Here is a 56474-nt window from a genome sequence, read left to right on the forward strand (position 1 = left end):
GGGCATGAACGTTTATATCACGAACACATCACCTGAAGATGTCCCAACGAATGACGTACATGCCCTGTATTCATTGCGCTGGCAGATCGAGATTTTGTTTAAAACATGGAAGTCTTTTTTTGAAATCGATGCCTGTAAAACGATGAAAAAAGAACGCCTCGAGTGCCATTTATATGGTCAGCTCATTGGCATTCTTCTCTGTTCTTCGACGATGTTTCAAATGCGACAGCTCCTACTCGAAAAGAAAAAGTAGGAGCTGAGTGAGTACAAGGCGGTTTATATGATTAAGGATTACTTTCCGTTATTCTTTCGAGCAATGGCAGCTGGCGCAGAAGAACTGGTGAACATCCTCCATCGCCTGTATCAGCTGCTTTCAAAAACGGTCGTAAGTGTCATCGCTCTAAGAAAATGACGGTCTTTGACATTTTAGGCATTGTGTATGAGTTGACGGTGAAGCCGAGACAAGCTGCCTAGCGAAAAAAACACTTGTTTCGGGGCTTATTTGGTCTGTCTGTTTTTCATGCATTGCTAGCTGATCCGTAGATAAGGATTCGAATCTAGCAATCTCCGTTATTAGCTTGATGGGTATGTGACGGGACCCCTAAAAGAAAGTTTATCATAAAAAAAGTTGAAACGATTTTAGCAATCGCTTCAACTTTTTATTTCTGCTTTTAATAGATGTGGTGCTTTAGTAGAAGCCCAAGCAAAGGCCAATACGAAACATACGAGCAATACAGCTGTACCTACAAAGTATGGTATAGCACGGTCAATATCAAATAGCGTACCAGCTAGAGCAGGACCTACCATATTACCGAGGCTCATATAAGCATTATTTAAACCAGCGGCAAACCCTTGTTCATTGCCAGCGAGCTTAGAAATGAGCGTATTCACCGCAGGACGAATGAGTGTCGTTGCTGTCGAGAAAATCGTCGCTACGAGTAAAATAACTGCGAAGCCTGAGATGAACAACATAAGCAACATCGCTACAGCTGCTACAAGTAAATTTACTAAAATTACTTTCATTTCACCGAAGCGTTTAAATAATGGATCGATAACAAACATCTGAATAACGACACCTACTGCACCACCGACTGTTAAAATAATCGCAATATCTTGTGGGGTATAATTAAATTTCTGCGTAACGAAAAGTGATAATGTTACTTGGAAGTTAGCAATACCGAACGAGAAAATTAGCATAATGAGTAGTAGTACAAAATAAGGTGTGTGCACAGAACGTGCCATTTGTTTCAGTAAATTTTCGGATTTTTTATTGGCTAAAACAGTCGGTTTAATCGACGGTAAGACAAATAGCGATAAGATGACAGCGATAAAAGCAAATACACCCGCCATATAAAAAGGAAAGTGTAAGCTAACTTTAGCTAAAAAGCCACCGATACCAGGCCCAATCATAAAGCCGAAAGACATTGCAGCACCTATCATGCCCATGCCTTTACCGCGCTCTTCATAGGTGGTGATGTCAGCGACAAAAGCCATGACAGGCGGCACGATAAAAGCAGAGCCAAGACCGCCAAAGAAACGTGAGACAAATAATAATGGTAGTGAAGTAGCTAACCCGAATGCGACTTGCGCTAAACCGTAAATGACTAACCCGAATAAAATTAAGTTTTTACGGCCGTAGCGATCTGATAAATTACCAGCAATAGGTGAAAAAATAAACTGTGAGAAGGCAAATGTGGCAATTAAAAATCCAAGTACTTGGCCAGCGACCCCAAATGTTTCGAGGTACTTAGGCATTACGGGAATGATTAAGCCAATCCCACTCATCGTTACGAACATTGTAAACATCAGTGTATATAAGGCTACTTTATTAGATTGTTGTGTCTGGGACATAAAAAGTCCCCCTTTCTTCAAAAACTCATCCTTCTTATCATAAGAGAAACAACGCTAAAAGTCGCTACATCATTAGTATGACATAGCGACTTAACTTAGCGAATACTCATTTTAAAGCGTAAAAACATTTCATTATACACTCCGATATAATCAAGGCCTAAATCTCGGTACACCTCTAATGTTTCACGTTGCTCAATCGGTGGGTAGAAGCGCTCATCATTTACGACTTCCTCATCCATTAAAGCGAGCGCTGCTTTGTTAGGTGTCGAGTAGCCTACATAATCAGCATTTTCTGCTGCGGAGTCGGCTTCTAACATAAAGTTAATAAACTTATGCGCACCTTCTACGTTTTTAGACGTTTTCGGAATAACAATATTATCAAACCATAAATTTGATCCTTCATGTGGTACAGCGTAATCGAGTGCTTCGTTTTCAAAAATCATGTCTGCCGCTTGGCCTGACCAAGTTAATGCCACACTAGCTTCATTATTCACCATTAATTGTGTCGTTTCATCGCCAATGACCGCTTTTACGTTCGGTGCTAATTCGGCTAATTTTGCTTCGGCTTCAGCTAGTTCGCTATCGTCCGTTGTGTTTAGTGAATACCCTAAATTGTTTAACGCGATACCTACGACTTCACGGGCACTATCGACTAAAAATACTTGGCGTCTTAACGCAGGGTCCCATAAATCTTGCCAAGAGTGAAAATCAAATTCACCAACTTTATCAGGGTTAAAGACAATACCTACTGTACCCCAAAAATAAGGGATAGAGTATTTATTATGAGGGTCAAAGGGTAAATCTAAAAAGTAAGAATCGATGTTTTTTAAATTAGGTAGTTTGGTATGATCAAGTGGTATGAGCATATCTTCTTCCAACATTTTTTCGATAATATATTCGGAAGGTACAGCAATATCATACGCTGTGCCCCCTTGTTTAATTTTCGTTAACATAGCCTCGTTCGTATCAAATGTTTCATAAATTACGTGAATGCCTGTTTCTTTTTCAAACTCTTTTAAAAGAGCAGGATCGATATATTCACCCCAGTTATAAATCGTTAAAATATCTTTACCTGTTTTACCACCGCTAATATTTAATAGCTTGGTAGTGTAAAGTAGCGCTAAAGAAATAATAACAATCGCAACGGTAGCTTGTATTAATTTTTTCATGCGCTTTTATCCACCTTTCCTTTGTTGCGGTTAACGACAAAGTAGTAACCTACAACGACTAAAATGGTTACTACAAACACTAAACCAGAAATAGCATTGACAGTGAGTGATACGCCAGCGCGTGCCATAGAATAAATTTCTACGGATAATGTACTAAAGCCATTACCTGTAACGAAAAACGTAACTGCAAAGTCGTCAAGTGAGTAAGTGAGTGCTAAAAAGAAACCTGCAAAGATGCCTGGTTGGATATACGGTAAAATAACGCGCGTTAAAATATCGCGTTTGCTGGCACCTAAATCTTGTGCTGCATCAATAAGTGAGGTATTCATCTCTAACAGCTTTGGTAGCACCATCAGCACCACGATAGGTACGCTAAAGGCGATGTGAGCAATTAATACAGAGAAGAAGCCAAGCTTAATGCCAATCATCGTAAATAATATTAAAAAGCTCGCCCCAATAATAACGTCAGGGCTAACGATTAATACGTTGTTTAAAGAAAGCAGGATGTTGCGCATACGCATATTACGTAAAGATACGATGCCTATTGCTCCAAATACACCTAAAATCGTAGAGATTAAAGCAGAGAGTAAAGCAACAACAACCGTATTAATTAAAATAACGAGCAAGCGTTTATCTTCAAAAACTGCTGCATAATGTTCGAGCGTAAATGAATCAAATTTATTCATCGTACCCCCGCTATTAAACGAGTAAAATACTAAGTAAAAGATGGGTGCATAAAGCACGATAAAAACGAAGGCTAAATAAAATTTAGCGGATAGTGATAGCTTTTTCATCGTACGCGCCCTCCTTTACTCTTCTGTCCTGTAATAAGCATAATAATAACCATAAAGATAATTAAAAATACCGCAATCGTTGAACCCATGCCCCAGTTTTGTGTTACTAAAAACTGCTGTTCAATTGCTGTACCTAGTGTAATAACACGGTTACCTGCAATTAAACGTGTAATCATAAACAGTGAGAGTGCAGGGATAAACACAACTTGGATACCTGATTTTACGCCGTCCATAGTCAGTGGTAAAATCACGCGACGGAAAGTTGTAATAGGTGAGGCACCTAAATCACGTGCTGCATCAATCAATGTAGGATTAAGTTTATCGAGTGAATTGAAAATCGGTAAAATCATAAACGGAATAAAAATATAAACGGCAACAAACACGAAGCTAATATCGGTAAATAAAATTTGTTGCTCGGGTAAACCGAATAATTTAATCACAGCATTAATCGGACCGGATAAACCGAAGGTACCGATAAATGCATAGGTTTTTAACAATAAATTAATCCAAGAAGGAATAATAATAAGCAATAGCCAAAGTTGTTTATGACGCATCTTTGTTAACAAATAAGCAGTAGGGTAAGAAACGACTAGAGTAAATAATGTTACTAAAAAAGCATACCAAAATGAACTTAATGTCATCTTTAAATAAATGGAGCTGAAAAAAGTTTGATAGTTAATAAGTGAGAAATTACCTTCTAAATCAAGTAGAGAATAATAGCCTACTAAGGCAATTGGTGCGATAACAAAAAGCAAAATCCACAGCGAATACGGAATTAAGGCAGTTTTATTAGCTTTATTCATCGTCATCATCTCCGTAGGCTTCTAAACGCTTATCAAAGTCTTCTTCTGACTCATTTAAACGCATAACGTGAATGGCTTCAGGGTCAAAATCTAGACCGATTTGTTCACCTACTTCTGCTTTTTTCAATGAGTGTACAAGCCATTCATTGCCATCATGGTCATACGTAGATAATTCATAATGCACGCCGCGGAATAGTTGCGTGTCCACTTTAACGCTTAGCTTACCTTTGTCTACTGTAGTAATTTCTAAGTCTTCAGGTCGAATGACAACATCGATTTTTTCATTCGGTTTCATACCAGCGTCGACACATTCAAAACGTTTGCCTGTGAACTCTACGACATAGTCTTCAATCATCGTACCCGCTACAATATTTGATTCGCCGATAAAATCAGCAACGAAGCGGTTAATCGGCTCGTCATAAATATCTACGGGTGTGCCAGATTGTTGAATAGCCCCTTCATTTAATACAAAAATTTCATCAGACATCGCAAGTGCTTCCTCTTGGTCATGTGTAACAAAGACAAATGTTTTGCCAAGGCGCTGCTGCAATTCACGCAGTTCATACTGCATTTCAGTACGCAGCTTTAAGTCAAGGGCAGATAATGGCTCATCTAATAAAATCACCTCAGGATCATTAACGATGGCACGGGCAATCGCTACGCGTTGACGTTGACCACCAGACATTTCTGTAATCTCACGTGGGCCATAGCCTGCTAAGTTTACAAATTTTAACGCTTCTTCAACACGCTCTTTAATTTCAGCTTCAGGTCGTTTTTTTATGCGTAAGCCAAACGCTACGTTTTCAAAAACATTTAAGTGTGGAAACAATGCATAATCTTGAAACACCGTATTAATTTGGCGTTCATTAGCCGGTACGGTATTAATTTTTTTATCTTTAAATAGCACATTGCCCGTAGATGCTTCTGTAAAGCCTGCAATAATACGTAAAATGGTAGTTTTACCACAGCCTGAAGGACCGAGTAGCGTGTAAAATTTTCCTTGTTCAAGCTCTAAATTAATATCTTTTAGTACGACTGTGCCGTCTTCGTAAGCTTTCGTTACATTTTCGAAACGAATGATTGGTTGAGTTGTCATGATGAGCCTCCCTTTAATAGTTATAAGTATGAATTGGTTGCAACCCAGAACAGGCGAGACTGTCCTTTTGCAATATTAAATAGTTGATGATGTTCTGCGGCGTCAAAATATAAGGCGTCGCCTGCTACCGCAATATAATCTTCTTTCCCAATAACGAGTCGAATACGCCCTTCAATGACATAAATTAAAGTTTCCGCAAGTGAGGGTTCGAAACGTTTAAACTCACCGCCTTCTTCGAGCGTTAAAAAAATAGGTTCCATTTCTTTTTCATTAGAGGTAGGAATAAGCCAGCGTATTTCATATTTATCATCGCTGTATGTAGATTGATCGTCACTCGTGTAAACAATCTTTTGTTCTGCTGCCTCATCATCAAAAAAGTCTTTCGGTGTAGAACCAAGTACTTCTAGTAAGGAAAACAAAGTTTCAATAGAAGGGGAGTTTAAATCGCGCTCAAGTTGCGAAATATATCCTTTACTTAAATCGGTGCGTTCCCCAAGCTCTTCTTGCGTAAGCCCTTTTTTTAAACGTAAAGCTTTAATTTTCCGACCAATTTGCATGCACAATCACACTCCTTATGGCGTTTACTTTAACTAAACTTCAAAAAAGGAAGTTTACTTTAGCTAAACTTTAAGTTTAGAAATACGACATTCATTATACCGAAAACCTATTTTTATGCAACCATTTTTCAAAAACAAATTAAAAAGGTCTTTGCTTGATAAACGCTAAAGTTTTTGCTATCGTATAAGTGTATTCGTTATACGAATAATTACTAGATTATAATAACTATATTCGGAGGGATTTTTAATGGCAGAGCGTATGGTAGGCAAACAAGCCCCAGCATTTGAAATGCAAGCAGTATTAGCGGACAAATCTTTTGGTAAAGTTTCATTAGAAGAAAACATGAAAAACGATAAGTGGACAGTATTATTCTTCTACCCAATGGACTTCACTTTCGTTTGTCCAACAGAAATCACAGCAATGTCTGACCGTTATGACGAGTTCCAAGATTTAGATGCAGAAGTAATCGGTGTATCAACAGATACAATCCACACTCACTTAGCATGGATTCACACTGACCGCACAGATAACGGTCTTGGTGATTTAAATTACCCTTTAGCAGCTGATACTAACCATGCAGTAGCTAAAGAATACGGTGTTTTAATTGAAGAAGAAGGTATCGCATTACGCGGTCTATTCATCATCAGCCCAGAAGGCGAATTAAAGTACCAAGTAGTTAACCATAACGACATCGGTCGTGACGTTGACGAAACATTACGTGTACTACAAGCGCTACAAACTGGCGGTCTTTGCCCAGCTAACTGGCGTCCAGGTCAAAAAACACTTTAATTTTTAATTAAATCCCCGCGTAATTGTGGGGATTTTTTTCACTACAAAGGAGGCAATCACATGAAATTACGTCAACCAATGCCTGAATTAACAGGCGCAACAGCGTGGTTAAACGGCGAAGTAACACGCGAACAATTAGTTGGTGAGAAGCCAACACTTATTCACTTTTGGTCAATTAGCTGTCATCTATGTAAAGAGGCAATGCCAGATGTTAACAATTTCCGCGATCAATATAAAGACGAGTTAAACGTTGTAGCCGTGCACATGCCACGTTCTGAAAACGATGTAGACTTAGAAGAAATTACAAAAGTTGCAGCTGAGCATGATATTACACAGCCGATTTTTGTGGATAGCGAGTTAAAATTAACAGACGCATTCGAAAATCAATACGTGCCAGCTTACTTTGTATTTGACAAAGACGGCCAACTGCGCCACATGCAAGCGGGCGGTAGCGGTATGAAAATGTTAGAAAAACGCGTGAACCGTGTATTAGATGAAATGCGTAACGCAGAATAATACGCCTAAACTCCTGAAAAATTTTCGGGAGTTTTTTTGTTTGTTTCGTGTGAAATAGGCTAAACTTACAATAGAACATAGGGAGGTTGTCATATGAAAAAAGAGTTTGTGGTCATTGGGCTAGGTCGCTTTGGTGGTAGCATTGTAGGGGAGTTAATTAGTCAAGGAGCGCACGTTATGGCAATTGACCATTCACCTGAGCGCGTCGATGAGTTTGCTTCGATTGCGACGCAAGCGGTCGTAGCAAATTCTACAGATGAAGCTGTACTTAAATCGCTAGGCATTCGTAACTTTGAGCATGTGATCGTTGCGATTGGTGAAGACATTCAAGCAAGTATTTTAACGACGATTATTTTAAAGGAAATTGGTGTTGAAAAAATAACCGTTAAGGCGCAAAATGACTACCATGAAAAAGTGCTGCGAAAAATTGGTGCAGATTTTGTGGTACACCCGGAGCGTGATATGGGGATTCGTATCGCTAATAATATGTTGTCAAATACCGTACTTGATTATTTAGAGCTATCGGATGAGCATTCTATTATGGAGTTGAAAGCGAATGATGCCATTGCTGGTAATACGATTATTGATTTAGATATTCGTGCAAAGTATGGCATTAACATTGTAGGCATTAAACGTGGTACAGATATTATCGTATCACCTCAAGCAGGCGACGCCATTCAACTAGGGGATATTATGCTTGTAATCGGCGCTGATGCCGATATTAACCGCTTTGTAAAAAAAGCAATGAAAGAATAAAAAAACTTCTCATTTACAAAATGTAAATGAGAAGTTTTTTAACTTATACTTCCATGATAATTGGTAAAATCATAGGGCGACGTTTTGTTTTTTCAAATAAATAAGGTCCTAAAACGTCTGTAATTTCATTTTTAAGTTCAGTCCACTGTGTTGATTTACTGCGTACAGCACTTTGTAAATGATGATTCAGCATTTTTTGGGCTTCATTAATCATCGCGCCTGATTCGCGCATATAAACAAAACCACGTGAAATAATATCAGGGCCTGATACGATTTTATTGCGTGCCATATCGACGCTTACAACGACAATGACTAAACCTTCTTCTGATAAAATGCGACGGTCACGAAGCACGATATTACCGATATCACCAATACCGCTACCATCAATGTATACATCGCCTGATGGAATGCGCCCTGCTGGGTGTGCTTCGTTAGCACTTAATGCAAGTACGTCACCATTTTCCATAATGAAAGAGTTGTCATAAGGCACATCACAAGCTACTGCAAGTTGTGTATGCATTTTTAACATGCGGTACTCACCATGAATTGGCATGAAAAATTTCGGCTTCATTAAGCGAAGCATTAATTTCTGTTCTTCTTGTGAACCGTGACCCGATGTATGGATATTGTTTAAAGGTCCATGAATTACTTCTGCGCCAGCGCGGTAAAGTAAGTCGATAATTTTATTAACGCTTACCGTGTTACCTGGTACTGGTGAAGATGAGAAGATTACGGTATCACCTGGTTGGATTGAAATTTGACGGTGTGTGCCGCTAGCGATACGCGATAGCGCAGCCATTGGCTCACCTTGAGAACCTGTACATAAAATCATAACTTCGTTCGCTGGTAAGCGGTTTAAGGTTTGTACATCAACAAAGGTGTCCTTTGGTGCATTAATATAGCCTAGCTCACGCCCGATTGTAATAGCGTTATCCATTGAACGCCCGAAGATCGCGATTTTACGACCATATTTAATAGCAGCATCCGTAGCTTGTTGTAAACGGTGAATGTTTGATGCAAACGTTGCAAAAATTACACGGCCATCAACATTACGGAAGATTTCATCAATGCTTTGTCCGACTTTACGTTCTGACATAGTGAAGTTAGGCTTTTCAGCATTCGTACTATCTGATAGTAAGCATAGTACGCCGTCGCGACCAATTTCAGCCATGCGAGTTAAGTTAGCAGGTTCGCCAACAGGGGTAAAGTCGAATTTAAAGTCACCCGTATGCACGATATTACCTGGTGGTGTTTTAACAACGATACCACAAGCATCAGGAATACTATGTGTTGTACGGAAGAAGCTTACTGAAGTTTTTCGGAATTTGAACACGTCATCCTCATTAAATTCAATTAACTTTGTAGAACGTAATAAGCCGTGTTCGTCTAGTTTGTTGCGCAGTAAACCAAGCGATAATTTTTCGCCATAAACCGGTACATTTACTTGGCGCAGTAAGTAAGGGATACCACCGATGTGGTCTTCGTGACCATGGGTAATAAATAAGCCCTTAATTTTGTCTGCATTACGCACTAAGTACGTATAGTCAGGAATCACGTAGTCAATACCGAGCAAATCATCTTCGGGGAATTTAATCCCAGCATCAATAAGGATAATTTCATCTTGGAATTGAACACCGTACGTATTTTTGCCGATTTCGCCCAGTCCGCCGAGTGCGAAAACAGCTGTTTGGTCATTTTTTACGAATTTCATAATGACTTATAAATTCTCCAATTCAAAATTTGGACTCTCTTGCTCGTGTGCTAAGTAAGCACCTTCAAGCAATTGAATGTATTCGATGTTGTAATCGAAATTTTGTAATTTTACGCGAACTTCGCGTTCAGATTGTGCTTCAAGATACATACTTTTAGTGTTTTCGCGAACTGGAATCTCGTGAGCATTTTCTTGGTAGTAAACTTTGTAAATCATGCTTTTTGTCTCCTTTAAAGTCGATCATAAATAGTTGTAGCGTTACGATATAGCTATACATCTAATATACCAAACGACGCGCCATTTAAACATTCCGTAAATGAGCAGCGCATTTCGTATACCTCCGCTCCCTCTCACACGAATATCGGTGAGCATGAGATTATAGTATAACAGTAAAAACCACATTTCCTTTATATTATCATGCACTTACTTTAAAATAAAGAAAAGCCCTCCAAATAAATAGAGGGCGTAAGTGTAAGTTATGCAATTGTTTTTTTATTTAATAGACCGTTGAGGCGTTTTAAAAGTTTCTTTTTAAGTCGTTTCAGCATCTTGCATCACTCCTTAATTTACACTTATTATACAATGGCTATAGAAGGTATGTAAAGCTAAAATGCTTGACTTTAATAAGCCGATTAAGAAAGGGAAGGATCCGACATGAATCCGGCAAAGATATTATTTTTTGACGTAGATGGCACATTATTTGATAGCACAAAAACGATTCCACAATCAGCTAAAGATGCTTTAATGAAAGCGCGAGCAAATGGTTATGAAATTGCAATTGCAACAGGGAGAGGCCCTTTTATGATTGCACCGTTACTAGAGGAATTAGCGATTGATACATACGTTACGTTTAATGGTCAATACGTCGTCTATAAAGGTGAAGTTGTGTACACTAACCAAGTAGAAAAGTCGATACTGCATGAAATTGTAACTTTTGGCGCAAGCCGTGGTGAGCATGCTGTGTTTTTAGATGAAAATCAAATGGTCGCTTCTGTAACGGGGGAGCCTAAGCTAGAAGAAGCATTAGCGACGCTTAAGTTTCCTTATCCAACAGTAGATGCTACGTATTACTTAAAAAATCCTGTGTATCAAACACTCGTGTTTATCGAAGAAGCACAAGAAAATTTATACAAAGAAAAATTTCCTTCAGTGCAATTTGTACGTTGGCATCCTTATTCTTGTGATATTTTGCCACAGCAAGGGTCAAAGGCGGTAGGCATTGATAAATTATTAGCGCGCCTGGACTATACGAGAGAAGATGCGATTGCGTTTGGTGATGGCCTTAACGATATTGAAATGTTAAGCACGGTAGGTGTGAGCGTAGCAATGGGCAATGGCCACGAAAAAGCGAAGGCAGTAGCTACTCATATTGCACCGCACGTAGATGATGATGGACTAGCGAAAGTGATGAAGCAATTACACTTATTGTGAAACTTTCGGTCAATTGACATAGCAAAAGTCATTAATCGACCTCACTATTATCTATGCTTAAAGACGATGAGCTTTCCCATTTGGAATATTTGTAACTATAACTAAAAAACGACCTTTTGATTGTTGACATAACAATCAAAAGGTCGTTTTTACGTATCTACTGAAATCATTTACTTATCTATCATAAGCGCTCGCGTTAGGAATTTCAGCGAAAGGATTTTTCTCATCGATACGATCGTAAAACATCACGCCATTTAAATGATCAAGCTCATGTTGAAATGCAATAGCCGCAATGCCTTTTAAGCGCATTTTATGTTCTTTGCCCTCTGCATCTTTAAACTTTACGGTAATGCGTGCGTGGCGTGGGACATAGCCAGGGACATCACGATCTACGGATAAGCAACCTTCGCCATTAGCTAAATACGTACTCTCTACAGAGTGGCTAGCAATTTTAGGATTGAAAGCCACAAACTCTAATTGCTCGCCGTTATCATCGGTTAAATAAAGGGCAAACATGCGTTTTGCTACATTTATTTGATTAGCTGCTAAGCCAATGCCACTGCGTAAATTATATTTTTTTGCCATCTCTTCGTCTTGACTATTTTTTAAAAATGTCAGCATTGCATCAGCTGTTTGACGTTCTTCCTCACTAAGTGGGAATTTTAATTCTGCTGCTTTTTCGCGCAGTGTAGGATGGCCTTCTTTAATAATATCATCCATTGTTAACACGTAAAAAACCTCCTCTTTCCTTCATTTTATTTTAGCCCTTTTTATCGGATATCACAAACGAAACTTCTGTGCTAACAGCGGTCGTAATGTTATAGGGAGCATAAGAAAGGGTAGTGAGATAAAGAGGATACACCAATTATGTTATAGCACAGTGTTCAATTATTTGTATAACAGTGTGATACAGAGGTGAGCGAGAATAAAAACTGCTTTAAGATTGATATTATATGATTGACCGACGAAAATGAATCAAGTATACTGAGTGTAGTTGAAGTTGTACTATATAAAAATTTAAAAATATTAATACAGATACAAAGGGGATTTAAAATGGCTAACACGACTAATCTTGATCCAACAAAAACATTACATGAGATTGAAGAAAAGTTTGAGATGTTCCAAATTTTAAACGAAGAAGGCAAAATTGTTAATGAGGCGGCAATGCCAGATTTAACAGATGACGAGTTAGTAGAATTAATGAGTCGCATGGTTTATACGCGCATCCTTGATCAACGCTCAATTTCTTTAAACCGCCAAGGTCGTTTAGGTTTCTATGCGCCAACGGCAGGGCAAGAAGCATCACAATTAGCATCGCAATTTGCGCTAGAAAAAGAAGACTGGATTTTACCAGGCTACCGTGACGTGCCGCAAATCGTTTGGCATGGTCTACCATTAGAGAAAGCATTTTTATTCTCACGTGGTCACTTCGTAGGTAACCAAGTACCTGAGGGTGTAAATGTTTTAGCACCACAAATTATTATCGGTGCTCAGTATATCCAAACAGCGGGCGTAGCATTAGGTTTACAAAAGCGCGGCGAAAAAGCTGTAGCCGTTACGTACACAGGTGATGGTGGTTCTTCGCAAGGTGACTTCTACGAAGGTATTAACTTTGCGGGTGCTTTTAAATCACCAGCTATCTTTATTGTGCAAAATAACCAATTCGCAATTTCGACACCGCGTGAATTACAAACAGCAGCAAAAACAATCGCACAAAAAGGTATTGCAGCAGGCTTACCAAGTGTATTAGTAGATGGTATGGACGCACTAGCTGTATATGCCGTAACAAAGCAAGCTCGCGAACGTGCAATTAACGGAGAAGGCCCAACATTTATTGAAACAATGTGTTACCGTTACGGTCCACATACAATGGCAGGCGATGACCCAACACGCTACCGTACATCTGATATTGATTCGGAATGGGCGAAAAAAGATCCATTAGTACGCTTCCGTAAATTCCTTGAAGACAAGGGCTTATGGACAGAAGAAAAAGAAAATGAAGTCATTGAGCGTGCAAAAGAAGAAATTAAAGTAGCCATTAAAAAAGCAGATGCTACACCAAAGCAAAAAGTAACAGAACTTATGGATAACATGTATAAAGGCGATATGCCGTTTAACTTAAAAGAACAATACGAAATCTACAAAGAGAAGGAGTCGAAATAAGCTATGGCACAAATGACGATGATTCAAGCGATTACAGATGCGCTTCGTACAGAATTAAAAAATGACGAGAATGTACTCGTTTTTGGTGAAGACGTTGGTGTAAACGGAGGCGTATTCCGTGCAACGGATGGCTTACAAAAAGAGTTTGGTGTTGATCGTGTATTTGATACACCATTAGCAGAGTCAGGCATTGGCGGCTTAGCAATTGGTCTTTCATTAACAGGTTTCCGTCCTGTACCTGAAATCCAATTCTTCGGCTTCGTTTATGAAGTAATGGACTCTATTAGCGGGCAGTTAGCACGTATGAGTTATCGTAGTGGCGGTGTTTACAATGCGCCTGTTACGATTCGCTCACCATTTGGTGGCGGTGTGCATACACCAGAGATGCACTCAGATAGCTTAGAGAGTTTAATGACAGCTCAGCCAGGATTAACGGTTGTTGTCCCATCAACACCTTATGATGCGAAAGGGTTATTAATTTCCTCTATTCGTGATGACAATCCGGTTATTTTCTTGGAGCATTTAAAATTATACCGTTCATTCCGTGAAGAAGTGCCAGAAGAAGAATATACTATTCCTTTAGGTAAAGCGGATGTGAAGCGTGAAGGTAAAGACTTAACGATCATTGCTTACGGTTTAATGGTTCATGAGAGCTTAAAAGCAGCAGAAGAGCTTGAAAAAGAAGGACATGCGGTTGAAGTCATTGATTTACGTACGATTCAACCATTAGATATCGAAACAATTATTGCTTCTGTTAAAAAAACGGGTCGTGCAATTGTTGTACAAGAAGCACAAAAGCAAGCAGGTATTGCAGCAAATGTCGTAACAGAAATTACAGAGCGTGCTATTTTACACTTAGAAGCACCTGTACTGCGCGTTGCAGCACCAGATACCGTTTACCCATTCCCGCAAGCAGAGAGCGTTTGGTTACCAAACTTTAAAGATGTAATGGAAACAGCTAAAAAAGTATTAGAATTTTAATTGAAGGGACGGAGAATAACTATGGCTTTTGAATTTCGACTACCAGATATTGGCGAGGGCATCCATGAAGGTGAAATCGTAAAGTGGTTCGTTAAGGCGGGCGACGAAGTAAAAGAGGACGATGTGCTTTGTGAAGTGCAAAATGACAAGGCAGTTGTCGAAATCCCTTCACCTGTAGAAGGAAAAGTAGAAGAGGTATTAGTAGATGAAGGCACTGTGGCTGTTGTAGGCGACGTGTTAATTCGTCTAGATGCACCGGGCTATGAAGATTTACAATTAAAAGGCGATGCTCATCATGAGCAAAATGAAGCATCAAAGCCTGAACAACAAAAAGACGAAGCGGCACCGAAAGTAGAAGCTAGTGAGGCAACGTCTGCTGCTGACGAAGTTGAAAATCGTGTCATTGCGATGCCTTCTGTACGCAAGTTTGCACGTGATAACGATATTGCAATCCAGCAAGTAAAAGGCACGGGCAAAAACGGACGTGTTATGAAAGCAGATGTTGAGGCCTTTATGTCAGGCGATACGAAAGAAACGGTAGAAGAGACTGTACAGCAAGATACACCGAAAGAACAAGCAAAACCGATTATACCAGCAGGTGTAGATTTCCCAGAAACACGTGAAAAAATCTCACCAATGCGAAAAGCAATTGCAAAAGCGATGGTTCATTCGAAACATACGGCGCCGCATGTTACACTAATGGATGAAGTAGACGTAACGGAACTTGTTGCGCACCGAAAAAAATTCAAAGAAATTGCGGCTGAAAAAGGTGTTAAGCTTACGTACTTACCTTATGTAGTAAAGGCATTAGTGAGCACATTACGTGAGTTCCCAGAATTCAACCGTTCATTTGATGATGCAACGAGCGAAGTGATTCAAAAACATTACTTCAATATTGGTATTGCAGCAGATACAGAGCGAGGCTTACTCGTACCTGTCATTAAACATGCGGATCGCAAATCGGTATTTGCCATTTCTAATGAGATTAATGAATTAGCTGTCAAAGCACGTGATGGCAAGCTTGCATCTGAGGAAATGAAAGGCGCTTCTTGTTCAATCACAAATATTGGTTCAGCTGGTGGTCAGTGGTTTACCCCTGTAATTAATCATCCAGAAGTCGCAATTTTAGGAATTGGTCGTATTTCTGAAAAACCAATAATAAAAAATGGTGAAATTGTAGCCGCACCTGTGTTAGCATTATCATTGAGCTTTGACCATCGTATGATTGATGGTGCCACTGCGCAACACGCTTTAAATCACATTAAGCGTTTGTTAAGTGAGCCAGAATTACTATTAATGGAGGCGTAATAAAATGGTAGTAGGAGATTTTCCAATTGAAACAGAAACTTTAGTTGTTGGTTCAGGCCCAGGAGGTTATGTTGCCGCAATCCGTGCAGCACAAACTGGACAAAAAGTAACAATCGTAGAGCGCGATACATTAGGCGGCGTTTGCTTAAACGTTGGCTGTATCCCATCTAAAGCTTTAATCTCAGTAGGTCACCGTTTTGAAAATGCTAAAAACTCAGAAGATATGGGTGTTATCGCTTCTGAAGTTAAGTTAGACTTCTCAAAAGCGCAAGCGTTCAAAGAGAGCGTAGTTAAAAAATTAACTGGCGGCGTTGAAGGTTTACTTAAAGGAAATAAAATTGAAATCGTTAAAGGCGAAGCTTACTTTGTAGACGCTAACACAGTACGTATTATTGATGGCGATAACGCTCAAACTTATACGTTTAAAAATGCAATTTTAGCTACAGGTTCTCGCCCAGTTGAAATTCCAACATTTAAATATACAGAGCGTGTACTTAACTCAACAGGTGCACTTAACTTAAAAGAACTACCAGGTAAACTAGTCGTTATCGGTGGCGGTTACATTGGTACAGAGCTAGGTTCAGCATATGCTAACATGGGTTCTGAAGTAACAATTATTGAAGGCGGCAAAGATATTTTAGCTGGTTTCGAAAAACAAATGACACAAATTGTTAAAAAAGGCCTTAAGAAAAAAGGCGTTGAAATCGTTGTTAATGCATCAGCTAAAGGCGTTGAAGAAACAAAAGACGGCGTAGTTGTAGCATACGAAGTTGGCGGCGAAGAGAAGAAAGTAGAAGCTGACTACGTATTAGTAACAGTTGGCCGCCGTCCTAACACAGATGAAATGGGTCTTGAAGAAGTAGGCATTACATTTGCTGAGCGTGGTTTACTAAAAGTAGACAAACAAGGTCGCACAAATGTACCTAATATTTATGCAATCGGTGATATCGTAGACGGTCCACAACTTGCGCATAAAGCTTCTTACGAAGGTAAAGTAGCTGCAGAAGCGATTGCTGGTGAAAAATCAATCGTTGATTACTTAGCAATTCCTGCTGTGTGCTTCACAGATCCAGAAATGGCAACTGTAGGTTATAATGAGGAACAAGCTAAAGCTGAAGGTATTGAATATACAGCAGCAAAATTCCCATTTGCAGCTAACGGCCGTGCATTAGCATTAAATGAAACAGATGGTTTTGTTAAATTAGTAGCACGTAAAGAAGATGGCTTATTAATTGGTGCTCAAATTGTAGGTGCAGGTGCATCAGATATGATCGCTGAAATGGGCTTAGCAATTGAAGGTGGCATGACGGCAGAAGATGTAGCATTAACGATTCATGCGCATCCAACACTAGGTGAAATTACAATGGAAGCTGCTGAAGTACTACTTGGCAACCCAATCCATATTATTGCAAAGAAATAATAACTATGTCGCTCTCTTTAAAGAGGGCGGCTTTTTTTGTACGCATAATTTAGAATTTTCTATTATAATAAAGAGAGTACGATAAAAGGAGTGTGGGATAGATGGAGTTAGGGTTACGAGATAAAGTAGCAATTATTACAGGTTCAAGTAAAGGCATCGGTTATGAAACAGCGTTACAACTCGTTAAAGAAGGAGCAAATGTAGTGCTTTGTGCGCGCGGGGAGAAACAATTACGCGTGGCTGCCGCTAGCATTAAAGAAGCGACAGGTAAAGATGTGCTAGTAGTACCAACAGATGTGACGAAAGAAAAAGACTGTAAAAACCTAATTGATAAAACAGTTGAGCAGTACGGGAAAATTGATATTTTAATTAATAACGCAGGCACGGCTTCAGCTAATCCATTTGAAATTGTATCGTCTGAATTATGGCAAGCCGATGTGGATTTAAAAGTGTTTGGCGCAGTACATTGCGCGAAATATACGATACCACATATGCGACAAGCAGGCGGCGGTGCGATTGTGAATGTGACAGCGGTGCTCGCTAAAACACCACCTGCAAGTTCATTGCCAACTACTGTTAGTCGAGCAGCAGGGCTAGCGTTAACGAAAGCGATGAGTAAAGATTTAGGTAAAGATAATATTCGTGTTAATGCGGTATGTATTGGTTTAATACGTAGTGATCAAATTGAAAAGCGTTGGAAGAGCGAAGCGCCAAAGTTATCCTGGGAAGATTATTCTAAACAAGTTGGCGAGAACATTCCACTAGGTCGTATTGGAGATACTGAAGAAGCGGCAAATGTTGTTACTTTTTTAGTGTCAGAGGCAGCGAGCTATGTGACAGGCACTACCGTTAATATTGACGGTGGCTCTGGTCATGCCCTTTAAATGAGAAAAAGTTGGTATCGGCTTGTTACGATACCAACTTTTTTAGTGAAGCTTACCATTGTTAAGTAAAAAAATAAGCCATTGTAAGTCGTGTTCTGTTTGGATAGTAGCAAGCATGCCATGGATAATAGCTTTTCTTGGCTTAGCCTGCTGTAATTCTTGTTGTAAAATGCTAAGCGTTTCATAAATAAGCGACTGAGGAGGATAGTTTTTTAGCTGCAACGTTATTTCCTCGGAAATAACTTCGACAGTAATTTCCTCACAGGGCGCTAATGTTAAGGCATCATCTTGCAAAAATGGTGTGGCACTCTGCGCAACGATTAAAGAGAGACGTTCGACAATCGTCGTCGCTAACTTATTATAATCATAAGCCGTGCGGTGCCATAAAATATGTTCGCTATAGCCCCGCATCAACCCTTTAAAAGTAACGAGGGTGTCGAGGGTGCGTCCCTCAAGTTGTTGGCCATAAACAGCTACTAGCAGTTGTTTAGTAGCGTGATCAATTAATTTATTATAGTAAGTAAATAAATCGAAAAGAGCTTCGTTAGGTGTACGCTGTTGCCTAATATACATTGAAATGAAAGGTAATTTTTCTTCTAGCATAACAAAAAAAGTTACGACGTAAGCATGAAGTTTTTGCTTAGGGGAAGAAGCGCTTGTTTCAATAACTGTAAAGCGCGCTGTAATATCTTTAAAAAAATGATCAAAGATTTGCAAAATCAAATCATCTTTAGATTTGAAGTGTAAATAGAATGCGCCTTTTGAAATGCCGCACTGTTTAGTAATGTGCTCGATAGACGTCGTTTCGATAGCCTGTTCGGCGAATAACAGTGCAGCTTGTTCAATAATAAGACTTTTTTTAGACAATAACATCACGTCCTTTGGGCTTTAAAATTGACATATGACTTAGTGGTCATTATTATAAAATAATATGACCACTAAGTCAAAACGAGAGTAGGTGCGAAGTTGAATTCAATTGTAAGATTTGTATTAAAAAACAAGCTAGCAGTATGGTTGTTAACTTTTATTTTAGCAGGAGCAGGTCTGTATGCAGGTACGCGTATGAAAATGGAGACGATACCTGATATTTCAATACCTGTTGTTACTGTAATGACAGTGTATCCTGGAGCAACACCTGAACAAGTAATGGATGATGTTTCTGAGCCAATGGAGAAGGCTGTTGCTAGTTTAAAAGGTGTGAAAAACGTAAGTTCGAGTTCTTTCGCGAATATGTCGAGTGTACAAATTGAATACCGCTATGGTGTAGATATGGCAGAGGCTGAGCGTGAAGTGAAATCTGTTATCGATAATGTTAAAATGCCTGAAGCTGTGCAAGCACCCAATGTAGCGCGTATTACGATGAATGCATTTCCTGTTGTTGCACTAAGTGTATCCAGTGATGAGGAAGATATTGCACAACTCACAAAAACTGTAGAAAGTATTGTGAAACCACAATTTGATAAAATTGATGGTGTTTCTTCTGTATCGATTTCAGGGCAACATGTAGAGGAAGTTGAAGTGCGTTATGATGAGCCTAAAATGCAAAAATTAGGCATTACAACAGACGATGTAAAACAAATGATACAAGCGATGGATTTGCGTGCACCGCTTGGTTTATTCCCTTTTGAAGATAAAGAACAATCCGTAGTAGTTGATGGCAAAATGACAACGTTAGATGAATTAAAAACATTAAAAATTCCTGTTACACCATCAGCGGATAACCCCGCACCTTTTGTAGCTTTAGCAGATATTGCTAAGTTAGAGCAAGTAGGTAAAGTAGAGTCTATTGCACGCACTAACGGTAAAGATGCTATTGCAATTCAAATTGTTAAAGGGCAAGAAGCAAACACTGTAGACGTCGTTAATGATGTCAAAAAAGTAGCAAAAGATATCGAAAAAAAGCATAGTGATTTAGCGCTTGATATTACGTTAGACCAAGGTGAACCTATTGAAAAATCTGTCGAAACGATGTTTAGCAAAGCGTTGTTTGGCGCGGGTTTTGCAATTTTAATTATATTACTATTTTTACGTGATTGGCGTTCAACGATTATTTCAGTGATTTCTATCCCGTTATCAATTTTAATTGCTTTTGTAATTTTACATCAGCTAGATATTACGCTAAATATGATGACACTCGGTGCGATGACTGTAGCGATTGGTCGTGTAATCGATGACTCGATTGTAGTCGTAGAAAATATTTATCGTCGCATTCATTTACGAGATGAGCCGTTAAAAGGGAAACCTTTAATTCGTGCGGCGACACTTGAGATGTTTAGACCAATTATGTCATCGACGTTAGTTACAGTCGCTGTATTTGCGCCACTTGTATTTGTTGGTGGTATGGTAGGCGAATTGTTTATGCCGTTCGCGTTAACGATGACGTTTGCATTAGGCGCTTCATTAGTTGTAGCGATTACGATTGTTCCTGCATTATCTCATACGCTTTTTAAACGCAAGATGTATAGTCGTGCAAAGAAAAAGGGACGTTCACATGCTCCAGGTTTAATGGCACAAACGTATAAACGTACATTAAACTGGACGTTAAACCATAAATTTATCACATCGCTTGTAGCAGTGGTAATTTTAGGTGCAAGTTTATTTTTAATCCCACAAATTGGCTTTAGTTTCTTGCCAGAAGAAGACCAAAAGACATTATATTTAACGTATACACCAGAGCCTGGTGAATTACGTGATAAAACATTAGAGAATGTGGCTGCTGTAGAGGAAAAGCTTATGGCACACGACGATGTAAAAACGATTCAAATGTCGATTGGTGGCAATGATAATGCGATGATGGGCGGCGGTGCAGATGGTTCATTAATGTTTGTGATTTTTGATCCTGACACGGAAGATTACCCAGCCAAAAAAGAAAAAATTATTAAAGAAGTAACAGCACTTGATCAGACAGGTACATGGAAAAATCAAGACTTCGCAATGTCTGGGAGTAGCAATGAAGTGAGCTATACAGTTTACGGTGAATCTGTGGAAACACTAGAGCGTGTAACGAAGAAAATCGAACAAGCTATGGAAAAATCAGAAGAGGTGAAAGATGCAAGCTCTAGCCTATCTGAACGTTTTGATGAGTACACCTTACAAATTAATCGTGAAAAAGTAGAGCAAAATGGCTTGTCTACCATCCAAATCGCTATGATGTTGAATCCTAATATGCCAGCGGAAAACTTAACGACGATTCATAAAGATGGTAAGGATATTAATGTAATTGTTAAAAAAGATAAGGAAGCACCGAAAAATTTTGATGCGGTGTTAGCTACGATGTTACCAACACCGCTCGGTAAAATGGTAGCGGTGCGTGATGTAGTAGATATTAAAGAAGGTAGTGCAGCGAATAAAATTGATCGTCAAAATAACCGTTTATATGCTACTGTTTCAGCAAAACTAGATGGTCAAGATGTAACCAAAGCGACGTCTGATATTAATAAGCGCATTGATAAACTGGATTTACCTAAAGGGGTAGAAATCGAGACCGGAGGCGTTGCGGCTGATATGCAGGAAGCTTTCTTACAGTTAGCGTACGCGATGCTTGCTGCTATAGCTATCGTTTACTTTATTCTTGTAGTGACATTCGGTGAAGGTTTAGCACCGTTTGCTATTTTATTCTCACTACCATTTACGATTATTGGTACACTCGTTGCGCTATTTATCGCGGGCGAAACCATTTCTGTTTCTGTACTAATGGGCTTACTGATGTTGATAGGTATTGTAGTGACGAATGCAATTGTGCTCGTTGACCGCATTATTCATATGGAACACGAAGGTAAGCCGATGCGAGAAGCCATATTAGAAGCGGGAGTAACGCGTTTACGTCCGATTTTAATGACAGCTATTGCAACAATTGGCGCGCTAATTCCGCTAGCTATTGGTGCGGAAGGAAGCGGTTTAATTTCTAAAGGGCTAGGTATTACGGTAATTGGCGGGCTCGTAAGTTCCACATTATTGACACTAATTATTGTGCCGGTAGTGTATGAGTTTATTTCGAAATTACTTAAGAAAAATCGACTTGAAATAGAAGAGAATTAAAATAAACCTACGCAATGCCCAGTAAATTGTGCATTGTGTAGGTTTTTTGTTATTAATTATCATGGACAATAAAAAAATGGAAGCGTACAATGAACTGTAAACGTAAAGAGGGGGTTAGGTGTACAGATGAAAGTTGTACGTATTGTTGTGCAAATCGCGATTTTATATGTTTTTTACATGGTAGGGACATGGATCGTAGAGCAAACGGGCTTACCTTTACCAGGCAGTATTATTGGACTTATTTTATTATCTATTTGTTTGCACATGAAGTGGCTTAATGTAAAAGCAATTAAAGAAGGTGCAGGTTTTTTAATCGGTGTTATGACAATCTTTTTTATACCTGCCACAGTTGGTATTGTAGAATATCCTGAGCTTTTATCCGGTGCAGGAGCCAAACTTATTATTGCTGTAATGGTGAGTACGATTTTTGCGATTTATACTACCGGTTTATTTTCGCAATATATTGAGCGGAAAACGAAGAAGGAGGAGCAACTATGATTGTAACGATTAGCGTTATTACAGTAACGGTAGTGATGTTTATCGCGATGACGAAATTACATCATCGCTTTCCAACACCTATTTTGCTTCCTATTGTAACGACAACCGTTGCTTCTGTCGTGGTGTTAGTAGCGTTTAATATTTCTTATGATACGTATATGCAAGGCGGGCAATGGCTGCAAAAAATGCTAGGCCCAGCAGTAGTAGCGCTAGCTTATCCGCTTTATAATCAGCGTGAACTCGTAAAAAAATACCGAACGGCGATTTTATCAAGTATTGTTTTTGCGATGGTTTCTGGTTTAGTAAGCGTCTACGTATTAACGTTATTAATGCGCCTTGATGAGGATTGGATATTAACTGCCCTTCCTAAGTCGCTGACGACACCTGTAGCTATGCAGGTGAGTGAGTCGATTGGCGGTATCCCACCGTTAACTGCAGTACTCGTAATGGTAGCGGGCTTTGTAGGCGCGATTATCGGACCGCTAATTATTAAGTATGGAAAAATTGAATCCGCGATTGCGCGTGGCGTAGCGATTGGTAGTGCCTCGCATGGTGTAGGATTAACCTGCCTACAAGATTACGGTGAAAAAGAATTATCCGTAGGGTCGCTTGCGATGGGTATGAGTGCAGTAACGGGTGCTTTTATTTGTCCTTTATTTGTATATTTTTTCTTTTAAAAGTAAAGGCTATTGTAGAGAGTGATAAACTTTCTACAATAGCCTTTTTTCACTATGAGGTTTTGTATAACGGTATAAGAGCATGGCGAAAATAACGTGGATAATTAGCCAACCGATAACATCCATTGGCGTAGTAGCAATAGGGCGTACTGCTTGAGCGAGCAAGATAAAGTAGAGAGCTGTCGAAGAAAATACAGTAAAGCCAATGAGGGCTAAAGTATACAGCTTCGTTTTAGCAAATTGCAAAAACACAATATAAATAATGCTAGTAGTAATGGCATGGTAAAAAAACTCTTCGGCAAAAGAAGGTGTCCTTTTCGTATAGTCAATTAAAAAATCAACATTGAGCAGTAAATGTTGTAAATGGGTACCGCATAAAAAATCAAACAGATAGGCGAGTACCGCAATACTAAAAACGAGTATGCTATAATGCATCACAAAGCGTTTCAAAAAATCATCTCCTAGGGGGTATAAAATGCGTGCTCAAATTGAACGACGATGGCGGGAAGAAAAGTATGCTGTCCTTTTTTATAGCCAGCGTCATTATAATGATATTCGCACCTATTTAAAAAATCCGCAAGCTACAATGACTACGCTAAATGAAAAAATCAATGAAGCAAAGCAACAAACTGTAACGATTGGCGGTATACAAAATGCCTGTAGCCACATGTGGGGGTACTTTAAAAAATATGCTACAACACAAGAGAAACAAACGTACCAACAGCTGTTAACTACACTTACCTTAGATGGCTATGAGATGCGAGTGTTTTTAAGAGCATTAGCAAATAAATATGACGTACGATATTTACAACAAAGCACGATTTTGCAACTGAATTGATTTGGTAAAATTAGTAGATAAGGGCTATAATAAAAGAAGTGTCAGTGGAGGAGGAGAGCGTTATGAACGGACAGGATAAAGAAGCCATTTATAAAAATCAATTGCCAGCGATTATTAATAGTACACTTTTTTATTTATTACAAACGAGCCCTAGTCAGGTTAAAGCAGCAACGGATTTACATACGTTAGGCGTTTCCTATTTAGATGCAAAAGTCATTAGCCCAGCAGAAATCACCAATTTGTTTTCTCACTATATGGAAAATGTTTCTTTGTTTAATCAAGTGACTATCGCCTTACATTATGATGAACAACAAACGCACTACATCGTAGATATAACGTACCAGCACACAAATCAACAATACATAATGCCAGCGGATTTTTTTGAGACGCTTGTATCAACAGAAGGTGCTACACAATTTGCTGAATGGCTATCGCAAGTTATCCAACTTGTCATTGCTGTGAGATTAGCAGAGGGTGGTAGCATCGAGGAGGAGGAAGTAATTATGCAAACAGAAGTAGCGGTGAAAGAAGAGTGTAACGCCACGGAAAAACTTAATGAACAAATGTTATCGCTGTATCGTTTAAGTGATGAGGCGCAACGCCAGACGATTAAAGCATTGCGTGCTGATTTATTTGAAATCGAATTCGCTCTTGCGGAGGAACAACCTTGGCATGAGCTTGTTGTAGCTTTTCAACAGGCATTGCTCGCTTTAGAATTAGAAGAGGTCGCGGCACTTAAAACACAAATTGCGATGTTGCGTATCGTCACTTCTTTACTCCAACAGTCAGCATAAAATAAAAACATCCGCCCCTACACTTCCTAAAGAAGATTGGCGGATGTTTTTTATTTTTGAATAATGAATTGCACGGTATGTGCTAGTCCCGTATGAAGCTCACCTTCATTGCGCTCCACTTCGCCTGTAAAGAAGTGAATGATTTTATAGGATGAGCACCAGTTAAGTAGTTTTTTAGCATCATAGAGCCATGTGCGGTCACGTGGCCCTCCTGTTGCGTACGTAATTTGATCGGTGGAGTAAAGTTCCATCATTAACAAACCACCTGGCTTTACAGCATCACTAATTTTTTGCAAAACGTGCAGTTGATCATGTTCATGAAAGTGACCGAATACCATAATTGCTGCATCAAATTGAGCTGTAGGTACATCGTCTGTTAATAAATCCGCAAATACGGTGTTTACATGAACACCGTGTTTTTTAGCGAGCCGTTCAGTTTTTTGCAAGCCACTTTGTGCATAATCGAATGCAGTAACTTCATGACCTAGCGTTGCTAAATAGGTAGCATTACGACCTTCACCTTCTGCGAAAGCCGCGATTTTTTTATGTTGATTGAGTAGTGCCGCATGAGATTTTATAAATTCATTCGGTGTTTCGCCATACATATATTTTTCAGTGTCAAAACGTTTATGCCATGTATTCAAATTTATCACTCCTATTTGAGTATTGTAGCTAACTTACCGTAAATAGGCGAATAACTTGCTTTTTGCTCGAAAAAGAAGGGATTTTACGTACTGTGACGAAATTAACAATATAAAGAAGGGGTGGAGTCAATGAAATGGGAAACGCGTATTACACAATTATTAGGTATTAACTATCCAATTATACAAGGGGGATTGGCTTACTTAGCTTATGCTGATTTAGCTGCAGCTGTTAGTAATGCAGGAGGATTAGGACAAATTACGGCGATGAGTTTAGCAACACCTGAAGAGTTACGTGCTGAAATTCATAAAGTACGTACATTAACGGATAAGCCATTTGGCGTAAATTTTGCAATCGGCAATCATGGTAAAGGGTATGAGGCAATGGTGCAAGTAGCTGCTGAAGAAAATGTCCCTGTTGTGACGATGACGGGTGGTAACCCGGCACCTTTATTTGAATTGCTAAAAGATAGCTCTTGTAAAAAACTTGTGCTTGTAGCTGCACGTCGTCAAGCTGAAAAGGCGGAGGAATTAGGCGCAGATGCGGTAATGGTTGTTGGTCAAGAGGGCGGCGGTCATTTAGGGCGCGATGATATTGGTACGATGGTATTAATTCCACAAGTTGTAGATGCAGTAAAAATTCCTGTCGTTGCTTCAGGCGGCATCGGTGATGGACGCGGTTGGATGGCAGCGCATGCTTTAGGTGCAGAAGGCATTGAAATGGGTACACGTTTTATTGCAACTGAAGAATGTGTGCATGCTTCAGAAGCATATAAACAGGCGCTATTAGCGAGTAGTGAAGCAGATACCACGGTCATTAAACGCTCAATTGGTGCACCTGCTCGCGCGATTCGCAATGCTTTTACAGAGGAGATTTTAGCCATTGAAGAAAAAACACCAACATATGAAGCGTTAAAGCATCACATTAGCGGCGTTGCTAACAAAAAATTTATTTATGACGGTGATGCAACGCAAGGTTTCGGTTGGGCTGGTCAAGTGACAGGTTTAATTCATGATGTACCTACTGTACAACAGCTTTTTGAACGAATGGTTGCACAAGCAGAAGCGATTCGTTTAAAATGGGGTCACTAATATAAAAGGTGGTAACAACGTTGGAGTATTCATATCCCTTATTGCCCGAATGGTCGACAGCAGAGATGATTGATGTCGTTAAGTTTTTTGAAGCGATAGAACAAGCGTATGAAAAAGGTATTAAACGTGAAGTAATGATGGCGAAGTATCGCCGCTTTAAAGAAATTGTGCCAGCACAAGCAGAAGAAAAAACGCTTTGTCGTCAATTTGAACAAAGTAGTGGTTATGTCGCGTATCGCGTCATTAAAGAAGCGAAGGCGCATACAGACGGCACTATTATTAAGATGAAATAAGGAGTTGCGCCAAAGCGCAACTCCTTATTCTTATCATCTTGATAACCATTTCCAATTAATTACTGATATGCAAGTTGGTAAAGTGGTACAAGCTCATCCATAGTAGCGGAAATATAAGCGAGTAAGGCGGGGCCATCTTCGACGATTGAACTACCTTTAGGGATATGACGACCAATTAAAAACTCTGCTTTTTTAATGTCTCTAAAGCGTCGTAAAGCAGCTTCTTGGTCCATCGTAGCAAGCGGTGTTGCATCTTTTTTTGTATGATCGAGCGACACGACAAAATCTTTAGGTAAATCGTTAAAAATTTCAGGGTGTTGCATAAACGTTGAAGCAATTTGCGCTTTGTTTGGTAGCTCATAAATGAATGCTAACCAAATGAATAAGTGGTCATCAAATAACCCTACTTGGAAGTGCGGATGCTTTTTGTAGCCGCGTTTATTGTTCGCGATAGCAAGCCAAGTATCTTGGGGTGGGTTAACTGTACGGCGTGCATGCTTTGCAATGTGTAAAAACATCTCCTGGTTTAATTCCATGCTTAATTGGTCAGTAATTTCCTTACCAATTGAGCGGAATTGTGGGCGAATGCGCGTCTCAATAGCAGCCATGCGCTCAGGTAAGCTAGGAATCATAAATGTTTCAAAATCTTTTTCGGAAAATCCATTAACTATCATATTTTTTTAACTCCTTTTTTGAATATAGGTTTATTATGCGTAAGTTTGGGGCAAAAATGAAGTAAGAGCTATCAGCCAAGAGATACAACAAATCCTCTATAAGAAAAGGATGGTGTTCATTATGAAACAAGTTGTTAAAATGGTCCGAAAATCAGACATTGAAAAGCAATATACACGTATGTTAGAGCTAGAGCTCGATTATGAACTAGCTACTCTATATGATGCAATGCAGCAACGCGACGATAAAGAAATAACTCGCAGTAAAACACGTTTAGCTGAAATTCAAAAAGAGCTTGAGGTGCTCCATGTATACGCGTAAAAACAAAGATTATCCAAAATAAAAATCACTTGCGATGTAAGACGGCAAGTGATTTTTGTTATACTAGGAAGTGGGAGAGTAGCAGTAATGTTACTACTGATAAAGAAGGGTGGGGAAATCGTATGGATATTACTAAACTCGATCACTTTGCGCAAGCGCTTATAAAAGAAGCGGGGGAGCGTATTCGTTCGGCTTTTTCGTACGATTTAGTCGTTGAAACTAAATCGAATGCCAATGACTTAGTGACAAATATCGACAGAGAAACAGAATTGTTTTTTATTGAAAAAATTACGGCCCAACATCCGACACACCGCATTTTTGGTGAAGAAGGTATGGGGAAGCCTGTCACATTTTTAGAAGGTGTCGTATGGATTATAGATCCGATTGACGGCACTATGAATTTTGTTAAACAACATCGCCACTTTATGATTACGATTGGTATATTTATTGATGGCGTTGGTAAGCTTGGTTATATTTATGATGTAATGCGTGATGATTTATTTTATGCTATCGCAGGGGTAGGTGCGTGGTATAATGATTCGCCATTACGAAAGTTGCAACCTGTAAAGCTTGAGGAAGCTGTTATTGGCATTAACGCCAATTGGGTTACACCGAATGATAAAATTAATCATGAAAAATTAATTTCGCTCATTAGAAAAGTTCGTGGTACACGTTCTTATGGCTCAGCAGCAATGGAAATTGCCTTTGTCGTTACGGGTAAACTAGATGCTTATTTATCCATGCGTTTATCACCATGGGATATAGGTGGCGGTACAATTATTGCTACAGAAGTCGGAGCTGTTGCTACTAATCTAAATGGTGAGTACTTTGACTTTTTAAATCAAGACACTTTTTTAATCGGAAATCCTGCGATTCATAAAGAAATATTGGAAAAATACATCGAACAATTATAAAAAAACGCCTTGGATGATCACTCCAAGGCGTATTATTTATAATAAATTTTGTTCGCGGAATTTTCTTTTTAACTTAAAGCCCATCATAAAGACAAAGCCTACAGCGAAAATACCTGCGACAATGCCGATAGCGCTTCCAATCGCTACAGAGTAACCAATTGAACACATAGAAAGAATAGCAGCTAACGCCATAATCGCCATTACAACTTTGGCACGATTCACAATAAAACCCCCTCGCTATACTAAAAGTTTAGCTATATTAATAAGCTAAAAAAAGACAAGCTAATCATCTTATGTTATAATAACACAGTTAAACATACGAAAAAAGAATATGGAGTGGAACAATGACTAAATTACGTCAAGATATTCGCAATATCGCAATCATCGCACACGTTGACCATGGTAAAACGACATTAGTAGACCAATTATTAAAACAATCAGGTACTTTCCGTTCAAACGAACATACAGAAGACCGCATGATGGACTCAGGTGATATCGAGCGTGAACGTGGTATTACAATTTTAGCAAAAAACACAGCAGTAAGCTATAAAGATACACGCATTAACATTTTAGATACGCCAGGACACGCCGACTTCGGTGGTGAAGTAGAACGTATTTTAAAAATGGTTGATGGTGTAGTTTTAGTAGTAGATGCTTACGAAGGCTGTATGCCGCAAACGCGCTTTGTGCTTAAAAAAGCATTAGAGCAAAAATTAACACCAATCGTAGTAGTAAATAAAGTGGATAAACCAGCAGCTCGTCCTGAAGAAGTAGTAGACGAAGTGCTTGAATTATTTATCGAACTTGGTGCAGATGACGACCAATTAGAATTCCCTGTAGTTTACGCATCAGGCGTAAATGGTACAGCTAGCTTAGATCCAGACCCAACAACACAACAACCAAATATGCACGTGTTATTTGATACAGTAATCGAGCATATCCCAGCACCAGTAGATAACGAAGAAGAGCCGTTACAATTCCAAGTAGCGCTACTTGACTATAACGACTACGTAGGCCGTATCGGTATCGGCCGTGTGTTCCGTGGTAAAATCCACGTCGGTCAACAAGTAGCATTAATGAAAATCGACGGTACAGTGAAAAACTTCCGCGTCACAAAAATCTTTGGTTTCTTCGGTTTAAAACGCGTTGAAATTCAAGAAGCATTACCGGGTGATTTAATTGCTATTTCTGGTATGGAAGATATCAACGTAGGTGAAACAATTTGCCCTGTTGACCACCAAGAAGCACTACCAGCATTACGCATTGACGAGCCAACATTACAAATGACATTCTTAGTAAACAATTCACCATTCGCAGGTCGCGAAGGTAAATACGTAACAGCCCGTAAAGTAGAAGAGCGTTTACGTTCACAATTACAAACAGACGTTTCATTACGCGTAGAAGATACAGATTCACCAGATGCTTGGGTAGTTTCTGGTCGTGGTGAGCTTCACTTATCTATCTTAGTAGAAAACATGCGTCGTGAAGGCTTTGAATTACAAGTGTCTAAACCACAAGTAATTTTACGAGACATCGACGGCGTTAAGTCTGAGCCATTTGAGCGTGTACAAATCGATGCACCTGAAGATACTGTCGGTTCAATTATTGAATCAATCGGTACACGTAAAGGCGAAATGTTAGATATGGTTAACAACGGTAACGGTCAAGTGCGTTTAACGTTCTTAGTACCGGCACGTGGTTTAATCGGTTATACAACAGAGTTTATGTCGCTTACAAAAGGTTTCGGTATTATTAACCATACATTTGATTGTTACCGTCCAATGTTACCAGGCCGTATCGGTGGTCGTCACCAAGGCGTGCTTGTTTCTATGGAGACAGGTAAATCAACAACTTACGGTATGATGCAAGTTGAAGACCGTGGTACACTGTTTGTTGAGCCAGGTACTGAAATTTACGAAGGTATGATCGTTGGTGAAAATACACGTGATAACGATATCACTGTAAATATTACAAAAATGAAACAAAAAACTAATATTCGTTCAGCTAACAAAGACCAAACGAACGTTATTAAAAAACCTCGTATCCTAACACTTGAAGAAGCGCTAGAATACTTAAGTGATGACGAGTATTTAGAAGTAACACCTGAATCAATTCGCTTACGTAAAAAAGTATTAGACAAAAACGAACGCGAAAAAGCAGCGAAAAAGCTTCGTAATGCTGAACAATAAGTAAGGATAGTGAAAGGGAGAGATTAGTGTGAATTGGGTACTCCTCCAAGCAACAGAAATGAAACAGGGAACGGAAGAAGCTGTATTTAACGATTTGACAGGTATTAGTCGTTTAATTTACGAAAATGCGCCAAATTATAATGTAGCGGGTTATATTACGTTCTTTACTGTATTTATTTTATGTGCCATCGTATATAAGTTAGGGTTTGCGCGTAGTCATATCAAACTTTGGCAAAATGCGATTATTTACGGATGCTTATTTATCGGCTGTATCGTCCTGACATTCTTTGCGCTGTCATTGCCAATGATTGAAGGATTATTAGTAGCGGCAGCAATTTTAATTATTTATCGTATTCGTGTTAAGCACGATGATGAAGAAGTAGTACAATAAAAAGAAGCCGGCACCCACAAGGGCGCTGGCTTCTTTTTAAAATTCTTTTGTTAATAAAGGCGACGTCTTATAAAAGACAAAATTGCCTGTTGCAATACGTGCCTCGGTTTTTAATGCGATGCGTTCATGGCATACATCACACATAAACGTATTGATTGGTCGATTGCGCAGTTTTTTTGCTTGGGGTAAGTCATCATCAAGTTGTTGTAAACTATCGCAAATTACACACTTTACGCGCATAGTATGACCTCCTTATTGTACGCGAATTGCGCACACATTTGTAATTGGTGTTTCAACGTTAGAGCCATCAGCAAATAAAATATGAACGGGGCCATCTTCTACTAAAGGTTTACCTTCATGACTATATTTAAATAGTAAAGAAGCGGCATCCGCTAACGAAAAAGCATGCTCTTGCCCAGTTGTTGTTTCAAAAACAACAGTAGTAGCTGTGTCGAGTGGTTCAGCATTTTTTAAGAAATGTTTGAAGTGAATACCAAACGTACCTGTCTGCATACCTTTACGGTCAAATTTACGCTCTGATTTTAAAGTTGGTGGGAATGTTGCACCTTCCATAATTTCACGTGACCAGTGATTCCCTACAGCGCGCATATATTTAATGTCTTCGTCTTCTTCTTCGTGATGTTCAGTGAAGTACGTTTTTAAATCGACTTTGCGATCGTCAAAAATCCATACGGTTGGATCTAATGTTAGCGGATATTTCACCGCGCCTTTTAATGCAATAATTGTTTCCACGTAAAAATCCCCCTCTAGTTCTTTTACTCGTCTAGTATACCGCTTTTTTCGTTGAATGATAAGAAAATACGCAACGACAAATTTAAAGTAAAGGTAGACGCTTGCAATTTACGCGTCGAAAAGCTAAAATTTACTAAGATACACACAGAATTAAAGATGATGGGGGCGTCCTCATGGATACAAAAACACCAGCTTCTTTTCAAGAAAAAGCCCTGGAGCTTTTAATAGCTGATGCGGATAAAATTGCACGTCTAATCCGTGTGCAAATGGAGCATTTGACGATGCCACAATGTCCGCTGTATGAAGAGGTACTAGATACACAAATGTTCGGCTTATCACGCGAAATCGAATTTGCGACAAAGCTAGGATTAATTGAGCGCGATAAAGGGAAAGAAATACTTGACTCGCTAGAGAAAGAGCTTTCTGCTGTGCATGACGCGCATACGAAAAAATAAAAGAAAACTCAAAACGCTCATCATAGCGATTTTGAGTTTTTTTTCTACAAAAGAGGTTAAGACATGAAAAGCCGAATTAGAAATGAACTTAAAAATATTGATTATCCTTTATTAATTATCTATGTCTTTTTGCTAGGCTTTGGTCTTGTTATGGTCTATAGCTCTAGTATGGATAAAGCGATTAGTAATAATAATAGCTATGATTTTTATTACAATCGACAGCGCGTTAGTATGCTTGTAGCTTTAATAGCCTTCACAATTATGAGCATAATTCCTTACCGCTTATATTTAAAGAAGCACTGGATGTTTATAGGCATGGCGATAGTAGGTATTATGTATCTACAGTTAACCTTTATGGGGGCCGGTAAGGACATTGGTGGGCAACGTTGGATTAAATTATTCGGCGTCGTACAGTTTCAACCCTCAGAGTTTGTGAAATTATTTATGATTGTTTATTTAGCTAATACATTAGCCAGTAAAGAGGAACGTTTCGGTCGCTTACCTTTAGAAGGCGCTTTAGGTACAGTGGCACCGATTGTAATGGCAACCGGGCTCATTTTATCAGAGCCTGATATCGGCACAGCTGCGATTCTATTAGCGATGTCGTATTGCATTTTACTGGCGGTACAGTGGCGCCCTAGTGCATTGAAGAAAATTGCAGTAACGACTGTTGGTGGCATCAGCTTTGTAGCGCTATTTTTATTGCTAGGTGGGGGACAGTGGCTATTAGAAGGCAACCGTGAAGGACGCCTAAATTCTTTTGTTGATCCATTTAAATATGCACAAAATGAAGGGATGCAAGTCGTGCAAAGCTACTTAGCGTTTGCGACAGGCGGATTAAAAGGTCAAGGTATTGGGCAATCTGTACAAAAATTAGGGTATTTACCAGAGCCACACACGGACTTTATTATTGCGATTATTGCAGAAGAGTTAGGTATTATAGGTGTGACCATTGTTTTAGGCGGGCTAGGTTATATTGTACTCCATGCCATTTTAATTGGCATTCGCGCGATTAATCCGCGCGAGCGTTTCTTGGCAATTGGTATTGCGAGTTGGATAGGGATTCAAACTTTCGTTAATATCGGTGGTGCTACAGGGCTCATTCCTTTAACTGGGGTAACGTTGCCACTGCTTAGTTTCGGCGGGGTATCCTTGCTGATGGTGTCTACCGCATTAGGCATATTAATGAATGTTTCTATGAAGCAAAAAAGAGAAAAGCGTGCGCGTAACCTCGCGCAACAAACCGATTAAAAAAAGTTAGACCAATCATGTTGGTCTAACTTTTTTGCTTATAAAGTGCTATTCACTTGAATTTATCCAAGTTTAATCGTTTTTACGCTTGCTATATTCGCTACGTGATACGAGTAAAATCATATAACATAGTAAACCGAAGAGCAGTGTAATAAATAATGAGTGGAAAAGAGATACGATTAAGTTTAAACGTGTTGAGACAACGAATAAACCTGCAATAATTTGTAATACTACTAAAATAAATGCGATAACCCATCCCCAATAAATTACAGGTTGGTTTTTGTAGTTTTTAACGGCTATCCATGTAATGTAAGCAATCCATACGAAAAATAGTAATACTGCAAAACGGTGACCCATTTGCACCCATTCGTGCATGTTATCAGGCAGTCTAAAAGGATCTTCGTTATAGCAGAATGGCCAGTCAGGACAAACGAGACTAGCGTCTGTGTGGCGTACAAGCGCGCCGGTATATACGACGAGATACGAATAGATAGTAATGCCGATAGTGTGCCATTTTAATGCGGTACCAATACGTACATTATCTGCATCAAACTTTTTATCAACTTCAAAGACAATTAAAGTTAATAGTAAAACAGCAGCGAAGGAAATTAACGAGATTCCGAAATGCAAGGCTAAAATAAAGTCACCTTGTCCCCATAATACTTGTGCTGCGCCAATTAAAGCTTGAGCAATTAAGAAAAACATCGCTAGGAACCCTAAAAACTTAACTTCTCGAATATGACCTAAACGACGCCACGTCCAAATTGTTAAACCTAAAATAAAGAAGGATACTGCTCCTGTTACAAGTCGATGTGAAAATTCAATCACGACTTCTTTCGTAATAACTGTTGGAATGAGTTGACCGTTACATCCTGGCCAATGTCTCCCACAACCTAAACCACTATCGGTTTTTGTAACGAGCGCGCCCCCAAGTAAAATTAACAGCATGCCGATGGTTGCGCCAACAGCGAACCATTTCATATATTTATTTTGTTGCATAAGAGTTTAGCCACCTACTTTTATCTGTCAACATCGCCCATGATATCTAAGCGTTTATGCTACTTGATAATATCGAATTCAGTGGTAAAAGACAACTTCTTTACCGATTCGCTAAACAACTGTCAAAGGCATTTCACAAATTGTTCATAATTTCGTGCTTTAACCTTCACAAATCAATTCATAAAATGTTTTACTATAGATATGTTGTTTTCACTAAAATTTCGTAAACGTTGCTGATTTTTCACAACTTCATTGAAATTTCACTAAACGTCTAGAAATTACACGAGATTTTCGCTATAGTTAGGTTAGCGGAATATGCTTATAAAAATAAAATTGTGAAAAAGTTTTATTAATCAATAAAATGTTTCATTTATAAAGACGAACAGTTCGTTAGAGCAAGTTATGAAATATAACTTCACAAAATCGACGTTTGTATGAAATAGTGAAACATCGTATGGTTAATAAAGAACTTACGCCATTTTATTGTTGTAAGTGAATTTTTGTTAATGGCGGCTTAGAGAGCCGGTATGTGAGAGTAGGGACACGCAAAAGTTCAACGTGTTAATGTTTGCAGATCTTTAGTAGAGTGAGATTTAACAGTGCACAAAAAATTCTAGCACTAAGAATAGCGCTTTACACATTACTGTAGATGCTTTTAACGCATAAAAGGTTGCAATGTTTTTATGGATACCAATTTACTAACTGTTAAAAGCAATGCGTGATGGCGAGGGCAACTTTTAAACACGAGCGCTGTACATACTCGTAATACACATGAAAATACAACAAAGAAAGAGGGGTTAATTAAGCTATGATGAAAGGGCTTAAAAAATGGGGACTGTTTTCGCTATTAGCAGCGATGATGGTATTCCTTTCAGGTTGTGGTGAAGAATTTATTTCTGCACTTAAGCCGTCTGGTGAAGTAGCACACGCACAATATAAATTGTTAATTCTTGCTATTTCTATCATGACACTAGTAGTTGTTGTTGTAACTGTAATTTACTTAATTGCTTTCTTCAAATTCCGTCGTTCAGTAGTTGGGGAAGACGTAATTCCGAAGCAAGTAGAGGGTAGCCATACACTAGAGATTATTTGGACTACTATTCCTATTTTGTTATTACTTATTTTGGCAGTACCTACAGTAATGACGACTTACAAACTTGGAGACGTAGCTGCAATGGATGAAGTTGATGAAAACGGTAATCCAGTAGCACTAACTGTCGACGTAACTGCAAAATTATATTGGTGGGAGTTCTCTTACCCAAAATATGATATCGTAACTGCACAAGAGCTAGTAGTACCAACAGGAGAGAAAGTTTACTTCAACCTTATGGCTGCAGACGTAAAACACTCATTCTGGGTACCAGCAATTGGTGGTAAAATGGATACAAACGTAGATAACTTAAACCGTTTCTACTTAGTATTCGACAAAGAGTCTGAAGACTTAAAAGACGGCGTATTCTATGGTAAATGTGCTGAGCTTTGCGGTCCTTCACACGCACTTATGGACTTTAAAGTAAAATCAGTTAGCCCAGAGAAGTTTGATAAATGGGTTGCAGCAATGCAAAAAACTGAAGGTAACACAGCGAGCGCTGATTCAGCAGACTTAGGTGAAGCAACATTCGCTAACAGCTGTATTAGCTGTCACGCAGTATCAGGTTCTGGAGCTCCAGCATCTATCGTTCAAAACCAAGGTCCTAACCTTACAACATTCGGTGACCGTAACCGTACAGCAGGCTTCATGGATCACACTGAAGAAGCATTACAAAACTGGATTAAAGATCCTGAGAAATATAAACCAGGTAACTTAATGACAGGTAAATACGGTGAACTTTCAGACGAAGAAGTAGAAGCATTAGCTTCATACATCATGGGTCTATCAGTAGAAAAATAATTATTAAGATAGCTTAAATTATCGAGGGAGGTAGAAGTTTGTGAGCTCGAGAACACAGAAAAAAGGTTTCGGAGCAACAATTTGGGACTACTTAACAACTGTCGATCATAAGAAAATCGCAGTTCTGTATTTACTTGGTGGTACGTTGTTCTTCGTTATCGCAGGTTTTGAAGCGCTATTAATGCGTATTCAGCTAATGTATCCTGAAAATACATTCGTTTCAGCAGGTTTCTTCAACGAACTTTTAACAATGCATGGTACGACAATGCTATTCTTAGCAGCGATGCCGTTACTATTTGCGTTTATGAACATGATCGTGCCACTGCAAATTGGTGCACGTGACGTAGCTTTCCCATTCCTTAACTCATTAGGGTTCTGGTTATTCTTATTCGGGGGACTATTCTTACACTTATCATTCTTTATGGGTGGAGCACCTGACGCAGGTTGGACTTCATATGCGTCATTATCACTTTACTCACCAGGACATGGTATTGATTTCTACGTTTTAGGTTTACAAGTATCAGGTGCTGGTACGTTAATTTCTGGTATTAACTTCTTAGTTACTATCATTAACATGCGTGCACCAGGTATGACATTTATGCGTATGCCATTATTTACATGGACTACGTTCGTAACAAGTTCTTTAATTTTATTCGGTTTCCCACCATTAACAGCGGCTTTAATTTTACTATTATTTGACCGTATGTTTGGTGCACAATTCTTCAACCACTTAATGGGTGGTAACACAATTATCTGGGAGCACTTATTCTGGATCTTTGGTCATCCGGAAGTTTATATTTTAATATTACCAGCGTTCGGTTTATTCTCAGAGATTATTCCAACGTTCTCACGTAAGCGTTTATTCGGATACTCTTCAATGGTATTCGCAACAATTTTAATTGGTTTCCTAGGCTTCATGGTTTGGGCTCACCATATGTTCACAGTAGGTCTTGGACCAACAGCGAACGCAATTTTCGCGGTAGCTACAATGGCAATCGCAGTACCAACAGGTATGAAAGTCTTCAACTGGTTATTAACAGTTTGGGGCGGTTCTATCAAAGTTACAACACCAATGCTTTATGCACTTGGTTTCATCCCATCATTCGTAGCAGGTGGGGTAACAGGTATCATGCAGGCGACAGCGCCACTTGACTATCAGTTACACGATTCTTACTTTATCGTTGCTCACTTCCACTACGTAATCGTAGGTGGTATCGTATTAGGTATATTAGGTTCAACACACTTCTACTGGCCATTATTCTTTAACCGTATGTTAAATGAGACGTTAGGTAAGATTACTTTCTGGGTATTCTTCATTGGTTTCCATATGACGTTCTTCTTACAACATTTCTTAGGTTTAATGGGTATGCCACGTCGTGTATTCACGTATATGCCAAACCAAGGTTGGGATACATTTAACTTTATCTCAACAATCGGTGCATTCTTAATGACTGCAGGTGTAATCTTACTCGTAATCAACGTTATTATTACAACAGTTAAGGGCGAACCAGCTGGTAATGACCCTTGGGAAGATGGTCGTACTTTAGAGTGGGCTATTCCACAGCCAATTCCATTCTATAACTTCCGTCAAACACCACTTGTTCGTGGTTTAGATCCTTATTGGATTGAAAAACAAGACGGCAACAAAGAAGGTATGCTTTACGCTGAGCCATTAGGTGATATTCATATGCCTAACAACTCAATCGTACCTTTCGTAATGACTTTAGGTTTATTTATCGCTTCATTCGGTGCGCTTTATAGCCCACTAGGTGTTGCAGATGATTCACGTGTATGGGCTATCCCAGTATTAGTTATTGGTTTAGCAATTACATTCGGTTCTATGATTTATCGCTCTTTAAAAGACGACCACGGTTACTACTTAACTGTAGCTGAAATCGAGGAAATTGAAGAGCAGCTATACGGTAAAAAAGGAGGTAACAAATAATGGATACACTTAAGAAGTACACTCCAGAAACTTGGCCAGCGCATGCTGAGCAAGTAACGCTGGAAGGTAAAAATAAGTTTGTTGGCTTCTGGTTATTCTTAGCGTGTGAGATTGTTTTATTCGCTAGTTTATTTGCTACTTACCTTGCGCTTAAAAACAAAGGTCCAGCAGGTATGGAATTCTCAACTCAAGAGTTATATGAATTACCACTTGCTTTTGCAATGACAATGATTCTTTTAACTTCATCTTTAACATCTGTATATGCGATGTACCATATGAAGAACTATAACTTCAAAGGTGTACAATTATGGATGGGTATTACAGTATTACTTGGTTTCTCTTTCTTATGTTTAGAAATTTATGAGTTCAACCACTATGTAAGCTTAGGCTTCACATTCGGTTCATCAGCATTCGCGTCTGCTTTCTATACGCTTGTTGGTACTCACGGATTCCACGTAACTGTAGGTTTAGTTTGGATTACGGCTTTAATCTTACGTAACGCTAAACGTGGATTAAACTTATACAACGCACCAAAATACTTCGTTGCGTCATTATACTGGCACTTTATCGACGTAGTTTGGGTGTTTATCTTTACAGTAGTTTACTTGATGGGAGTGGTAGGTTAATATGGCACACGACACACCAGTAGTAACTCGTTCAGCTGAACAGCAAAAGTATTACCGTGCAAATACGAAAGCGTATATGCAACGCCAAGTAACAAACTTTGCGATTATGATTTTCTTAACGTTAATCGCCTTCGCAGCAGTAATGGCGGATTTCTCTAAAAACTTAATCTTACCGTTAATTTTATTATTAGCTGGTATTCAAGTTGTATTACAACTTTATGCTTTCATGCACATGGAAGAAAAAGATGCTCACGAAATTGGTGTCGTTACGATGTTTATGTGGACAGGTGCGTTCTTCGCATTTATGATGTTCCTAGCTTTCGTAACTGTCATTTGGTGGTAATACAAATCAAGCACCTTGCATTGTCGCAAGGTGCTTTTTTAGTTAAAGATGTATGTAAAATGTCACTGTTCGTTCATTGCAGTTATGATGTATGCGCTTTATAATAGACATATTGAATTTAAAGGAGCGCGGTTTACCATGTCGATAAGTATTTTCGGTTTCAGAGCGCTATGGAGTCCAGGGTTAATGGTTGTTACGGTACTTCTTATCGCGCTATATTTTTTAATAACCGTTAAGTTTCGTCACAAATTTAAAGAGAGCGAACCTTTAACGCGAAGTGAAATAGTTTACTTCTTACTAGGGATGCTATTGTTTTATGGTATTAAAGGAACGCCAGTCGATTTAATGGGGCATATTATGTTTACATTACATATGGTCCAAATGGCTTTAATGCTATTATTATTACCGATTTTTATTATAAAAGGTATACCGTGGTGGGTTTGGAAACCTGTCATTAATGCGCCTATCATACGCTTTTTGTGGTCGTTCTTTACACGTCCAGTAGTCGCTATACTTAATTTTATCGCATTGTTTTCGTTTTACCATATTCCGATGGTGTTAGATTATGTTAAATTAAATGGGGCATTACATGGCGGTTACTCAGTAATTTTATTCATTTCTGCTGTCTTAATGTACTGGCCGATTATTAATCAAATCCCAGATGGACCAAAAATGAAAAATTTAAACAGCATCGTTTATATTATCGCGAATGCGGTGTTAATTACACCAGCATGTGCGCTAATTATTTTTGCTAATGAGCCTATCTATGCTACATATACCGATGGAGAAGCATGGTTAAAAGCAATGGAATTATGTGTACCAGCAGGAACATTAGCTAATTTATCAATTTCGATTTCAGGCCCTGAAATGTTCAGTTCATTAACAACGATTATGGACCAACAAATGGGCGGCGTTATTATGAAAATTTTACAAGAAATTATTTTTGGTGTGTTAATCACAATCTTCTTTATGCGTTGGTTCCGCGAAGATCGTGCGACAGCAGACCAAGTGACAGAAGACGCACTAAAAGCGCATCAAGAGAAATGGCATAAAGAACAAGCAAGCATTAGACAAACTCAATAAATAAAGGGAGTAGAGAACATGAGTATTAGTGTTCCAGTGTTAGCCACGATTAGCACAACTTTTATCGTTATTAGTGCGGTATTAGTAGCTGTTGGTTGGGGGCTTATCATTAAAGGTAAGGTAGAAGCACATAAAAAGGTAATGTTTGTAGCAGGAGTCGCTGCACTTATCTTCTTTATTATCTATGCAACGCGTACAGTGTTTATCGGTAATACAGCATTTGGTGGACCAGAGGAATTAAAGAAATACTACACGTTTTTCTTAGTGTTCCATATTACATTAGCGACAACAGGCGCTGTATTTGGTATCGTAAGTTTACTATCTGGTTTTAAAAATAATTTAAAACTTCACCGTCGTATTGGGCCAATTACGAGTATTATTTGGTTCTTCGTAGCTATTACAGGTGTAGCAGTTTACATGCTGTTATACGTGTTATACAAAGGCGGAGAAACAACATCTGTAATTAAAGCTATTTTAGGTACGTAACATAAAGGAATAGGCAAAAATAAAAGACTATAGCATGCTATAGTCTTTTATGTATTATTGCGCTTCGATACCTAGTTCAGCGAAACGTTTTTGTACGTCTGCTAAAATGCCTTCACACTTTTTAACTAAGTGTGCTGGGAATTCTTCGTTGTCGTACTCTACGCCGTGTGGGTAGTAGTATTTGCCGAGAGCAGGCTTTAAAATGCAAAGTTCAGCATTGTTTGCGCCTACGTCACCAGATTTTGCGTATGTGAATACGCGTAAGTAATAACGGCCTTCACGCACGTCAAAACGACGGTCGAAAGTTTTACGGTCGTAATCCCAAGCACCTGTGCTTTCTAAGCCACTTTTAGCCATTACATCTTCAACTAATTTTTGTTCAGCCACAATATTTTCAAGTTTTGTGTTTTCAAAATGCATTGAATAATCCTCCTTTAGCTTTTCGTACATATACTATACGCTCATTTTTATAATAGAGCAAAAAGCACTTTGTTGCAATGGCAAGATTGTGTCAACGGTGGGATACTTGTTATAATCAAACGTAAGAGACAAAAGAAAAGGAGCCAAGACATTGAAGGCGCTATTTAGGATTTTAGTTATTACGACGATTCTTACGTTCGTTTTTTATAAATACTCACAAAACACGCCAGCACCCCCAACTAAGCCTAATGAAAGCGCATCGTATGAAGAGTGGCAAGAGTATGCGAGTGAAGCGTTACCACGGCCCAATAAGGGCATATCAACCTTAATCGGAAAACCTGCGTTAGAAGTTGCGGTACAGTACGGAGAGCCTGTACGTAAAGATTTAGCGAGTGATGGTTTGGAGTGGTGGGTTTATAATAAGGATATTACTACTTTTATGATGGTGGCAGTAGTTGACGAAGTAGTAAAGCAAGTTTACGTAGCCGGGAGAGACGTGAAAACTACACCATTTACTATCGGTAGCACACTTGATGATGTTTACCGTACGTCCATTGTGGAGCCTGAAGTGATGTTAAATAAAGATGATCAATTATATACACTAGCATTGAGTGATTATGATTTGCGTCACCGTTTGCTCATTAAATTTGATGATATTGTAGCGCAAGTTTTTATAAATGCGAATCAAGCAGTAACAGCTATTCGTTTTTACGATTATGACACTATTATTAAAACAGCCCCTTATGAAATGGCTTATTATGATGGCGCTACATCTGTCAATGAACAAGATATAGTGCCTACAGAGGCAGTAGCTCGCGGTATTGAGCAGCAAGTAAAAGATTTAATTGATGTCGAACGCTTTTATCAATCTTTGCCCAAATACCATAGTAATACAAAGCTACAACAATTAGCGCAAGCGACCACGACCGCTTATTTAGCACAAGAGGATGCAGAAGCGTCTCTATTGCCATTAACAGAGCGTGCAGCGCAATTCGCTATTCATACAACCTCTATTGTAGAAAGTATTGAGCAGATGCCTTTAGATCCTATTGAAATGGTGCATAAGATGTTAAATGAAGAAAAAGGTCAAGCTGTCTTGTTACAAGAAACATATACACAGTACGGTATGGCATGTGTTGAACAAACATGTACGCATATTGCTGCTAAGCGAGAGGGTATAGCTACACCTACCTTATTAAATTAAAAGTATCCGATCTGCAAGAGGTCGGATACTTTTTTAACGTAGTTAGGCAGAAGTCGCCTATTCTCTACAGGGGTGAGAATGAAAACGTTAGCTTAGATCGACTCAAGAACTGTAGGAACTACGAGGATAGCTTAGTAAATAAAGTAGTAAAGAAATAAACTATCAAATATGTCCTCTTCCTAACAAGCACCAATCATCGTTAGTAGCTAAGCGGTGAGTAGTTTACGTTATAAAGTACGTTTTTCTATCACAAAAAAAGTAGCAGTTGCGGTAGCTAGCTTTTTCCCTTCGTTATCTTCAATCGTACAAGCCATTACAAATGTACGGTTTCCTTTATGAATGAATGTACCTCTTGCTATTAATTGTTGGGCTGTACTCGTAGCGATATAGTTCATAGTGAGCGTCGTAGTTACGACATTTTTGCCTGTAGGTGCCGCACGTGAAGCTAAACCGCCCATCGCGGCATCAGCAATCGTAGCTAAAATACCGCCGTGGGCAACTTGAATGCTATTTTGGATAATAAGGGAGTTAGGTATCGAAACAACACTGTGGGTTGGATAAAAATCACCCGTCATACGTAAATTAGCATTAATGTAACGATTGTGCACGCCTAATTGTTTTTCGCGTAAACCAGTTAGCATGTGTAAAAGTGCTTCTTCATCTTGTGCGGTAGCATCTTGCAAAATACTTTGCCATAATTGAGTTAACGTCAAACTATCATCTCCTTTTCTAAAATCAATGCTAATGTATCATATTTTTGGTATGATAAAAACGATTGGAGGCGTTTAATAATGATGATGACATCTGAATGGGTTGAGATACTAGATGAAGTCGATGAGCTTAACGCTATGATTGAAGCTTCACAACTAACAAAGAATTTGCGTGAAGCAAGAAAGGCCGTCTATCAAGATGAACAGCTTGTAGCACAAATACAGGCGTTTCAATATAGTAAGTTGCAATATGAGGAAGTCCAGCGCTTTGGTAAATATCATCCTGACTACCACCGTGTAACAAAAGAAATTAGACAGCAAAAGCGTGCGCTTGATTTGCATGATGCAGTAGCTAATTTACGCATAGCTGAACGGGATTTTCAGCAAATGTTAGATGAGATTGGTGTGTTGCTCGCAACTACGGTATCATCTGCTGTAAAAGTAGATACCGATACATTATTAGCATCGAGTTGCGGCACAGGTTGTGGAACAGGTGGCGGCTGTGCATGCTCAGCATAAAAATAGCGGCTAGGTCAGTTGACCTTGCCGCTGTTTTTTTACTTTTCTTTATATTTGTCGAATAATACTTGTGCAATATCAGGACGATCTGTCACAATACCTTTTGCGCCTAGACGGATTAAGCGATTAATCGTTACAAGATCGTTTACATCAGAAAAATGTACTGGCACATTTAAGCCTTGTAAAAATTGAATGAACTTTGGTGAATCAAGTGGGATAAGACCCGATTTAGCAGGTACTTGGAATACGTCTGCTGCTGGGTTATATAGGTGACCAAATTGACTCGTATAAGCCGTCACAGCTTTACGAACTTCACCTTCGCTTGAGCCAAGGGCTACTTTATCTTGTGCGTATAAGTTGAAGCGTTCGATTTGTTCATTGTAGAAGCTCGTTACAATTACGCGTTCAAGTGCATCGAACTCTTCGATTAAACGCCATAATTTAGAAGGGATTAAGCTTCCTTCATACGTATCTGGCGCATCTTTAATGTCAATGCTTAATAAAAGATTAGGGAATTTTTCGAAGACTTCACGTAATGTTATAGCGTCTACTTGCTCTTCACGGTAAGTATGATTACCATCTAAATCTTCAAAGTTATAGCCATGATTAAGTGCTTTGATCTGGTCAACTGTTAAGTCAGCGATTAGGCCAACACCATCTGTTGTACGGTCTACTGAAGCGTCATGGAACACTAAAATCTCTTCATCTTTTGTTAAGCGAACATCTAAATCTAAACCATCTACACCGTAAGAGACCGCTTTTTCGAATGCTTGTAAAGTGTTTTCAGGAGCTAAGTGAGCGCCGCCGCGATGTGCGAACACGACTGGGCGATTATGTTGAAGTACAGCTTTACCATCACGTGGTTGTGGTTTTGCCATTGCTTTTGTACCTGCCCAAGCTGCTGCACTTGCTGCAGCGACTGCTAAAGCGATTTTTGTTTTTTTACCCATGTAATAATCCTCCTCAAGAAAAATAACTTGCTTATTTAGTAGTAGCCAAATACTACGAAAACTAAACCGTAATATAACCTTGACCATTCTTTTCTATTATAGCCGAAAATCACATAGCTTGTCAGCTAAACGCTGTTGCTATCAAATTCACGGATATGTTATGCTTGTGTACAGAAAAGAGGGAGTTCAAATGAATGAAAGACAAGGATTAGTCGTCTATTTATATCACTTAAAACAAGCGAAATCATTGCGTAAATACGGCAATGTTCATTATATTTCACGACGTCAAAAATATGTGGTGCTTTATTGTAATCAAGCAGATATACCACAGCTTGAAGAGCGTTTAAAACGCTTGCCTTTTGTCAAAAATGTTGTGGCTTCTTACCGTCCTTATGTGAATACCGTCTTTGAGAACGCTAAGCCAGATAAAGCGAAGGAATACGACTATAAAGTTGGCTTATAAGTTAGGTAAGTAATTATTCATACGTAAAATGCCAACGACGTGCTGATAATAGAGCGCCAATTCTTTAAATGCGGAAGAATGCTTAAGCTCAACCGTCACAGGATTACGTTCGATAGCTTGAATAGCTTCGGTAAATACTACGATGCGTTGAGCGAGTTTTTCCTCATCATAAGGAATACCTTCACGACATAAATAAATTGGCATAAATTTGCTTTCGCCAACAGGCTTAAAAGCGACAGCTAAAGAGGCAACGGGTTTACCATCGTCTGTTTTAGCTGTGAAAATAAAAGCTTGGTGAAAACGGTGCTTATTTGTGTTGACTAAAGCGATGAGCTCATACACATCCCCGTAACCTTGACCAAGTTCGATAAATTGTTGAATCATAAAAAAACACTCCTTTCAATAAGGATAATAGTAACATGTTACAGGAGGTACAGGCAGATGAAATTTGCATTTGGGTTGTTTGCGGTGCTCGCGAGTATTATTGGAGGAACGTTGTTTTTTCAATACCAAAGTTACTCAGCGGAGTTAGCGTCAGGTGACCACGCATTTTATTATGCACAAGAAATTGAAACAAGTTATAACAATAACGAACTGCAAGTCAAACATCATTTTAAAGGATTACCTAATCAACGCATGGACATTATTTTACCTGAACGAGCAAAAGATGTAGCTTGTTTAGTTGAAGCTTCAACGAGTTGCGATCGTTTAGATGAGACGATGACTTATTTTACAATGGGGGAAGTACCTACACAATCGATTTCTTATAGCATTCCGATTGACGGTGGCTTAGCTCAAAATAAGCTACTGCAAAATAGTTTCGTGCAACTACGAAATGGTGATGTTTCTTATTCAATCTTACATATAGCGACCGATAATGCGTTAACAGGTAAATGGATTACTGGCTTACCATTTGTCGGGGAGCAAAAAAGAGCAATGGTTACGAATACGATGTTTAGCGGTGACGGTGATGTGCGCGAACTTTATTGGTCTGTGCAGCCACTCGCTGTACAAAAAGCGACAGATCATTATTCCATTTATGCAAACCAACAGCCAAGTGCTGACTTTTTAGCAGAGCTAGCGGAGGTCATTACTGATGATCAACATATCGCCATCGTACAAAACGCCCAATTTGCTACCGTAGATACACAGGAGTTTTTATTTCTAGAAGCATTCGATGTAGCTACTATCGAAAATAAAATTATGTTAACACGTTTAAAACAAAAATATGACTTCTCACAGGAACCTTGGTTAGTGGATGTCATTGCGACAATAGTGTTTGAACGTCCTATTGGTGCATCTAAAGCTCAAGATGTGCTCGCTACGCTTCAAAAAGAGATGACACCAAAACAGCTAGATGAGTTTAAAATGCGTATTGCTGAGGCAGAAGGTGAAACTATTACGAGCGTTTACCTAGATGGTTTATTGCAGGAAATTTTTACGATGCCAACAGCTTATTTTGAACAAAATGCAACGATGACGACAGGCGTATTTCCACTATTATTTAGTGATGATCGTGACATTTATGTAAACGACTATATGAAAAACGATGTGAAACTTGTGATGAAGGATGGTAAAGTATATTATACAGCCGACACATTACTGCCACATCTAGGCTATACAGCTGAAGAAGGTAACAAGGGGTATTATGTGAACAATGCTAAAAATGCGTATCGATTCCCACGTTTACCAGGATTTTATGTGCACAATCAAACGCGATATGAAGTAAAATCTGAACCTATTATGAAAATAGGAGAGAGCTACTTTATTGAAGAAGGTTGGTTGCAACGTATTTTCCATGTGGAAATCGAAAAGAGCACAGGACGCATTCAAATGAAAGCAAATCTTGAATAAGTAAGGTGAAAAGTATGAGAATTGTAGCAGGTGAGCGTAAAAGCATTCCGTTAAAAAGTGCTGCAGGTAAAACGACAAGACCGACAACTGATAAAGTAAAAGAGTCCTTATTTAATATTATCGGGCCTTATTTTTCAGGGGGCATTGCTTTAGATTTATTCGCTGGCAGTGGCGGCTTAGGTTTAGAAACGCTTAGTCGTGGGGCTGAACGTGCTATTTTTATTGAAAAGGATGCAAAATCACTAGAAGCGTTGCGTAGCAATATTGAAAAGTGTCGCTATGAAACGTGTACAGAAGTGTACCGAAATGATGCTACACGTGCTGTTAAGTCATTACTAGGACGTAACGAGCAATATACGTTTGTCTTTGTAGACCCGCCTTATGCGCAAGTACAGTATTACGCCATTGTAGCTGAACTTGTAGAAGCTAATAAAGTTACAGACAATGGGGTTATCGTCTGTGAACATGATAAGGCGTATGAATTACCAGAAGCCTACGGGGAGTTTATTTGTCAGCGTAGAGAAAAATACGGGGATAGTATAATTTCAATTTATGAAAAGGGAGAGTAGAATATGTCACATCGAACAGCAGTAGTACCAGGCAGTTTTGATCCTGTTACATTAGGTCACTTAGACATTATACGTCGAGCGGCTGATGTTTTTGATAAGGTGTATGTAGCTGTCTTGAATAATTCTTCAAAAAAATCATTATTTACCGTAGAGGAGCGCATCGGTTTCATTGAGGAAATTACGAAGGAGTTTCCAAATGTATCGGTTGAGGCTTCGTCAGGTTTATTAGTAGACTATGCAAAAAAGAAGGATGCTAAAGCGATTGTACGTGGTTTACGAGCAGTTTCTGATTTTGAATATGAAATGCAAATTACTTCAATGAATCGCTTTTTAGATGAATCGATTGAGACATTTTTTATTATGACTAAAAATCAACATTCTTTTTTGAGTTCAAGTATTGTAAAAGAAGTAGCGAAGTATGGTAGCGATGTGACTGGATTAGTTCCGACGGTTGTCGCGCAAGCCTTAAAAGAAAAGTTTCAGTAAATTAAAGTCATCATTTTCGCATTATGGAAAATGATGATTTTTAACTTTACGGTGAAAGAGGAGTGAAATAATGAGAAAGCCGATTGTTACTTTTGTGATTGCGATAGCTGCCATTGCTTTTTTAACGCTCTATCGTTTAGATTATTATATCGTCAAACCTGGTCATGCGTATGATGTAAGTGAGTTTATTGACAGTGAACAGCTATATGCGCACGAAGGGACGCTTAATTTAATGACGGTAGCTATGCAAGTAGCGACACCGCTAAGCTATGCTTTATCATGGTTTGATACGAGTAGTGATATTGCTAAAAAGACGGATGTACGACGACAAGACGAAAGTGATAAAGAATATGAAATACGGCAAGAAAAGCAAATGGCTGACTCACAGTTTAATGCGAAGTATGTTGCCTATCAAAAGCTTGGTCTAAAGACAAAAGTGCAATTTGAAGGCTTGTATATCGTACATGTGGTGCCTAAAGGAGCGGCTGAAAAGTACTTGCAAGCTGGTGACGAGGTAATAGCGGTTGACGGTAAGGAAGTGACGTCTTTAGATAGTTTTTCGAAGACCATTGCTTCTAAGAAGGAAAACGAAAACGTGGCGTTAACTTTTATACGCCAAGGCAAAGAGCACAAAGTGACGATAGCGCTTAAACCAATTCCAAATGATGCTAAGGGTCGTACTGGGCTAGGTGTAGCCTATAATGCTGCCCAAACGATTATCACAGAGCCAGCCATTGAACTAGAGGCGAGTGATATTGGAGGTCCGTCAGCTGGATTAATGTTCACGCTTGGGATTATGAATGCGTTAAGTGAAGAAGATTTAACGAAAGGCTATGATGTGGCAGGGTCTGGCACGATGAATTTAGATGGAACGGTCGGTGCTATTGGTGAGATAGGCAAAAAAGTAATTGCAGCGCACCGTGATGGTATGGCATATTTTTTTGCGCTAGCAACACCGTTAGACGATGCTTATAAAAAAGCTTTTCCTGATGCGCAGACAAATTATGAAGAAGCACAGGCGATGGCGCAGACGATTGGTACTAAAATGGAAATCGTACCCGTTAGCTCCATCGACGATGCATTAGCTTTTTTAGCACAGTTACCGCCTAAATGATAATGGGTGGTGCTGTGAAATCGTTATAGTGCTGACTAGCAGCAAGTTGATAAATTTGAGTCGCTTTACAATCTAACGCAAGCATAGGGTCTTGTTGTTTACCAACACGGCTAATCAGTGGCAACGTTAGCTGTTTTTTAACGGTGCGTAAATAAGCTTGCCCCGTTGAGGTCATCCCTAATAATCGAATATAAGAAGGTGCTACGCATGCGTCTCTTTCTTTTTGAGTAACACCTACTAAAATATGTGTGAGCATGCGCTGGATGCGAGCTGTTGTATAGCGCTTCGAAGTCACAAGCGTTATAAAATCATTGAAGGTTGTCGCTTTTTTAGCTGCGCGCCAAAGAGCAAACTCAATTCCCTCATTAACGTCTGCAAAGGTGGCGATAAATTCTGGCGGCCATTGGAGCAGCGTATGGCGTAAATAAGGATAGTAGTCATCCCAAGTTACCTTCGTTTTTTGGCGCAGTAAAGCAGCGCTAGTAGGCGGAACGAAATTTTCTATTGGTTGGCCCGTAAATAGGGCCTTACGTATCGCTGTAGCGCTTGCAATACTTTCATGAGTGAAACTAGCATCATGGTAGGCGCTGGCAATACGCGGGATAGTGAGTGCTTGCATCGTGCTATTTTGTGCAACGGCTGCTTCAATATAATGAAACCCTAAAATATTATTAGGCATTGTAAGATTAATAACGTCTTGTTGTTTAGTGATGCTAGTAAAGGCATAGGCCATTGCGCGAGGGTAGCTTAAGCCTTGTTTTACAGCTTGATGAATAAGTGCTTGATAGTGCTGTTGATGCTCTTTTAATAAAGCAAGCGTATGGTAAAACTGCTTTGCCTCACCTTGTTCATTGCCAAAGGCGAAGGCCGAACATTGCATAGCATCAAGTAAAGCAATCGCACCGCTTGCAAAGCGGGGCGCAACAGCTGTGCTAAATACGTAAGGTAACTCAATAACAATGTCTACACCGTTTTGTAGTGCCATCGTAGTACGCGTCCATTTATCGACAATTGCAGGCTCACCGCGCTGCACAAAGTGACCGCTCATCACCGCAACTACAACGTCAGCTTGTGCATGGTGCTTTGCCTCTTTTGCGTGATGAGAGTGGCCGTTATGAAAAGGGTTGTATTCAACAGTAATGCCTACAGCTCTCATAATAGACCTCCTCTTGTGGTATACTAGTCATTATTATACGGACGATTAACATCAGTGACAAGAAAATATCTTGACATCTAAATTCACACATTATATAATCAACATTGTTGTCTTGAGGTGATAAAACGTATGAAATGGTCAATTCATCAGTTATCGAAGTTTCGCCGAGACGGAATGCCAATTGATACTACAATTCAATTGGACGCTGTAATGGAGCGAAATGCTGATATTCGTAAAGTTTCGCCTATTCATGTAACAGGGCAATGTACATTTAGTGCATCGCAAATGACTTGTCAATTGCGCTTGTCAGGCGAGTTAACACTGCCGTGTGCCCGCACATGGGAGGATGTAAAGTACCCGATTGATATTGATGCAGTTGAAATTTTTAGCTGGATTGAAGAAGCGTTACGTGGCAATGAAGACGACGAAGACATTCACTATGTCGACGGCGACGTTATTGACACAACCCCTGTACTAGAGGAGTTATTACTGCTTGAGGTGCCGATGCAAGTGTTTAAAGATGATTCTGAAAGACGCGAGCGTAACGGTAAAGGGTGGACGTATCAAACGGAAGACCAGCTCGTTTTGCAAAAGCAAAATGACGAACCAAAAGTGGATCCTAGACTAGCTGATTTAGCTAAGTTTTTAGATCAAACAGATGAATAAACAATCTGTAAGGAGGTGCCATTCATGGCTGTACCATTTAGAAGAACTTCTAAAACTGTAAAAAGAAAGCGTCGTACGCATTTCAAACTATCTGTACCTGGTATGGTAGCTTGCCCAAACTGTGGTGAAGCTAAACTATCTCACCGCGTATGTAAAGCTTGCGGACATTACAAAGGTAAAGAAGTAGTAAGCAAATAATTCAGTATTTGCACTATACCTAGGCTGTTTCAGAGACCATGGCTCTGAAACGGTCTTTTTTTGTGCCCTTTTTTCTAAATGAATATGCTACAATTTTAAAAAGGGGGAATTTTCATGGCTTACATAATTGATAAACAAGATGGCATTTTAACATTTACGATTGATCGTGAAGAGAAGCGTAATGCGGTCAATGACGAGGTAATGGATGGGTTAAAAGAAGTTATTACTTATATCCAAACGCATGATGATGTACGCTTTTTAGTCATTACTGGCGCCGGTGAAAAATCATTTTGCTCAGGTGGTGACCTTTCTGTCTTTCATGCACTCGAAACCGAAGAGCAAGCTTTTGGTATGTTGAGTAAAATGGGAAAAATTTTATATGACTTAGCTACATTAAACGTCCCGACAATTGCATTAATTAACGGCGCAGCGGTAGGTGGAGGTTGTGAGATTGCGACAGCTTGCGATTTTCGTTTAGTGGCGAGTCATGCGAAGTGTGGCTTTATTCAAGGAACATTAGCCATTACGAGCGGCTGGGGTGGCGGCACGTATTTATTTGAGCGTGGTTTGCGACATGACCGCGCATTAAAAATGCTAATTGATGCCAAGCCTTATGAAGCAGATTTACTTTATGATATTGGCTGGGCAATGCGTGTGTTTGAAGGCGATAAACAACAAGCTCTTGATGATTTCATTGAACATATGCGCAAAATTCATCCTTCTGTGCATCAAGCGTACAAAGAGATTGAGCTTCGTAAATGGCGTGAGCGTAATATGTATGAGCGTGTGATGGATGAAGTGCGATTATGTGCTAAGCTTTGGGAGAGCGAAGCGCATCATGATGCAGTAAACAACTTTCTTACGAAAACAAAAAAATGATGGAAGGTTGCCATTGCGGCAGCCTTTTTCTTTTGGAGGTTAGAAGATGAAAATTGCCATTATTGGGGCTGGTGCTATTGGTAAATTATTAGCTACGTATTATGCACCTTACCATGAAGTAACGCTAGTACCGCGTCGAAAGGAACAGTGCGAACAATTAAATCATGAAGGAGTTACAGTAATAGGTGAAGTGACGGCGACATATAACGTCTTAGCCACTCTCACTTTACCGCCAGCAGACCTTTATATTGTCACGGTTAAATATCATCACTTAGCTAATTTAGCTCCCTTACTAAAAGGTGTGAAAACGACCTTGCTATTTTTACAAAATGGCTTAGCGCATCAAACTTTCGCAAAGCAGTTTACGTGTGAAGTCATTATGGGCACACTTACTGCAGGTGCTGAAAATAAAGATGATACAACCGTCTATGCCCGTGGGCAAGGCGCGATGACGGTAAGCATTGCTGAAGGGCATTTTCTTTTTCAACTGCAACACCCACAACTTCCTATCATTGCTGTGAGTGATGTGCAGGAGGTGCTGTGGCGTAAAGCGCTAATGAATAGTCTAATTAACCCGCTAACTGCGCTACTTAATATTTGTAACGGTGGACTAGTTACCAACCGCTATGCTAACCAATTAATGCGCGCGCTTTATGAAGAGCTCATGCTCGTTTTTCCAGATAAAAAACAGCTTATTAGCATTGAAGAAGTGGAACAATTATGTCACAATACAGCGATGAATACCTCTTCGATGCGCGCAGATTTTTTAGCTGAACGAACGAGTGAGTTGCCAACCATCGTTGGCCCACTCCTTGAGGAGGCAAGTAATAGGCAAGGTCAGTTGCCAATGATGCAAACGATTTATTATGCCTTGTTAGCAATTGAAGAACGGAGGAATTAGTACGTGGGTATAGGGCAGATTTTGTTAAGTAGCATGCTGATGTTTCCTCATGGCGTGTTTATTTTAGGTGGCTTAGCAAGTAAAAAAATAAAAAATATGACGATCGGTCATGCGGCAGATGTAACGACAGTACTCCTGTTATTTTCAGTTCCTTTAGCACTGGAAGCATTGACAGGTATGAAGTTAGGTTTTGCGCTTTTTAGCCTACTTGTAGTGATTGCGATGTACCGTACATATGACGTATGGCGGAATGAAAAAGAAATCGCTATAGATAAATTACTGCGCAATATTTGGCGTATTTATTTTATCGGTTTAAGTATCTTATACGTATTAACGCTAATCATTGGCATGTTTTATCATAGTACAAGCCACTAAGCGAGCAAAACTATTTTGATTTCGAGACAGAAAGGTTACACTAAGTAAATAGAATGAACATTATTAAGGAGTTATTTTCATGCAAATTACAGCTGTTACACCACCACTTCATAATCAATTAGTAGAAGACTACTGGGCACAAGATAGCCCTATACATGCTTTTTTTACGTATAAGTATAATGCTGAAGCTTATAAAGAACGCTTAGCGTATTTAGAAACAAAGCACTATGAGCGGGCACAACTTGTCGCTATTATGCGCGAGGCAATGAGTGTCTATGCACTATCGCCTAAAGTAGAACATCACCTACAACAGTTAAAAGAAGGCGCTTATGCGATTGTCGGAGGTCAACAAGCAGGGGTTTTAACAGGACCGCTATATTCGGTGCATAAAGCAATCACTGTTATTCAACTAGCCAAACAGCAAAGCGAGGCGCTAGGCGTACCGGTCGTACCCGTTTTTTGGATTGCGGGCGAGGACCACGATATTGAAGAGATTAACCATACGTATACGCGTACGGCAACAGGCATTCACAAACGAAAATACAAAGACCGATTTATCGAAAAAACGATGGCCACTACAACAGAAGTGACGGAAGAAAAGCTCACGCAGCTTATCCATGCAATCATTGCCGATTTCGGTGAGCAATTTTATACGAAAGAAATCGAACAGCATCTACGCCAAGCAGCTGCAGAGAGCACCACATTTACAAGCTTCTTTACGTATTTATGGCATCATTTATTTAATGAGCAAGGCTTGTTATGGATTGATGCAGCTAATCCCAAATTACGTCAACTAGAAGCGCCTTATTTTGAGCGTATCATTGAAGCCGCACCAACGATTGCTAAGCAGGTAACAGCACAAGAGGCACGCTTAGATAAAGCGGGGTATGGCACACCGCTTTTTGCTAATGCCGATGCGGCCAATTTATTTTATGTAAAAAAAGGGGCACGTTATTTATTGACGCAAACCGAAGAAGGCTTTACAACGGGAGAGGAACACTTTACTAAAGCGCAATTGCTAGCCATTGCACGCGAAAACCCTGAAGCTTTAAGCAATAATGTCGTTACCCGTCCTGTTATGCAAGAGATGGTACTGCCGGTATTAGCCTTTGTAGGAGGCCCGGGAGAATTAGCTTATTGGGCAGCGCTACGCCCAGCTTTTGAGACACTGGGTTTACAAATGCCTATCTTTGCACCGCGTTTGCATCTCACGCTCGTTACACCGGGTGTACAGAAGCAATTAAAGTTACTTGATTTAACGGTAGGTGACATTTTTACAAAAACTTACGAACAGCAAAAACAAGCATATATCGAAAGTATTCAACCGACAGAGGCTTTAGCACAAATTGAAGAAGCTAAGCGCATGTTGCAAGATAACTATAAACAACTTATGCCGTTAATGCCTGCTACGCTACAGGGGCTCACAGAGAAAAATGAAGCTTTACACTTGCGTCAGTTTGCTTACTTGCAACGTAAAATAGAAAATGATGCATTAGCGCGTCACGATGGTCAATTAAAAAAGTATGCTTACGTCGCTAATGAAATATTGCCAAATGATGGTCTACAAGAGCGCGTTTATAATCCGTATCAATATATTGCGACACGTGGTACAGATTGGATTCGTGAGCTATGCGAACGACAATTACAGACGTCATATAAGCACTATGTCGTTTATTTATAAAAAACTAAAAAAATAATGACCATTTTTACTAACACCTAAATTTTTCGGAAGGTGTTAGTTTTTTTATGAATCGAATGACTTATACATCAATTAATAGAAATTTCATAAATCTTAGAAGATAGCGTATAACTATCAAATTTGGTGGAGGAAAGTGGGGAATTGTGGTACATTATTTAGAGTAGTGGGGTGAGAATTTTGTTCATTGGTGAGTATGAGCACACACTTGATAATAAAGGGCGAATGACCGTTCCCGTTAAGTTTCGGGCAGCGCTTGGTGATACTTTTATGATGACTAGAGGGCTCGATCAATGCTTGTTTATTTATACGCTGACAGATTGGCAACAAGTGGTTAAAAAGCTCAAACAATTACCTATGACAAAAAAAATGTACGCGCTTTTACCCGTTTATTTTTTTCAGGCGCTACAGAGCTTTCTCTCGATAAGCAAGGTCGTGTTAATATACCGGAAAAACTTTTACTATACGCCCAGTTAACAAAGGCATGTACGATTATCGGTGTAGACACACGCATCGAAATTTGGTCCACTTCACATTGGCAAGAATATTATGCATTTACTTCTACGCAACTTACGACATTTGCGGAAGATATACTACAGATAGATTAATTGGAGGAATACGTTTTATGTTTGATCATACAACGGTCTTATTACGCGAAACGGTCGATGGCTTAAACATCAAACCAGATGGCGTCTATGTAGACTGTACACTCGGTGGTGCAGGGCACAGCGAGTATTTAGTACAACAGCTGAGTGATGAAGGTCGATTAATTTGTTTCGATCAAGATATTACCGCGATAAATAATGCGAAAAAACGTTTAGCACCCTATATCGAAAGGGTAACGTTTATACATGCAAATTTTAGATATTTAAAAGAAGAGTTAGCAGCTATCGG

The 56474-nt window shown here is 39.3% G+C and carries 64 protein-coding genes and 2 pseudogenes (1 of these 66 running past the window's edge); 44 read left to right on the top strand and 22 right to left on the bottom strand.

Annotated elements, in window-relative coordinates; translation table 11 throughout:
• Positions 1–474, top strand: a pseudogene (locus DDE80_RS00005) (transposase); the annotation flags it as partial.
• 177 nt (positions 475–651) lie between these two features.
• Here DDE80_RS00005 and DDE80_RS00010 read toward each other — a convergent pair.
• The 6 genes from DDE80_RS00010 to DDE80_RS00035 form a co-directional block, all read right to left on the bottom strand.
• Positions 652–1851, bottom strand: a complete 1200-nt coding sequence (locus tag DDE80_RS00010; RefSeq protein WP_108305644.1) for an MFS transporter — start codon at positions 1849–1851, stop codon at positions 652–654.
• Positions 1852–1946: 95 nt separating this feature from the next.
• Entirely contained in the window at positions 1947–3020 is a 1074-nt protein-coding gene (locus tag DDE80_RS00015; protein WP_108305645.1) for an ABC transporter substrate-binding protein, read from the bottom strand.
• Positions 3017–3814, bottom strand: a complete 798-nt coding sequence (locus DDE80_RS00020) for an ABC transporter permease (protein WP_108305646.1) — start codon at positions 3812–3814, stop codon at positions 3017–3019. The genes DDE80_RS00015 and DDE80_RS00020 overlap by 4 nt, the downstream gene beginning before the upstream one ends.
• The gene (locus DDE80_RS00025; protein ID WP_108305647.1) at positions 3811–4617 is read right to left on the bottom strand and encodes an ABC transporter permease; all 807 of its coding nucleotides are present in this window, start codon (positions 4615–4617) and stop codon (positions 3811–3813) included. Before DDE80_RS00025 ends, DDE80_RS00020 begins: the two co-directional genes overlap by 4 nt.
• A complete protein-coding gene (locus DDE80_RS00030; protein ID WP_108305648.1) occupies positions 4610–5713 on the bottom strand; it encodes an ABC transporter ATP-binding protein in 1104 nt (367 codons plus the stop codon). The genes DDE80_RS00025 and DDE80_RS00030 overlap by 8 nt, the downstream gene beginning before the upstream one ends.
• 20 nt (positions 5714–5733) lie before the next feature.
• Entirely contained in the window at positions 5734–6270 is a 537-nt protein-coding gene (locus DDE80_RS00035; RefSeq protein ID WP_108305649.1) for a helix-turn-helix domain-containing protein, read from the bottom strand.
• Between the two features lie 247 nt (positions 6271–6517).
• Here DDE80_RS00035 and DDE80_RS00040 point away from each other — a divergent pair, with 247 nt between their 5' ends.
• The 3 genes from DDE80_RS00040 to DDE80_RS00050 all read left to right on the top strand — a co-directional run bounded on the left by DDE80_RS00040 (position 6518) and on the right by DDE80_RS00050 (position 8332).
• On the top strand, positions 6518–7060 hold the full coding sequence (locus DDE80_RS00040) for a peroxiredoxin (RefSeq protein WP_108305650.1): 543 nt from the start codon (positions 6518–6520) through the stop codon (positions 7058–7060).
• 60 nt (positions 7061–7120) lie between these two features.
• Positions 7121–7576, top strand: a complete 456-nt coding sequence (locus DDE80_RS00045; RefSeq protein ID WP_036143620.1) for a TlpA family protein disulfide reductase — start codon at positions 7121–7123, stop codon at positions 7574–7576.
• A gap of 93 nt (positions 7577–7669) precedes the next feature.
• Positions 7670–8332: a potassium channel family protein gene (locus tag DDE80_RS00050; protein ID WP_036143622.1), complete on the top strand. Its 663-nt coding sequence runs from the start codon at positions 7670–7672 to the stop codon at positions 8330–8332.
• Between the two features lie 43 nt (positions 8333–8375).
• Here the strand turns inward: DDE80_RS00050 and rnjA are convergent, their stop codons facing one another.
• Together rnjA and DDE80_RS00060 are read right to left on the bottom strand one after the other, a co-directional pair.
• Positions 8376–10043 carry a ribonuclease J1 gene (gene rnjA, locus DDE80_RS00055; protein ID WP_108305651.1) on the bottom strand — a complete coding sequence of 556 codons (1668 nt, stop codon included), beginning with the start codon at positions 10041–10043 and terminating at the stop codon, positions 8376–8378.
• Positions 10044–10049: 6 nt separating this feature from the next.
• A complete protein-coding gene (locus DDE80_RS00060) occupies positions 10050–10259 on the bottom strand; it encodes a DNA-dependent RNA polymerase subunit epsilon (protein WP_108305652.1) in 210 nt (69 codons plus the stop codon).
• Between the two features lie 438 nt (positions 10260–10697).
• Here DDE80_RS00060 and DDE80_RS00065 point away from each other — a divergent pair, with 438 nt between their 5' ends.
• Positions 10698–11474: a Cof-type HAD-IIB family hydrolase gene (locus DDE80_RS00065; RefSeq protein WP_108305653.1), complete on the top strand. Its 777-nt coding sequence runs from the start codon at positions 10698–10700 to the stop codon at positions 11472–11474.
• A gap of 174 nt (positions 11475–11648) precedes the next feature.
• Here the strand turns inward: DDE80_RS00065 and def are convergent, their stop codons facing one another.
• Complete coding sequence (gene def, locus DDE80_RS00070; protein ID WP_108305654.1) at positions 11649–12203, bottom strand: peptide deformylase; 555 nt, start codon at positions 12201–12203, stop codon at positions 11649–11651.
• A 324-nt stretch (positions 12204–12527) separates the two neighbouring features.
• Between def and pdhA the strand changes: the two genes are divergently transcribed.
• The 5 genes from pdhA (at position 12528) to DDE80_RS00095 (ending at position 18230) form a co-directional block, all read left to right on the top strand.
• On the top strand, positions 12528–13637 hold the full coding sequence (pdhA, locus tag DDE80_RS00075) for a pyruvate dehydrogenase (acetyl-transferring) E1 component subunit alpha (protein WP_108305655.1): 1110 nt from the start codon (positions 12528–12530) through the stop codon (positions 13635–13637).
• Between the two features lie 3 nt (positions 13638–13640).
• Positions 13641–14618, top strand: coding sequence for an alpha-ketoacid dehydrogenase subunit beta (locus DDE80_RS00080; protein WP_108305656.1), 978 nt, complete (start codon positions 13641–13643; stop codon positions 14616–14618).
• Positions 14619–14639: 21 nt separating this feature from the next.
• On the top strand, positions 14640–15926 hold the full coding sequence (locus DDE80_RS00085) for a dihydrolipoamide acetyltransferase family protein (protein ID WP_108305657.1): 1287 nt from the start codon (positions 14640–14642) through the stop codon (positions 15924–15926).
• A 4-nt stretch (positions 15927–15930) separates the two neighbouring features.
• Complete coding sequence (lpdA, locus tag DDE80_RS00090; RefSeq protein ID WP_108305658.1) at positions 15931–17346, top strand: dihydrolipoyl dehydrogenase; 1416 nt, start codon at positions 15931–15933, stop codon at positions 17344–17346.
• A gap of 101 nt (positions 17347–17447) precedes the next feature.
• Positions 17448–18230 (top strand): SDR family NAD(P)-dependent oxidoreductase, encoded by a 783-nt coding sequence (locus tag DDE80_RS00095; protein WP_108305659.1) that lies wholly within the window; start codon positions 17448–17450, stop codon positions 18228–18230.
• A 42-nt stretch (positions 18231–18272) separates the two neighbouring features.
• Here DDE80_RS00095 and DDE80_RS00100 read toward each other — a convergent pair whose 3' ends face one another.
• The gene (locus DDE80_RS00100; protein WP_161952246.1) at positions 18273–19097 is read right to left on the bottom strand and encodes a TetR/AcrR family transcriptional regulator; all 825 of its coding nucleotides are present in this window, start codon (positions 19095–19097) and stop codon (positions 18273–18275) included.
• Between the two features lie 99 nt (positions 19098–19196).
• On the opposite strand from DDE80_RS00100, the gene DDE80_RS00105 reads away from it, so the two are divergent.
• The 3 genes from DDE80_RS00105 to DDE80_RS00115 all read left to right on the top strand — a co-directional run bounded on the left by DDE80_RS00105 (position 19197) and on the right by DDE80_RS00115 (position 23443).
• On the top strand, positions 19197–22268 hold the full coding sequence (locus tag DDE80_RS00105) for an efflux RND transporter permease subunit (protein ID WP_108305661.1): 3072 nt from the start codon (positions 19197–19199) through the stop codon (positions 22266–22268).
• Positions 22269–22394: 126 nt separating this feature from the next.
• Entirely contained in the window at positions 22395–22766 is a 372-nt protein-coding gene (locus DDE80_RS00110) for a CidA/LrgA family protein (RefSeq protein ID WP_108305662.1), read from the top strand.
• Positions 22763–23443 carry an LrgB family protein gene (locus DDE80_RS00115; RefSeq protein WP_235612231.1) on the top strand — a complete coding sequence of 227 codons (681 nt, stop codon included), beginning with the start codon at positions 22763–22765 and terminating at the stop codon, positions 23441–23443. Before DDE80_RS00110 ends, DDE80_RS00115 begins: the two co-directional genes overlap by 4 nt.
• Before the next feature lie 33 nt (positions 23444–23476).
• On the opposite strand, the gene DDE80_RS00120 is transcribed toward DDE80_RS00115, so the two are convergent.
• The gene (locus DDE80_RS00120) at positions 23477–23893 is read right to left on the bottom strand and encodes a hypothetical protein (protein WP_108305663.1); all 417 of its coding nucleotides are present in this window, start codon (positions 23891–23893) and stop codon (positions 23477–23479) included.
• A gap of 25 nt (positions 23894–23918) precedes the next feature.
• Here DDE80_RS00120 and DDE80_RS00125 point away from each other — a divergent pair, with 25 nt between their 5' ends.
• Together DDE80_RS00125 and DDE80_RS00130 are read left to right on the top strand one after the other, a co-directional pair.
• The gene (locus tag DDE80_RS00125) at positions 23919–24281 is read left to right on the top strand and encodes a DUF1722 domain-containing protein (RefSeq protein WP_108305664.1); all 363 of its coding nucleotides are present in this window, start codon (positions 23919–23921) and stop codon (positions 24279–24281) included.
• Between the two features lie 62 nt (positions 24282–24343).
• The gene (locus DDE80_RS00130) at positions 24344–25075 is read left to right on the top strand and encodes a hypothetical protein (protein ID WP_108305665.1); all 732 of its coding nucleotides are present in this window, start codon (positions 24344–24346) and stop codon (positions 25073–25075) included.
• A gap of 50 nt (positions 25076–25125) precedes the next feature.
• Here DDE80_RS00130 and DDE80_RS00135 read toward each other — a convergent pair whose 3' ends face one another.
• Positions 25126–25719: a class I SAM-dependent methyltransferase gene (locus DDE80_RS00135; protein ID WP_427901781.1), complete on the bottom strand. Its 594-nt coding sequence runs from the start codon at positions 25717–25719 to the stop codon at positions 25126–25128.
• Positions 25720–25848: 129 nt separating this feature from the next.
• Here DDE80_RS00135 and DDE80_RS00140 point away from each other — a divergent pair, with 129 nt between their 5' ends.
• Both DDE80_RS00140 and DDE80_RS00145 read left to right on the top strand, forming a co-directional pair.
• Positions 25849–26808 carry an NAD(P)H-dependent flavin oxidoreductase gene (locus DDE80_RS00140; protein WP_108305666.1) on the top strand — a complete coding sequence of 320 codons (960 nt, stop codon included), beginning with the start codon at positions 25849–25851 and terminating at the stop codon, positions 26806–26808.
• Positions 26809–26828: 20 nt separating this feature from the next.
• A complete protein-coding gene (locus DDE80_RS00145; protein ID WP_108305667.1) occupies positions 26829–27101 on the top strand; it encodes a UPF0223 family protein in 273 nt (90 codons plus the stop codon).
• A gap of 59 nt (positions 27102–27160) precedes the next feature.
• Here the strand turns inward: DDE80_RS00145 and DDE80_RS00150 are convergent, their stop codons facing one another.
• The gene (locus DDE80_RS00150) at positions 27161–27775 is read right to left on the bottom strand and encodes a YktB family protein (RefSeq protein ID WP_108305668.1); all 615 of its coding nucleotides are present in this window, start codon (positions 27773–27775) and stop codon (positions 27161–27163) included.
• A gap of 121 nt (positions 27776–27896) precedes the next feature.
• Between DDE80_RS00150 and DDE80_RS00155 the strand changes: the two genes are divergently transcribed.
• Together DDE80_RS00155 and DDE80_RS00160 are read left to right on the top strand one after the other, a co-directional pair.
• Positions 27897–28094 carry a hypothetical protein gene (locus DDE80_RS00155; protein WP_108305669.1) on the top strand — a complete coding sequence of 66 codons (198 nt, stop codon included), beginning with the start codon at positions 27897–27899 and terminating at the stop codon, positions 28092–28094.
• 122 nt (positions 28095–28216) lie between these two features.
• A complete protein-coding gene (locus tag DDE80_RS00160) occupies positions 28217–29008 on the top strand; it encodes an inositol monophosphatase family protein (protein ID WP_108305670.1) in 792 nt (263 codons plus the stop codon).
• 36 nt (positions 29009–29044) lie between these two features.
• On the opposite strand, the gene DDE80_RS00165 is transcribed toward DDE80_RS00160, so the two are convergent.
• The gene (locus DDE80_RS00165; protein ID WP_108305671.1) at positions 29045–29230 is read right to left on the bottom strand and encodes a DUF5325 family protein; all 186 of its coding nucleotides are present in this window, start codon (positions 29228–29230) and stop codon (positions 29045–29047) included.
• Between the two features lie 122 nt (positions 29231–29352).
• Between DDE80_RS00165 and typA the strand changes: the two genes are divergently transcribed.
• Positions 29353–31197 carry a translational GTPase TypA gene (typA, locus tag DDE80_RS00170; RefSeq protein WP_108305672.1) on the top strand — a complete coding sequence of 615 codons (1845 nt, stop codon included), beginning with the start codon at positions 29353–29355 and terminating at the stop codon, positions 31195–31197.
• 28 nt (positions 31198–31225) lie between these two features.
• The gene (locus DDE80_RS00175) at positions 31226–31588 is read left to right on the top strand and encodes a YlaH-like family protein (RefSeq protein ID WP_235612232.1); all 363 of its coding nucleotides are present in this window, start codon (positions 31226–31228) and stop codon (positions 31586–31588) included.
• A 36-nt stretch (positions 31589–31624) separates the two neighbouring features.
• Here DDE80_RS00175 and DDE80_RS00180 read toward each other — a convergent pair whose 3' ends face one another.
• Together DDE80_RS00180 and DDE80_RS00185 are read right to left on the bottom strand one after the other, a co-directional pair.
• Complete coding sequence (locus tag DDE80_RS00180; protein WP_108305673.1) at positions 31625–31828, bottom strand: YlaI family protein; 204 nt, start codon at positions 31826–31828, stop codon at positions 31625–31627.
• 12 nt (positions 31829–31840) lie between these two features.
• The gene (locus DDE80_RS00185; RefSeq protein ID WP_108305674.1) at positions 31841–32341 is read right to left on the bottom strand and encodes a molybdopterin-binding protein; all 501 of its coding nucleotides are present in this window, start codon (positions 32339–32341) and stop codon (positions 31841–31843) included.
• Positions 32342–32514: 173 nt separating this feature from the next.
• Here DDE80_RS00185 and DDE80_RS00190 point away from each other — a divergent pair, with 173 nt between their 5' ends.
• Both DDE80_RS00190 and DDE80_RS00195 read left to right on the top strand, forming a co-directional pair.
• Positions 32515–32796 (top strand): Fpa/YlaN family protein, encoded by a 282-nt coding sequence (locus DDE80_RS00190; protein ID WP_108305675.1) that lies wholly within the window; start codon positions 32515–32517, stop codon positions 32794–32796.
• 63 nt (positions 32797–32859) lie between these two features.
• Positions 32860–34047 (top strand): FtsW/RodA/SpoVE family cell cycle protein, encoded by a 1188-nt coding sequence (locus DDE80_RS00195; protein ID WP_108305676.1) that lies wholly within the window; start codon positions 32860–32862, stop codon positions 34045–34047.
• 72 nt (positions 34048–34119) lie between these two features.
• Here the strand turns inward: DDE80_RS00195 and DDE80_RS00200 are convergent, their stop codons facing one another.
• A complete protein-coding gene (locus DDE80_RS00200) occupies positions 34120–35046 on the bottom strand; it encodes a COX15/CtaA family protein (protein ID WP_108305677.1) in 927 nt (308 codons plus the stop codon).
• An 808-nt stretch (positions 35047–35854) separates the two neighbouring features.
• On the opposite strand from DDE80_RS00200, the gene coxB reads away from it, so the two are divergent.
• The 6 genes from coxB to DDE80_RS00230 all read left to right on the top strand — a co-directional run bounded on the left by coxB (position 35855) and on the right by DDE80_RS00230 (position 41420).
• Positions 35855–36937, top strand: a complete 1083-nt coding sequence (gene coxB / locus DDE80_RS00205) for a cytochrome c oxidase subunit II (protein WP_108305678.1) — start codon at positions 35855–35857, stop codon at positions 36935–36937.
• A gap of 40 nt (positions 36938–36977) precedes the next feature.
• Positions 36978–38882 (top strand): cytochrome c oxidase subunit I, encoded by a 1905-nt coding sequence (gene ctaD / locus DDE80_RS00210; RefSeq protein ID WP_108305679.1) that lies wholly within the window; start codon positions 36978–36980, stop codon positions 38880–38882.
• Complete coding sequence (locus DDE80_RS00215) at positions 38882–39508, top strand: cytochrome (ubi)quinol oxidase subunit III (protein ID WP_108305680.1); 627 nt, start codon at positions 38882–38884, stop codon at positions 39506–39508. The genes ctaD and DDE80_RS00215 overlap by 1 nt, the downstream gene beginning before the upstream one ends.
• A 1-nt stretch (position 39509) precedes the next feature.
• A complete protein-coding gene (locus DDE80_RS00220; protein ID WP_108305681.1) occupies positions 39510–39851 on the top strand; it encodes a cytochrome C oxidase subunit IV family protein in 342 nt (113 codons plus the stop codon).
• A gap of 138 nt (positions 39852–39989) precedes the next feature.
• The gene (ctaG, locus tag DDE80_RS00225; RefSeq protein ID WP_108305682.1) at positions 39990–40934 is read left to right on the top strand and encodes a cytochrome c oxidase assembly factor CtaG; all 945 of its coding nucleotides are present in this window, start codon (positions 39990–39992) and stop codon (positions 40932–40934) included.
• Between the two features lie 18 nt (positions 40935–40952).
• Positions 40953–41420, top strand: a complete 468-nt coding sequence (locus tag DDE80_RS00230) for a DUF420 domain-containing protein (RefSeq protein WP_427901782.1) — start codon at positions 40953–40955, stop codon at positions 41418–41420.
• A gap of 54 nt (positions 41421–41474) precedes the next feature.
• Here the strand turns inward: DDE80_RS00230 and DDE80_RS00235 are convergent, their stop codons facing one another.
• The gene (locus tag DDE80_RS00235) at positions 41475–41840 is read right to left on the bottom strand and encodes a YugN family protein (RefSeq protein WP_108305683.1); all 366 of its coding nucleotides are present in this window, start codon (positions 41838–41840) and stop codon (positions 41475–41477) included.
• A 151-nt stretch (positions 41841–41991) separates the two neighbouring features.
• Here DDE80_RS00235 and DDE80_RS00240 point away from each other — a divergent pair, with 151 nt between their 5' ends.
• The gene (locus DDE80_RS00240; RefSeq protein ID WP_108305684.1) at positions 41992–43044 is read left to right on the top strand and encodes a CAP-associated domain-containing protein; all 1053 of its coding nucleotides are present in this window, start codon (positions 41992–41994) and stop codon (positions 43042–43044) included.
• Positions 43045–43271: 227 nt separating this feature from the next.
• Here DDE80_RS00240 and DDE80_RS00245 read toward each other — a convergent pair whose 3' ends face one another.
• Positions 43272–43757 (bottom strand): PaaI family thioesterase, encoded by a 486-nt coding sequence (locus DDE80_RS00245; RefSeq protein WP_235612233.1) that lies wholly within the window; start codon positions 43755–43757, stop codon positions 43272–43274.
• 78 nt (positions 43758–43835) lie between these two features.
• Between DDE80_RS00245 and DDE80_RS00250 the strand changes: the two genes are divergently transcribed.
• Positions 43836–44273, top strand: coding sequence for a YlbF/YmcA family competence regulator (locus DDE80_RS00250; RefSeq protein ID WP_108305685.1), 438 nt, complete (start codon positions 43836–43838; stop codon positions 44271–44273).
• Between the two features lie 38 nt (positions 44274–44311).
• Here the strand turns inward: DDE80_RS00250 and DDE80_RS00255 are convergent, their stop codons facing one another.
• Positions 44312–45223: a glycerophosphodiester phosphodiesterase family protein gene (locus tag DDE80_RS00255; RefSeq protein WP_108305686.1), complete on the bottom strand. Its 912-nt coding sequence runs from the start codon at positions 45221–45223 to the stop codon at positions 44312–44314.
• Positions 45224–45413: 190 nt separating this feature from the next.
• Between DDE80_RS00255 and DDE80_RS00260 the strand changes: the two genes are divergently transcribed.
• Positions 45414–45686 carry a YlbG family protein gene (locus DDE80_RS00260; RefSeq protein ID WP_108305687.1) on the top strand — a complete coding sequence of 91 codons (273 nt, stop codon included), beginning with the start codon at positions 45414–45416 and terminating at the stop codon, positions 45684–45686.
• Here DDE80_RS00260 and DDE80_RS00265 read toward each other — a convergent pair.
• Entirely contained in the window at positions 45681–46070 is a 390-nt protein-coding gene (locus tag DDE80_RS00265; protein ID WP_108305688.1) for a DUF7147 family protein, read from the bottom strand. The genes DDE80_RS00260 and DDE80_RS00265 overlap by 6 nt on opposite strands.
• Before the next feature lie 57 nt (positions 46071–46127).
• Between DDE80_RS00265 and DDE80_RS00270 the strand changes: the two genes are divergently transcribed.
• From DDE80_RS00270 to DDE80_RS00285, 4 genes are all read left to right on the top strand, one after another.
• Positions 46128–47540: an RNA polymerase II gene (locus DDE80_RS00270; RefSeq protein WP_108305689.1), complete on the top strand. Its 1413-nt coding sequence runs from the start codon at positions 46128–46130 to the stop codon at positions 47538–47540.
• 5 nt (positions 47541–47545) lie between these two features.
• A complete protein-coding gene (gene rsmD / locus DDE80_RS00275; RefSeq protein WP_345788838.1) occupies positions 47546–48109 on the top strand; it encodes a 16S rRNA (guanine(966)-N(2))-methyltransferase RsmD in 564 nt (187 codons plus the stop codon).
• A 3-nt stretch (positions 48110–48112) separates the two neighbouring features.
• Entirely contained in the window at positions 48113–48595 is a 483-nt protein-coding gene (coaD, locus tag DDE80_RS00280; RefSeq protein ID WP_108305691.1) for a pantetheine-phosphate adenylyltransferase, read from the top strand.
• Positions 48596–48665: 70 nt separating this feature from the next.
• Positions 48666–49709 (top strand): SepM family pheromone-processing serine protease, encoded by a 1044-nt coding sequence (locus tag DDE80_RS00285; protein ID WP_108305692.1) that lies wholly within the window; start codon positions 48666–48668, stop codon positions 49707–49709.
• On the opposite strand, the gene DDE80_RS00290 is transcribed toward DDE80_RS00285, so the two are convergent.
• Positions 49702–50865 (bottom strand): nucleotidyltransferase, encoded by a 1164-nt coding sequence (locus DDE80_RS00290; RefSeq protein ID WP_108305693.1) that lies wholly within the window; start codon positions 50863–50865, stop codon positions 49702–49704. The two genes, DDE80_RS00285 and DDE80_RS00290, sit on opposite strands and share 8 nt — an antisense overlap.
• A gap of 129 nt (positions 50866–50994) precedes the next feature.
• Between DDE80_RS00290 and DDE80_RS00295 the strand changes: the two genes are divergently transcribed.
• From DDE80_RS00295 to rsmH, 8 genes and pseudogenes are all read left to right on the top strand, one after another.
• The gene (locus DDE80_RS00295; protein WP_108305694.1) at positions 50995–51531 is read left to right on the top strand and encodes a YceD family protein; all 537 of its coding nucleotides are present in this window, start codon (positions 50995–50997) and stop codon (positions 51529–51531) included.
• Positions 51532–51555: 24 nt separating this feature from the next.
• Complete coding sequence (gene rpmF, locus DDE80_RS00300; RefSeq protein WP_036141093.1) at positions 51556–51729, top strand: 50S ribosomal protein L32; 174 nt, start codon at positions 51556–51558, stop codon at positions 51727–51729.
• A 114-nt stretch (positions 51730–51843) separates the two neighbouring features.
• Entirely contained in the window at positions 51844–52608 is a 765-nt protein-coding gene (locus DDE80_RS00305) for an enoyl-CoA hydratase/isomerase family protein (protein WP_108305695.1), read from the top strand.
• Between the two features lie 46 nt (positions 52609–52654).
• The gene (locus tag DDE80_RS00310) at positions 52655–53509 is read left to right on the top strand and encodes a 2-dehydropantoate 2-reductase (protein WP_108305696.1); all 855 of its coding nucleotides are present in this window, start codon (positions 52655–52657) and stop codon (positions 53507–53509) included.
• A 3-nt stretch (positions 53510–53512) separates the two neighbouring features.
• On the top strand, positions 53513–53884 hold the full coding sequence (locus tag DDE80_RS00315) for a DUF3397 family protein (protein ID WP_108305697.1): 372 nt from the start codon (positions 53513–53515) through the stop codon (positions 53882–53884).
• A gap of 79 nt (positions 53885–53963) precedes the next feature.
• Complete coding sequence (gene bshC / locus DDE80_RS00320; protein ID WP_108305698.1) at positions 53964–55565, top strand: bacillithiol biosynthesis cysteine-adding enzyme BshC; 1602 nt, start codon at positions 53964–53966, stop codon at positions 55563–55565.
• 195 nt (positions 55566–55760) lie between these two features.
• A pseudogene (gene mraZ, locus DDE80_RS00325) lies at positions 55761–56188 on the top strand (division/cell wall cluster transcriptional repressor MraZ).
• 17 nt (positions 56189–56205) lie between these two features.
• Positions 56206–56474: the beginning of a 16S rRNA (cytosine(1402)-N(4))-methyltransferase RsmH gene (rsmH, locus tag DDE80_RS00330; protein WP_108305699.1), read on the top strand. The gene runs 664 nt beyond the window's last position; the window shows 269 of its 933 coding nt (coding positions 1–269); it begins with the start codon at positions 56206–56208; its stop codon lies off the right edge, out of view.

The sequence above is a fragment of the Metalysinibacillus jejuensis genome (assembly GCF_003057615.1).
GTDB lineage: Bacteria > Bacillota > Bacilli > Bacillales_A > Planococcaceae > Metalysinibacillus > Metalysinibacillus jejuensis.

What these genes read in the sequence shown, in the direction of transcription:
- DDE80_RS00010 (WP_108305644.1), bottom strand. Translation starts at nt 1,851, where the DNA reads ATGTCCCAGACACAACAATCTAATAAAGTAGCCTTATATACACTGATG.
- DDE80_RS00015 (WP_108305645.1), bottom strand. Translation starts at nt 3,020, where the DNA reads ATGAAAAAATTAATACAAGCTACCGTTGCGATTGTTATTATTTCTTTA.
- DDE80_RS00020 (WP_108305646.1), bottom strand. Translation starts at nt 3,814, where the DNA reads ATGAAAAAGCTATCACTATCCGCTAAATTTTATTTAGCCTTCGTTTTT.
- DDE80_RS00025 (WP_108305647.1), bottom strand. Translation starts at nt 4,617, where the DNA reads ATGAATAAAGCTAATAAAACTGCCTTAATTCCGTATTCGCTGTGGATT.
- DDE80_RS00030 (WP_108305648.1), bottom strand. Translation starts at nt 5,713, where the DNA reads ATGACAACTCAACCAATCATTCGTTTCGAAAATGTAACGAAAGCTTAC.
- DDE80_RS00035 (WP_108305649.1), bottom strand. Translation starts at nt 6,270, where the DNA reads ATGCAAATTGGTCGGAAAATTAAAGCTTTACGTTTAAAAAAAGGGCTT.
- DDE80_RS00040 (WP_108305650.1), top strand. Translation starts at nt 6,518, where the DNA reads ATGGCAGAGCGTATGGTAGGCAAACAAGCCCCAGCATTTGAAATGCAA.
- DDE80_RS00045 (WP_036143620.1), top strand. Translation starts at nt 7,121, where the DNA reads ATGAAATTACGTCAACCAATGCCTGAATTAACAGGCGCAACAGCGTGG.
- DDE80_RS00050 (WP_036143622.1), top strand. Translation starts at nt 7,670, where the DNA reads ATGAAAAAAGAGTTTGTGGTCATTGGGCTAGGTCGCTTTGGTGGTAGC.
- rnjA (WP_108305651.1), bottom strand. Translation starts at nt 10,043, where the DNA reads ATGAAATTCGTAAAAAATGACCAAACAGCTGTTTTCGCACTCGGCGGA.
- DDE80_RS00060 (WP_108305652.1), bottom strand. Translation starts at nt 10,259, where the DNA reads ATGATTTACAAAGTTTACTACCAAGAAAATGCTCACGAGATTCCAGTT.
- DDE80_RS00065 (WP_108305653.1), top strand. Translation starts at nt 10,698, where the DNA reads ATGAATCCGGCAAAGATATTATTTTTTGACGTAGATGGCACATTATTT.
- pdhA (WP_108305655.1), top strand. Translation starts at nt 12,528, where the DNA reads ATGGCTAACACGACTAATCTTGATCCAACAAAAACATTACATGAGATT.
- DDE80_RS00080 (WP_108305656.1), top strand. Translation starts at nt 13,641, where the DNA reads ATGGCACAAATGACGATGATTCAAGCGATTACAGATGCGCTTCGTACA.
- DDE80_RS00085 (WP_108305657.1), top strand. Translation starts at nt 14,640, where the DNA reads ATGGCTTTTGAATTTCGACTACCAGATATTGGCGAGGGCATCCATGAA.
- lpdA (WP_108305658.1), top strand. Translation starts at nt 15,931, where the DNA reads ATGGTAGTAGGAGATTTTCCAATTGAAACAGAAACTTTAGTTGTTGGT.
- DDE80_RS00095 (WP_108305659.1), top strand. Translation starts at nt 17,448, where the DNA reads ATGGAGTTAGGGTTACGAGATAAAGTAGCAATTATTACAGGTTCAAGT.
- DDE80_RS00110 (WP_108305662.1), top strand. Translation starts at nt 22,395, where the DNA reads ATGAAAGTTGTACGTATTGTTGTGCAAATCGCGATTTTATATGTTTTT.
- DDE80_RS00115 (WP_235612231.1), top strand. Translation starts at nt 22,763, where the DNA reads ATGATTGTAACGATTAGCGTTATTACAGTAACGGTAGTGATGTTTATC.
- DDE80_RS00125 (WP_108305664.1), top strand. Translation starts at nt 23,919, where the DNA reads ATGCGTGCTCAAATTGAACGACGATGGCGGGAAGAAAAGTATGCTGTC.
- DDE80_RS00130 (WP_108305665.1), top strand. Translation starts at nt 24,344, where the DNA reads ATGAACGGACAGGATAAAGAAGCCATTTATAAAAATCAATTGCCAGCG.
- DDE80_RS00140 (WP_108305666.1), top strand. Translation starts at nt 25,849, where the DNA reads ATGAAATGGGAAACGCGTATTACACAATTATTAGGTATTAACTATCCA.
- DDE80_RS00150 (WP_108305668.1), bottom strand. Translation starts at nt 27,775, where the DNA reads ATGATAGTTAATGGATTTTCCGAAAAAGATTTTGAAACATTTATGATT.
- DDE80_RS00155 (WP_108305669.1), top strand. Translation starts at nt 27,897, where the DNA reads ATGAAACAAGTTGTTAAAATGGTCCGAAAATCAGACATTGAAAAGCAA.
- DDE80_RS00160 (WP_108305670.1), top strand. Translation starts at nt 28,217, where the DNA reads ATGGATATTACTAAACTCGATCACTTTGCGCAAGCGCTTATAAAAGAA.
- typA (WP_108305672.1), top strand. Translation starts at nt 29,353, where the DNA reads ATGACTAAATTACGTCAAGATATTCGCAATATCGCAATCATCGCACAC.
- DDE80_RS00180 (WP_108305673.1), bottom strand. Translation starts at nt 31,828, where the DNA reads ATGCGCGTAAAGTGTGTAATTTGCGATAGTTTACAACAACTTGATGAT.
- DDE80_RS00190 (WP_108305675.1), top strand. Translation starts at nt 32,515, where the DNA reads ATGGATACAAAAACACCAGCTTCTTTTCAAGAAAAAGCCCTGGAGCTT.
- DDE80_RS00195 (WP_108305676.1), top strand. Translation starts at nt 32,860, where the DNA reads ATGAAAAGCCGAATTAGAAATGAACTTAAAAATATTGATTATCCTTTA.
- DDE80_RS00200 (WP_108305677.1), bottom strand. Translation starts at nt 35,046, where the DNA reads ATGCAACAAAATAAATATATGAAATGGTTCGCTGTTGGCGCAACCATC.
- coxB (WP_108305678.1), top strand. Translation starts at nt 35,855, where the DNA reads ATGATGAAAGGGCTTAAAAAATGGGGACTGTTTTCGCTATTAGCAGCG.
- DDE80_RS00215 (WP_108305680.1), top strand. Translation starts at nt 38,882, where the DNA reads ATGGATACACTTAAGAAGTACACTCCAGAAACTTGGCCAGCGCATGCT.
- DDE80_RS00220 (WP_108305681.1), top strand. Translation starts at nt 39,510, where the DNA reads ATGGCACACGACACACCAGTAGTAACTCGTTCAGCTGAACAGCAAAAG.
- ctaG (WP_108305682.1), top strand. Translation starts at nt 39,990, where the DNA reads ATGTCGATAAGTATTTTCGGTTTCAGAGCGCTATGGAGTCCAGGGTTA.
- DDE80_RS00230 (WP_427901782.1), top strand. Translation starts at nt 40,953, where the DNA reads ATGAGTATTAGTGTTCCAGTGTTAGCCACGATTAGCACAACTTTTATC.
- DDE80_RS00235 (WP_108305683.1), bottom strand. Translation starts at nt 41,840, where the DNA reads ATGCATTTTGAAAACACAAAACTTGAAAATATTGTGGCTGAACAAAAA.
- DDE80_RS00250 (WP_108305685.1), top strand. Translation starts at nt 43,836, where the DNA reads ATGATGATGACATCTGAATGGGTTGAGATACTAGATGAAGTCGATGAG.
- DDE80_RS00255 (WP_108305686.1), bottom strand. Translation starts at nt 45,223, where the DNA reads ATGGGTAAAAAAACAAAAATCGCTTTAGCAGTCGCTGCAGCAAGTGCA.
- DDE80_RS00260 (WP_108305687.1), top strand. Translation starts at nt 45,414, where the DNA reads ATGAATGAAAGACAAGGATTAGTCGTCTATTTATATCACTTAAAACAA.
- DDE80_RS00265 (WP_108305688.1), bottom strand. Translation starts at nt 46,070, where the DNA reads ATGATTCAACAATTTATCGAACTTGGTCAAGGTTACGGGGATGTGTAT.
- DDE80_RS00270 (WP_108305689.1), top strand. Translation starts at nt 46,128, where the DNA reads ATGAAATTTGCATTTGGGTTGTTTGCGGTGCTCGCGAGTATTATTGGA.
- coaD (WP_108305691.1), top strand. Translation starts at nt 48,113, where the DNA reads ATGTCACATCGAACAGCAGTAGTACCAGGCAGTTTTGATCCTGTTACA.
- DDE80_RS00285 (WP_108305692.1), top strand. Translation starts at nt 48,666, where the DNA reads ATGAGAAAGCCGATTGTTACTTTTGTGATTGCGATAGCTGCCATTGCT.
- DDE80_RS00290 (WP_108305693.1), bottom strand. Translation starts at nt 50,865, where the DNA reads ATGAGAGCTGTAGGCATTACTGTTGAATACAACCCTTTTCATAACGGC.
- DDE80_RS00295 (WP_108305694.1), top strand. Translation starts at nt 50,995, where the DNA reads ATGAAATGGTCAATTCATCAGTTATCGAAGTTTCGCCGAGACGGAATG.
- rpmF (WP_036141093.1), top strand. Translation starts at nt 51,556, where the DNA reads ATGGCTGTACCATTTAGAAGAACTTCTAAAACTGTAAAAAGAAAGCGT.
- DDE80_RS00305 (WP_108305695.1), top strand. Translation starts at nt 51,844, where the DNA reads ATGGCTTACATAATTGATAAACAAGATGGCATTTTAACATTTACGATT.
- DDE80_RS00310 (WP_108305696.1), top strand. Translation starts at nt 52,655, where the DNA reads ATGAAAATTGCCATTATTGGGGCTGGTGCTATTGGTAAATTATTAGCT.
- bshC (WP_108305698.1), top strand. Translation starts at nt 53,964, where the DNA reads ATGCAAATTACAGCTGTTACACCACCACTTCATAATCAATTAGTAGAA.